The following is a 48075-nucleotide window of genomic DNA, read 5'->3' on the forward strand; positions in this document are numbered from 1 at the left end:
CAGCTCAACAGTTCGACAGCCTGCTTCTGGCTGAAGCAAACATGCCAGCCAACCGGCGTTGGTGGCATTGGCGGCGGCATTGGTGACGAGGGATGGGAACCGCGTTTCGAGCATGATGGCGCGAAGGTTGGCGCTTTTCCGCTGGCGGCGCCTCGCGACGCGACGCTCGAGTCCTTCGCTGCTCGGCTGGACGCGCTCGCGCACCAGCGCGTCGAACGCTCTGCGCGTGCGGTGATTAATGCCAAAGCCGCGGCGGGCGCAGCGGCCCTCCGCTCTGCCTTGGAAGCCCGCCGAGAAGAAGACCTGGCAGACCTTCGGCAGATGGTCGGCCTGCAAGAAGAGCTCGATTGGCTCTGCTACCGCCTGTATGGAATCGACCCTGAGGCGCCCCAGGGGGAGATCCGCGCCGCGGACCAAGTGCTGCCGCTCACGCCAGGCGAACGGGCCTTCGAAATCACACTCGCGCAAGAGGACGCTCAGCGTCGCGAGGCCATTGCGAACGGTGAAGAGCCCGACGAACAGCCCACGGCATGGTTCGAGCGACACGGTTGGCAACCCATTGCGGACGCGAACAGCATTCCCGCAGAGTGGCGTGACGTCACGCGCGCCCGCCTCGAGCGAACCGAAGCCTCCCGGGAGCTCGGTCTGGTAGAGCAAGCGACCTACAAACGGCGCTGGTACTGCCCCGACCACGCGAAGGAAGAACAACAGGCCCTGGCTGAGTGGTTCGCCGACCGCGTCGAGGACGAGGCCAAGACGTACACGCGCCCCTTCACCGCTCGGGAGCTGACCGTCAAGTTGCAGGACGACGCCGCGGTGGCAGCGGTCGCCGAGCTGCTCAGCGGCTCTGGCAGCTTCGATCTCGAGCGGATGGTGGCGAGCACGCTGTGGTCCGAGTCCGTGCCGAACGTGAAGCACCACGTCTACAAGCCGAAAGGGCTCACCGTGCGTGCAGCATGGGAGAAGACCTGGCTGCTTCAGCACGAGGAAGATGCCTGGGAAGCCCAGCAGGCCAGACACAAAGCAGATCCAGAGCACCAGCCGGCGCCACCCAGGCCGCGCCCGCAGCCCGCGCCGGCACCGAAGTACGGTTCCGGTGACTTCCTCCGCGCAGAGTACTGGAAGCACCGCGGCAAGCTCGACGTCCCCAAGGAGCGGTTCATCGCGTTCACCGAGGTGCCGAGCGCAGAGCAGCCGCTCTACGGCTGGGTCGGGTGGACGGCGACGCAGCGGGCAAAGGCGTTGCTCGAGCTGGACGAACGAGCCGAAGCAACGGGTGCGAAGCTCGAGGAGCGGTACGGGCTGCTCTGGGGCGTGCAGTTCCTCTTGCCCTATGTGGCCTGGGATGACGAGGGGGCTGCGGCCGAGTTCCGAGCCATCCTGTGCGACGTTGTCGGCGCCGACGGCGTGACCGAGGCGCTGCTCGCTGCCTGGGCCGAGCACCATCCCCCGCCAAAACCGCCGCCTGCTGTCGCGGTGGCGAAGAGCAAGAGCCCGGCGGCTCCAAGGAAAGCCAAGCGATGAGTCCGACAATCACAGACGTTTTCGATCTGCCGGCGAAAGAGGACATCGGTGCGCTCCGCTACGTAGTTCGTCTGACCGACGAGAAAGACCCAAAAGCGCTCGCAGATCTCGTGCGCGACTACGTGCTGACGCCCACGGTCCGAAAGGAGCTGCCAGTCGTCATGGACCGGCTGCGACACGCCCACGAGCGCGGCGAGGAAGAGGGGCGCTTCGTGCATGGCAGCTTCGGCTCGGGCAAGAGCCACTTCATGGCCTATCTCGGGCTGCTGCTCGAGAACCACGACGTTGGATGGGCCAAGCCGGATCCGCTGATCGAAGAGCTGGAAAAGAAGCATCGCGATTGGATTCGCGGCGCCAACGTCCTGGTCGTGCGCTTGCACATGCTCACCATGGCGCACGGTGGTGCTGGGTTCGACCGTGCGGTGTACGCAGCTTTCAACCAGGCCCTGGCTCGTCACGGCAAGCCCGCGTTCGAGTTCCTGGACGTCGAGCGCGTGATCGCGGAAGCCCGCCGCGAGGCCCAGAGCTACGGGGAGACGTTCTGGAAGCGACTGCGCGAGGCCGAGGTCGTGGACGGACCGTCCGCGTTCGACGAGCTCGCAACGGGGGGGCCCGAGGAGCGAGAAGATCTCGCGCGCGCGTACCTCGAATGGAAAGGGCGGGACGTCGAAAGCGCCGGTATCGATCCGAACTGGGCCGATGGGCTCCAGCGCCTAGCACAGCACGCGCGAGCGCAGGGCTTCGGCGGCGTCGTGTTCCTGATAGACGAGCTCTTGCTGTGGCTGAGCGAGAAGAATGCGCCGGAATTCAAGCAAGCCATCAATCAGCTCAACGTGATGGTCGATCACACGGACCGCAGGCGTGACGTGCCTTTGTTCGTCTTTGTGGCCCGTCAGCGCCACATCAAGGAGTTCTTTCCGGACCTGGTCGACGAAGACCAGCTGTACTCGCACTTGGACCACCACTCGAAACGCTTCGAAGTGACGGAGCTGGAGGACGTGGAGCTCCGACACATCTGCAAGGAGCGCGTTCTCAAGAAGAAAGACCCGGTCGCGCTCGGCACCGTCTTGGACGGGCTCGCGCAGCGGCACGAAAAGATCCTGCCGGATGTGCTGCAAAAGGCTGATGTCGCTTACTTGCGGGACGTCTATCCGTTTCATCCGGCGTTGATCGAAATGCTGATCGACGTCTCGGCCCTCATGCAGCGCGAGCGTACTGCGCTGAGGCTGCTCTACGAGCTACTCGTCGTCCACTATCCGAACCTGCCTCTCGGAGATCTGTTGCCGGTCGGTAGCGCGTTCGAGGCGGTGTTTCCGGAGAGCGGCGTCGTGGCGGCGCGGCGGCAAGAGGACCTCAGCGCCATCCACCGGCTGTACTACCAGCGCTTCCAACCAGCCATGCAGACGATGCTGAAGGAAGGGGGCGATTTCGACGAAGCACGACGACGCGTGCTCGACCAGCTCGTGAAGACTGCGCTTTTGGCCGAAATCTCTCCTCGCCTCCGGGGGTCCGCCGGTCTGACGGTCGAGCGCCTGGTGCGACTGAATGACGCGGATGTCGAAGGTCACACGGAGCGGGGCAAGGTTTCGAAGGCAGTTCAAGATCTCATCGCGCTGAGCCAGAAGGTCCCGTCACTCCAGGTCGTTGGTAGCGGCGGTACGGCGGTGGTGAGCGTCGCCGTGCAGCGCGCTGACATTTCCGAGTATCTAGGCCGCGCTCGCTCGAAAGTCGGCGTTCACCACGTCCGGCTCAAGACGTTTTTCAAGCTCTTGGCCAGTGAGCTCAAGCTGAGCGACCGGCGTTGGTTCCAGAACGGTCAACGCGACGGTGACTACGAAGTGGTTTGGCGCGGCACGACCCGCCGGGGCTCAGTCGGGCTGGTGAACATTCGCGAGCTCCCTAACTCCGGGTTCAGGCCCGACAGCGGCGACAGCTTTCGCTTGTTGATCGACTACCCCTGGGATGAGCCCGGCTTCGCGGTCGAGCACGACCGAGAACGAACCCGAACCGTCCGGAAGCGGGATGGCTCGATGGCAACGCTGTGCTGGTTGCCCCGCCATCTGACTCCTCACGAGATGGGCCTGCTCACGGATCTCTGCGCAGCGGAGTATCTGGCGAGCCAAGAGGGGCAAGCCGAGCTGCTCAAGAACTGTGCCCAGGGCGAGAGAGACCAGCTCGTCGACCAAGCGCTCAAACGAGTCGACATGCTTCAAGGTCGAATTCGGGACTTGCTGCGTGAGGTCTACAAGGACGACGGGGAAGCCCTGTCACTGCTAGGCGAGCAGACGCCTACGATCCCGGAGCCCGAGCTGCACAAGAACCTGGCGCGTTTTGCCGAGGGGCTGCTGGATCGACTGCACCCGACGCACCCGCGATTCCCGTCCGAGCCGCGCCCGGCAGAGCTCCAGGTGCTCGCGGACTGGCTGGTCACGGCAGCGGAGAGCCCGGATGCAACGGCATCCTTCGACGACTCGAACGAGAAGATCTTGCGCAATCTGGGAGGCCCGCTCGAGTTGGTGGACTTGGGCCAGACCCGCGCGTCGCTCCGGCGAGACACTCGCTATGTTCGAGACGTCTTGGATCGAGCCACGACCGAGAGCGTGATCTGGGACGACATCGATCGGCACCTTGCCGAGCAGCATGGGTTGACGGTGCCGGTGCGCAACCTGTTCTTGGTGTTCCTCGCGCGCGCCTACAGCTATCGGGTGCTACGCAGCGGAACACGGGAGGTCGTGGACGTCGTCTTGGACGGCCGCGCAAAGACCGGCTTGACGCTGGCGCGCGCTCCAGTGCTCGAACCCGCCAAATGGAGCCGGTTGCGCGAGCTCGTCCCCAGCCTGAAGTTGGGCGACGCGGCACCGCTTCACCGTACCCTTGGCGAGCAGGACCGCTACAGCGAGGCGCTCAAGTTGGCGGGCGCAAATCGACGTGGCCTGTTGAGCGGGCTCCACAAGCGGATTTTTGGCTTGGCCCCCGAGGCGACTCGGCGCCTCGGCGAGCTCAAGGAAGCGCTCCGGCGCCTCGCACCATTGGAGCAGGCGGAGACCGACTCCTGCCGCCGGCTCAATGACCTCTTGGAGCTCTGGCCTGACGAGGGAAGCGACCCAATCCGTCGGGTTGTCGCGGACGCACAACAGATGGAGGACGCACTGAGCGCGCTCGACGAGACCTCGCGTGGGCACCTGGAGCGAGCCAAACAACATCCCGTGCTCGCCGACGCCGTTCAAGCGCACCTGAGCGCGCTCACGACACTCCTGGAAGAGCCGGAGCAGGAGCGAAAGCTGACGCGGGAAGCGATCCAAGCGTGGAACGGTCATGCGCAGGAGCTGGTCGGTCGCCTTGTCGAGCAGCCCGCGGTTCCGCAACCGCCGCCGCCGGCCCCACCGGTGATCGAGCCCCCTTCGCCGCCGCCGGAGACCCACGTGTGGAGGCGTGAGAACGTCGTGCTCGGCGACCCCGCAGCAGTGGACGGCGTGGTTACTGAGGTGCGAGCGGAGCTCGAGCGGCTCGGCACCGGGGTCGCTGACATCGAGGTCCACGTGAGAAAGCGAGACTAGAGCGCGTGCAGGCCGATCTTCTCCTCAGGAAGCTGCTCGAGGGCGCTGGAGGCGTAGCTGCGGGTCAGTACGTGCTCGCGCTAGAGCCGGAAGGCCTGGACGGGGAGCTTCCGTCCGCCATCGGCGTGGGCACCGTGAGCGTGAACGTTCACCGCACCCGCAGCGAGCTCGGGTTGCGCAGGGTGCTCTGGAAGAGTCGCGGCGCACCGTTCGTCGCGCTGTTGCCGGAGGAGATTGCGCGAGCGCTGCCCCCTGATCTGATCCGACGAGCGAAGGCGGCGCGGGTTCATGCCCTGGATCCGAACGATGTGCTGGCGGCAGTTCTCCAGACACCGGTGACCGGCACGGATGACCCGGAGCTACTGGACCTCGCGCTCAGTCACCTCTCCGAGCTCCGCGCCGCGGTGTCGCAGCGAACGGTGCCGACGGTCATCGACCGACGCATGCTGGACGAGCTCTTGTTGGACGTGTGTGTCGGGCAGCGAGTGCGCAAGACCAGTCCCGGCGACTTGCTTGCCAGCTGGTTGTCGCGCCCGCCCGACCCAAGTCCGGCCGTGCGCCACCTGTTGGAGCGCAATCTCCCGATCCTGCACGCGGTTGCCGGGCGGGTCTTGGCGTGGGCGCTTCGTTCCCCGTCTCGTCTCACGGCGTTGGTCGAACGCGGCATCCTGCTCGAAATCGAGGCGGATCTACCGCCCGCGGTGTGGGGAGAGCTCGATCAAGCGCGTGGCGATCCGGATCTGAGGCTGGCCGAGCCGGTTCTTCGCACGACCATCGTGCAGCTCGCCCGCGAGGCCATCGAGGCGATGGCCGATCAAGCGGCCCCGTACTTCGACGCTGCGGCGAGTTTGGGCGCCAAGCTGTTGGCGCCGAGTGTCCTCGCGCAGAGCACCCTCTTGCCGTTGGGTCTCGACACGCGGTGCTACGAAGTCGCCGAGCGTGCGGCGCGAGGGGAGCCGATCCCCGAGACCGAGCTCGTCTGGATCTCGTCTCACCGCGCGGCCAGGATGAAGGATCGTGAAATTCGCGTGCTGCGAGAGCTAGCGCGGCTTTCTCGTTGGCTGGCGACGCCAGAGATCACACCGACCGACGTGGCTGCGTACGTGGAGCGCTATCAGTTGGACGCTGCCTTCGCCGATCTGTCCGCAGCGCGCCTGCGTCGGGCGGCGGCCGCAACGGCGGAGTACCGCGCTCAAGCGGACAAGATTCTCGTTACCTGGCGGTCACGGAGGGACCGCGAGAATCGAGGCTGGGCCGAGTTGCTGGCGCAAGGGTACGTGCGTGCTCTTCACGCTCCGGGCGTGGTGCCGCTCCATCGAATGTGGCGGGAGGGCGAGCTCGCCGACTCGCTCCGCGACAAGAAGCCGCTGTATGTCATCGTTCTGGACGGCTGCAGCTATCCGGTATTTCTCGCGCTGCTCCGCGAGCTGGCGCAGATCGGCGGCGGAATTGGCCTGTCGCTGGGGTCGGACGAACGCGCTCGAGGAATTCCTGCGCTCTCGCCCTTGCCGACGATTACGAGTCACGCGCGCGGAGCGCTCTTCTTGGGCGAGCTTCCCAACGACCCATGGATCGGCGAAGTCGAGTGGCGGGAGCAGGGCGAGCGCAAGACCGACCCCGGTCGCTTCCGACAAAACAAGGCCCTGGCTGGCCACTCGGCCCAGCTCTTCCTGAAGGGGGATCTCTCGGATGGTGGAAGCTCCCTGCTTGCTGCGTTGGCAGATCGCAGCAAGGAGGTCGTTGCTGCAGTGTTCAACGCCGTGGACGATCAGATCGGCTCTTCCAATACCGGTGCTGAGCTTCGTGTGAGCCCGACAGAGGTTCATGGGCTGGTGCCGAGCTTGGAAACGGCGTTCAAGCACGGCCGCCGGGTGCTGTTCACGGCAGATCACGGCCATTCCCCGTTCTGCGGCAAGGATCTGCGGGTCGGCGACGGCAAAACCCCTCGCTGGATGAAGGTCGAAAGCGGCCAGGCGTTGCCGGACGGCTTTGTCGCCATCGCCGACGACGGCCTGGGCGGACAAGCGGGGCCCAAGGCTTTTGCCTGGAAGGTCGGGGCGTATCGCGGGCCGCCTCAGGTGGGTTTCCACGGTGGCTGCTCGCTGGAAGAGATGGTCGTCCCGCTGGCCTGGTTGGTTCCCGGTGGCGTGCCGGCGACCGAACCGACTTGGTGGTACGGCGGAGCTGAGCCGGGCCGATCGAAGTTGCCGCCACCTCCCGACGACACGCCGACCCCGCCCGCGTCTCAGGCGGGCCGCCCCGCGAAGAAGCCGCGAACCAAGCCCGGCCAATACGATCTCTTCGACGCGCGTCGCACCGAAGCGGCCGTGAGCGCTCTGGATGTGCCGCTCGGCTTGCCCGAGCCGGTCATGGCTCAGCTCGACGTCTCGGAGCGGGCGGCACTCGTCACGCTGAAAAAGAATGGGCGCGCTCGCGTCACCGAGCTCGAAAAAGCGCTGCAACGTCCCCGCGCGCGCATCCCAGGCTTCATGCGTCAGCTTCAGCGGAAGCTTCACAAGCTCAAGGCGCGGTGCTTCGACGAGCAAGTGCTCCCGAGCGGCGAGCAGCAATATGTTTGGTGCGGATCGGAGGACTCGTGAGCAACGCCGAAGCTCAGGAAATCGTTGCCGCGTTGCGGTCGGGGTTGGTTCCCCGCTCCGGCTTGCACCACTTCGCCACAGGGCTCGACGCCTTGATGAGCGTGGTCGCCGAAGAGCTGGATTTCGTCTCGAAGGCCGGCGGCCGCGGGGGATCGAAGTTCATTCGGGGCGACTACGGCAGTGGCAAGACCTTTGCCACCAGGCTCCTGTGTACGCATGCCCGACAGCGCGGCTTCGCAACCAGCGAAGTGCAGATCAGCATCAACGACACTCCGCTTCACCACCTCGAGACGGTGTATCGGCGCTTGGTCGAGCGATTGACGACAGATGCCGACGGCGAGGGAGCGTTTGCTGCCGTTGTGGACGCCTGGCTCTACGAGATCGGCGAAGAGGTGACGCGCTTGCAGGGGCTGGGCGAAACCGATCCTGGTTTTGCCGAGGCGGTCGAGAAGCGCCTCGAGGACAAGCTGGCCGAGCTCAGCGCCAAAAACCCAGCCTTCTCGCAGGTGTTGCGCGCGTATCACCGAGCCCTCGGGAGCGGAGACTTCGGGCTGGCGCAGGGCCTTTTGGGTTGGCTCAGTGGCCAACCGCACGTCGATCGCTCGGTGACGTCGAAGGCCGGGATCAAGGGCGGAGTTGACGGACAGGCGGCACTGACCTTCCTGCGCGGAGTATTGCTGCTCTTGCGCCAGTCCGGACACGCAGGCCTGGTGGTCGTGCTCGACGAGGTCGAGACGATTCAGCGCATGCCGGCCCAGACTCGCGAGAAATCACTGAATGCGCTGCGACAGCTCATGGACATGCTCGGCAACAATGAGCTGCCCGGCTTCTACCTCGTGGTCACGGGGACGCCGGAGTTTTTCGATGGCTACAAGGGAGTCAAGAGTCAGCCAGCGCTCTATCAGCGGGTGGCAGTGCGGTTCGGCGACGAGCCACGCCACGACAATCTGCGGGCGCCCCAGGTGCGACTTGCGCCCTTTGACACGGGGAGGCTGCTCGAAGTGGGCCGCCGCGTCCGCTCGCTGTTCCCCGCCCACGAGCCGGAGCGAGTCTCGACGACGATTGACGACGCCTTTCTGTCGGCCTTGGTCGATCAGGTGACGGCCGGATTCGGTGGTAAAGTGACCGTCACCCCGCGCTTGTTCCTTCGGGAGCTGGTGGACGTGCTCGATCGCGTCGACCTCCACGCCGACTACGATCCACGCAAGGACTACCGGCTCGAAATCGACGAAGCGGCTCTTCGGCCCGAGGAATTGGCGGCCCGACGCGGCGAACCCGTGCCGGACGAGGAAGAGTTGCCGAACGGCGAACCGGCCGGCGACGAAGCTCCTGCCGGCAAGCGCAAGCGGTTAGACGGCTGACCATGAGCAGCTTCCATCGTCTTCACCCGCAGCTCCGACACGCCATCGTGCACGAGCTGGGTTGGCGAGAGCTCCGACCCGTCCAGGAGCTCGCGACAGAGGCGATCCTCGACGGCGCGAATGTGGTGGTCCTCGCACCTACGGCCGGGGGCAAGACGGAGGCGAGTGTCTTCCCGCTTGTGTCACGGATCCTCACCGACGAAACCCGCCCCGTTGCGGCCTTGTATGTGTGTCCGATCCGCGCGCTCTTGAACAATCAGGAGCTGCGGATCCAGGCCTACGCGCGGATGGTGGGTTTGGATGCGTTCAAGTGGCACGGCGATGTTTCCGCCGCAGCCAAGCGCCGTTTCAAGCAGTCACCGGCGCACCTCGTGATGATCACCCCGGAGTCCCTGGAGGTGCTGCTCATGGGCTCGGCGGAAGACGCGCGGCGGCTATTCGTTGAGCTGTCCGCGGTCGTCATTGACGAGATCCACGCCTTCGCCGACGACGATCGCGGAGCTCATCTGGTCAGCATCCTGGAGCGTCTGACAAAGTTCTGCGGCCGCGACCTGCAGCGCATCGGACTTTCTGCCACCGTTGGAAACCCCGACGAAATCGGCAGTTGGCTACGCGGCTCGAGCGAACGCCCGTACCGCCGCGTCGATCCGCCGCGCGGCCCGGCTGAGCGGGATCTGGCGGTGGAGCTCTACGAGAACGCCGACGCGGTGGCTCGCGAGGCTGCGCGCCTCGCGTTGGGGAAGAAGAGCCTCGTCTTCGTCGAGTCCCGAGGTCAGGCCGAGCGCGTCGCGGATGCGATGGGGGGCCAAGGCGTTGACGTGTTCGTCCACCACAGCGCCGTGAGTCGGGCTGACCGGGAGCTCGCCGAGCGCCAATTCACCGAAGGCCAAAACACGGCCATCGTATGCACGAGCACGATGGAGCTCGGCATCGACGTCGGCGACCTGGACTTGGTGCTGCAAGTCGACGCACCGTCGAGCGTGGCGAGCCTGCTCCAGCGCATGGGCCGCACGGGCCGTCGCGCCGGGACTCGATCCAACTGCACGTTCCTGTGTCAGACCCCAGAGACCCTGCTCGAAGCGCTGGCCCTGCTCGAGCTCGCCGAGCGAGGCTGGGTCGAAGACGTGCGCCCTGTGAGCCGAGCCGCCCACGTACTGGCGCATCAGACCTTGGCGCTCAGCCTGCAGCAGAACGGCATCTCCTCGCATCGGATCCGGGAGTGGGTGGGGGCCGCGTTTCCATTCAGGGCGCTGTCCGACTCCGAGGTCGATCAGCTCATCGCAACAATGAAGGAGCGGCAGATCCTCCACGAAGCGGAGGGCCTGCTCTCGCTGGGGCTCGAGGGCGAACGGCTCTACGGGCGACAACACTTCTTCGAGCTGTACGCCGTGTTCTCCACACCGCGTCTTCTCAGAGTCGCTCACGGCATCCAGGACATCGGAACAGTCCAAGCGTCGTTCCTTCGGCTCGCCTTCGAGCGCGGACAAGAGATGTGCTTCCGGCTCGCCGGGCGCGCCTGGCAAGTGGGCGACATCGACTGGACGCGGGGCATTTGCCGGGTCGTGCCGGCTCCGCGAGGTCGTGTCCCGACCTGGCTGGGATCTCCATCGGCTGGCTCTGGCGAGCTCAGCGCGGAGGTGAAGCGCTTGCTTCGCTCGGAGCATCAGCCGCTCTGGGTTGGTCCGGTTGGCAGCCGTGAGCTCGCGCTGCTTCGCGAGAGTTACGCGGGTCTCGTGGAGGACGGCGAGGCACCGGTCGAGATGCTGGAAGACGGCGCCACTTGGCACACGTTTGCCGGCGGCGCGATCAACGCGCTCCTCGCCAAGGGAATGGAGGAGCACGGCGCGGGCAAATGGGTCGCCGGTAATCTTTCGCTCCGCCGCCGCGAGCCGATCGCCGCGGCTGAAGTTGGTGCCGTCATGGAACGACTGCATGAAGTGGACTGGCAGGATCTCGCGCTGCGCACGGCACGCGACGTGCCCAACGTATCCGTGAGCAAGTTCCAGCCCTGTTTGCCTGACAGGCTGGAAGCGGAGCTGCTCGCGAGTCGGATTTTTGATGTGGACGGACTGAAACGTTGGTTTGGGCGGCACAAGGTGCCGGTTGCGGGGTGACCCCGGGGGACGACATGGAAGAAGTGCTAACGAAGGCCGAGGATCGAGACTTGTTGGCGTTCGCCAAGGGTTTTCTTGGCTCATATGGGACGTATGGGTTTCAGTGCCTGAACAAGCGCGATGCCGACTTGTTGTTGTTCTACGCGCTGGAAACCAGCGGCGTGCTCGATTCGCGGAACAGCAACCACGAGGCGGCCCGAATGCTGCGGCTCACGCCTCGGCGGCTTGCTGCGCTGCGACGGGACGCTTGGGCGCGATGGGCGGCTCGGGCAGACGTGCAGAAACACCTCGCCGACACGTTGCGCGCCGCGTTCCAGGTGAAGGCTCTGAAACGGGTCCTGGCGGAGAACTTGAAGAGCTGGAAGGACGATCGCCTGCTGCCCATCCTGCTCGAGCATCCCAGTGGCCACGCCGAGGTCGAGCAGTTTCTGAAGTCGGTTCACAGCATCCCACACTACGCCCGCAACCGCGAGGTGCTGCTCTTGCCGCACGACCAGGTCTTGCCACTTCTCGAAACTGCCAGCGAAGCACTGGACACCAAGCGAGTGCGCGAGATCAAGAAGAGCTTCGCGGCGAGCACCACGTTGCAGGAGTACTTAACCGAGGATATCTCGAGGCTGACTTGGGATCAGACTCGGAGCGTGCTGAACAACACGGTCGGCGCGATGCTCGAAAAGGCCGCCGTGGACGGAGCCGCGAAAGGGATCAGCGCCTTAGTCCTGGGCGTTCTGGGCGCGGGCTGAGGGGTTCGGAGGCGAGGGGACTGTGTCAGCAGAGGACGAAGCACCCATCTCGACTGAAGCTCCATCGCCATCTGTCGTTGCCGAAGAACTGCACGTGGTGCCGCGCGTGGAAGCGCTTGCGTTCGTCGATGCGCTGTTTGGCTCGCCGGAAGAATGGCGCTCGCCGCTCATTCGCTACCGGCTGTCGAGTGACTTCCAGTCCGATTGGAAGGAGGAAGTCGGAAATTGGCTCAAGATGGCAGAACGACTCGGCTTCCTAGAACCGCTGCTCGAGCGACTCCTCAAGCGGACGAAGCGAGGCACGCGCTCCACCGGCGTTGACCCGAACGATCGTCGCCACAACGAGCTGGTTGCCGAGCTGGCCCCCGCGATGGTGGCGTACTACCTGGTCGGCACGGGCTGGAGCTTCAAGAGGTGGGAGCCCATCACCGGCGGCGACACTGACGTGGATTTGGAGCTGGAAGCCCCCGGGGGGCAACCGGCGCACGTCCAGGTGAAGGCGCCGGACCAACCGGGAGTGGTGGCGAACTACCGCAGAGTTGATGGAGAGAACGACCAACGGGTGTTGACCGCGGTTCTCAACGCGGCAGAGCAGCTGCCGCGCACCGGATCGGCGGTCAACCTGATCGCGGTGTGCGCAAATCGGACCTGGCCCGTGTCTGGCGACCCGGGCTTCCTGGTCACCGCGTTGATCGGCTCCACGATTCAATGGGGATCCGTCGTGTCGCTTCCGCGATCAAGGGTTGGGCGCTTCTACGGCGCTGATTGGGCTCACGTCGCCGGAGTCGTCATGCTCGACTACCTACGAGGCATCGACGTCTTCAAGTACCCGTGCACCGTTTTGCTCAATCCCATGGCCATTAGACCGGCCAGCGCGGATTGGTTTCCACGAGCCAGGGTGTGTCAGTTCGACGGCGGTGCGTTTCGGTGGATTCGGGGTGAGCCGGGAGACGCGCACACGTTGCCCGATGGCACGAAGCTGGACGAAGGTGCCTGACGCCCGACAACGGCGAGGCGCCCAACGCTTGATCGGGGTTCGGGTCCAGAGGCATGCTCGGCTCATGGGCGCTCCCGAATCAGCCACCGCGAGGGATCCAATCAGCGCCGGGCTGAGCGAAGTCCTCAAGCAGTACGGCCGCGCGCGTGAGCGCGACCGCTTCAAGGCCCACCCACTCAGGACTGTGATGACGGAGCTCTCGACGGCGATCGGCCGGCTGGAGTGTACGAGTCGGTTGCAGGTTCGCTGGTCGGTCGGCCAGGGCAACTGGGCGACCATTCCTTGGGTCGCGCTCCTGGATCCAGGGGTCACGGACCGCGTCAGCCGCGGCGTGTACGCCATCTTCTTGTTCCGGGCGGATCTGTCGGGCGTGTACCTGACGCTGAACCAGGGCACGACCGAAATGGGCTCAGGCGCCGGGGTGGCTGACGAGCTCAGGGCACGCGCTCACGCACTCCGGGCGGCATGTGGCGCGCTTCCGAAACACGGGTTCTTGCTCGACCACAGCATTGACCTTCGGTCGACCACGGCGATCGCGCGCGGGTACGAGCACGCGACGGTGGCGCACAAGCTGTATGAGGTCGGGAAGGTGCCGCGGGACGGGGTTCTGCAAGACGACATCGCAGTCGTTTGCGACGCATACGGGAGGGTGCGAGGCAGCAATGGCGCCGGGTAGGGCGCTGGGCGAAGCTCGCGCGAGGAATGGGGGCGAGCACGGGCAGCTACGCGGCACGCGGAATCCACCATGAGCACTTTCACCTGGCTCCACCTGACCGACTTTCACCACGGAATGGTGGGGAGCCCGCGTCTTTGGCCAGCGCAGAAGCAGGCGTTTTTTGACGATCTACGGGATCTTGTCCCCAAAGTTGGCGGGGTCGACGCCATCTTCTTCACGGGCGACTTGGTCCAACGCGGCAGCAAGAAAGAGTTCGACGGCTTTTCGTTGGAGCTAGATGGCCTCCGGGCGGTTCTCTCGGAGCTGCGCTGCGACCCAAAGTTCTTCTGCGTTCCTGGAAATCACGACCTGGAACGGCCGCGTCAGGATACTGCCGCGTTGCGTGAGATATGGAATTCCGGTCTTCGGGAAGCCGCGGTCCGGGATGACCTATTCGGTGCCAGCGAAAAGCCCGGCGAACATAGACGCTGCATCACGCAGGCGTTCAAGCAGTACAGCAACTGGTGGCGGAGGGCTGTCCTGTCCGGTCTGGCGAGTGCCCAGACAGGCCGTCTGCCGGGTGACTTCGCGTGCGAGTTGCCGCTTTCTGGACTCTCGATTGGCGTGATCGGACTGAACTCGAGCGCCTTCCAACTGTGGCCCCGCGACTCCGAGCGTCGCTTGGTGCTGGATGTCGCGCAGATGCATGCAGTCTGTGGGGGAGACGCCGCCGCCTGGGCGCGTTTGCGAGACTTCACATTTCTCCTCACCCACCACCCCGTCCCGTGGCTGGCGCACGAGCAGGCAGCACATTTTCACGACGAAATCGGCCCCCACGTGCATGTTCACCTGCACGGCCACCTTCACGTCGGCGATGTTGCTAGCGGCTCTCCGTTTTCAGGACAAGGGCTGTTGTCCCTCCAAGGTCGGTCGCTCTTTGGTCTCGAGAGCTACGAGACTGCCGCTGGAACCAGCGTTGAGCGCACGCATGGCTACGCCATCGGTCGACTCGAAGTTGCGGAGTCCTCAGGGCGCCCGGCGGTACGGCTTTGGCTGCGTTGTGCGACGAGGATCGGTGCCGGTGGTTGGAAATTCGCCCCAGATCCTCGCTTCCCGTTCGACCCGCAGACGGAGGCCACGGAGCCCATCGCAGTGCGCTATCCGCGGTTATCGCGGACTGAACTGCCCAGACTGACACACGCGGTGCCACCGGGATTGCGTGCTCCAGTGCACGTGCGCACTGGTAAGTCGCTGCGCCTAGATCAGGCTGCGTCGCGAATTCTGGAATTGGTGGATCAGGGGGAGCGCATTGTTGCGCTGCGAGGAAGCCCGGGTGACGGGAAAACTCAAGTGCTTCGACAGATCGCAGCAAGCAGAGCGGGATGCTACGTAGAACTCGGCGGTGGCTCAGATCCGAATGCGTCCCTGCGCGAAGCGCTGTCTATCATTGTGGAGAGTTTTGGGGACCCTGCTTGCGATCATCGTTCGTTGCCGGCGATCTGCGCCACGGTTCGAAAGGTGCTCTACAAGCACTTCCGTGCGCCCCTGATTGTACTCGACGCGGTTGACGGGCCCTGCGCGCCCACAACACTTACGGACTTGCTCGATGCCGAGCTCGGCGGCGCGGTGGTCGTCGCTGGACCCGGCGTGCTTGGCGTGCCAGAAATCGAGCTGGAGCCAAGCGGGCCGGCGGAGTTTGAGCAGGCGTTCAGGCGAGCCCTGAACATGAGCGAGCTCCCTTCTGGCGTCCGTGACCGGCTTCGCCTCGTCGGAGAATCAGCAGACTTCAGTCCGCTTCGAGCCGAGGTGGTGGCCGAAGCCGTGCGTGGCGCGCCGGACCTTGAAGCTGCCCTCTCCGAGTACACGCAGGCGGCCGTCCCGCCGCCGGCCGGCAGACTCGCCGAATCCGTCGAGAAAGTGTGGCAACATCTGAGTCCCGATGAGCAAACGCGTGTTGGCCTAGTCGCCGTTCTTGGCGAACCCGGCATTCCAACCAGCTGGCTACCTGCCTCAACCGCGCTTGGCTCGCGGGTGCGTGCGCCGCTACTGCGGGTCAGCGGTGATGCAGGTGTCAATTCGGTTTCAGCACACCGACTCGTAGGCGAGTTTGCTGTGTCGAAGCTGCGCGTCCAGCTTCAGTCAACGGTCGCTGAGTTGCTAGAAAGCTGGGTCCGCGACTACTCGCTCCTGGACGAGCTAAAAGCACGCGGTCCAAGAGCCAGGGCGCTTGTTCGAGGCTTTCGCCTTCTCTCCGATGAAGCCCGAGTAGCGGCGTCAGGCAGGCTGAAGAAGGAATACGTTGATGTAGCTAACGCGCCCACCGAAGAGTTGCTCTGGGCGCACATCTCGTTGGTCGTACCGAACGCGCCTTCCGTCGGGGTCTTGCCGCTCGAAGTGGTCGGCGAACTCGCCGAACAGATACCGCGTTCCGCGTCTGGGACCCTTGGCGAGGTGCGCAGGGCGGCCGAGAGTCGGCTCATTGAATTGGTCAACAGCGGAACCCGCGCGGCTCGGGACGACTCCGAGGAAGCGAACGCGCTGGCGACGGCACTTCATCACGGATGCAAGACCCTAGTCAGGGGAAAGGACGAGCGCGGAATCGAGCTTGCCACCGAGGTCCTAGAGGACCTTGCGGAGCGGTCCGCCGAGCTTCACGCTGCAACCGGCCAGCGACGCTTCGCGATAGAGCTGGCGCAAGTGAGACTTCAGCTTTGCCGTTCGCGGATTCCGAATAGCAGGAAGATGGACTTGCTTCGCGCCAGTCTTGAGGGCCCGCGCGACGTGCTGCCGTCGTACTTGCGGCTGGCGTTGATATCTGCGGCGCTCGAGCTGGCAACGGACGCTCGAACGACGTCATCTGAGGCAATCTCTCTGGTTGTTGACGGTCTCTCTCTCTGTTCGGGTCGCACGCCCATCCACACGCAAGTTGAATTCCTGCGCGTCGCGGCCAATCACTGCGACCGAATTGAGGCAGGCTCGGCCGAGTGGATGGCGCTTGCGGAGAGCGCACAGGGGCTGGTGCCGCTGGTGGTGGTGGAGGAACTCGGGGACCGAGGGGCGTCGTCTCTCGGACATGCGCTTGTGAAGGCTGCAGCACGCGATGCGACACGCGCAGGCGTTGACCTGATTCTGAGCGCGCTTGGCCTATTCGACTTGCTCCTTGAGACGGCAAACGTGCACCTACTCGGCCGTTTGGGCGCGGGGCTGCGGGAGCTCGGCTTCGGGCACGAAGCCATGATGATCGCGCAGGCGATTCACCTGCGTTCCCCGGGCTACTTCGAGACCTTCGAACTCGCGAAAGCGCTTCGGGCCGTCGGCAGACTGCAGGACGCGGTTGCTCTAGTAGAGACAGAACGAGCAGAACAGCCTGACACGCCGAACGGGGACAACAACCGAGCAGCGCTCGGAGATGAGCTGGCGAAGTCGCTGGTACGTATCCCGGAGCGGGCAGGTGATGTCGCCACAATCTTGAAAGAGAACGCCAGGACCTACCGAAAGCGAGGCCTGGAACCCTACGCGACCCGTTGCGAGCGCTGGGCTGAGAATCTCACCGCTGGTCCGCTCCAGGAAGGCGGATTGGCCGAAGACGAATGGCGCGCAAGTACTCGGCACGCGCTCTTGCGCCAGGGTGAGAGGCACGCCGTACTGCGGACAGCCGAACGCGCGCGAACGCGCTTGGCAGCACTTGACGCGGTCCCGACGGTTTCGACTGGTGCGTGAGCGGCTACCCAGGAACTGCTGGCATGCAGCTTGCGGCCATCCAGCAACGATGCACCCTGACCCTCCACTGGTTCCCAAGCTTCCTTGCCCAAACGCCGTCGAACACGACGTCGCTTGCCCCTTTCGCTCGCTCCAGAATCATCGCTCGCATTGCCCGCCCGCTCTTCCCGAAGAACACCCCGGCCTGGTCCGTGGAGATCATCTGGCTCCACTCTTCGCCGTCGGTGAACAGGAGCTTGAACCGCGGTGGTCGGCGCACGGCCCGGGCCTCCGCGCCGCTCACGAGGCACCCCCCTCCATCGACCCGCCGCTGCCCTCCTCGGCCACCGTGGCGCCCGCGGCCGCGATTACGGCGGCCAGCTGCACTGCCCGCAGGACCGCGTGCTGGCCCGCCTCCCTGACGGCCAGGGCCAGCGCCACGGTCTCGTCCGCGAGCACGCCGTCCACGAGTGCCTCCACGTCGTCCCAGGGCACCTGAGCGCCGTTGGCGACCGCCACGAGCACGCGCCGGGCGGCGGGCACGAGATCCCGTCCCACGACCGTCCCATTTGGGCCGCAACCGGCCGAAGAGCTTTCGGAACCGGCCGGCCTGTCACGCCGGAGGCCGCGGGTTCGAGTCCCGTCCGCCCCGCCCAAAAGCCCGCCTCACGGCGGGCTTTTTTGCGTGCGTCCGAGACTCGGAGCTCATGTTCGGATCAGGACGTTTCTCAGCTCGAGCAGAGACGAGCGACGGAAGGATCTGCCGCCGCTGGCGAGTCCCGTCCGCCCCGCCCATGATCGAGGACCCAAACGGGTCCTCTTTCGTTTTGTCGGACGGACTCGGAGCTGATGTTCGGATCAGGACGTTCCTCGGGTCCGGGTGAGGCGAGCGGAGCCGAGAGCTCCGGCGCTGGCGAGTCTCGTCCGCCCCTCGGCCAAATGTCCGCGAGTAGTTCCGGTCGCGTTCACCCCGCACAGCGCGTGGCCAAATGTCCGCGAGTAGTTCCGGTCGCGTTCGCCCCGCACAGCGCGTGGCCAAATGTCTGCGAGTAGTTCCGGTCGCATCCGCCCCGCAGAGCGCGTGGCCAAATGTCCGCGAGTAGAGCGGCCGCAGGCGAGTGGCGTTCCCCCGGCACGGCCCTTGGCCAAATGTCCGCGAGTGTCATCCGCTGCACATCGCGTCGGCCCGTGGCCAAATGTCCGCGAGTAGAGCGGCCGCAGGCGAGTGGCGTTCCCCGGCACGGCCCTTGGCCAAATGTCCGCGAGTAGAGCGGCCGCAGGCGAGCGGCGTCGGCCTCCTTGCGTGTCGATTGGCCGTCGGAGCTCGAGTGCGGAGCCGGACGTTTCTCAGCTCGGAGAGCGGAGGAGCACGCGCGTGGTGCAGGCGAGTCCCGTCGGCCCCGCACGGCCCTTGGCCAAATGTCCGCGAGAAGAGCCGCCGCAGGCGAGTAGAGTTCCTTGGCACGGCCCGTGGCCAAATGTCTGCGAGTGTCATCCGCTGAACAACGCGTCGATCCGTGGCCAAATGTCCGCGAGTGTCGGGTGGCCGCGTTCGACGCGAGGCCAGACGTCCGCGTGGCAGCGGGTGACCGCGTTCGACGCGAGGCCAAACCTCCGCGCCGGGCTCGACGCGACGGGGTTCGCGCCGCACCAACATTCCCATGGACCGGGCGGTCGACTAGGTCCAGCGGACGTCGACCTCGAGCCGTTCGATGCGGTGACCCGCGGTGTCGCCGTCGAAGTGCAGCGCCGCGTCGGTCGTGATGTTCGCGGCGCCGGCGCGCTCGAGGGCGACCCGGGTGTAGATTTGAAACGACGTCTTCAGCCAGAATCCGCATTCGGAGGGGATGCCGCGGATCACGAAGGTGGTGCGACGTTCTTCTCGGGTCTCGATGGACGCGCGTGCGAAGTCGAACATCTGCGCCGCGACCTTGGGCAGGAACGTTACCACGCGAGCCGGGCTCGCGATGCGCAACGCAAAGCGATACACGCCGCCCAGGTCACGCTCGGCTTGATATCGCGTGCGTTGGGCCAGATAGCTCGGAATGTCCGAGCGGCGCGCGGCGGCCTCGGCGCGGATCAGTCGTGGGGCGGGCAGCACGTCGTACCAGCTGGATGGAAGAAACGGCTGGCCAATGAAGTCTCGCAGCTCGGGATCGGCGATCTCCGCGAGCAACGTAGCGAGGCCTCCGGGAACCTCCCTTTCGAAGTCCGCAATGGTCCCTAGATAGAGCACACCCTTCACGCGAAAGAGAGGGGGCGGGACCACGCGCGTTGGGTAGTGCTTGGTGGCAGCGTCATCCAGCACGGCGGCATGTTACCGTTTCGTGACGATGCACTTCGACGGCAGCTTCGACCCTCCCGCTATCGGTACCGCCGGCGTGCCCATCGAGATCTCCGGACCGGGATCCTGCGTCGTGACGGATGCGGGCCTGGTGGTGCGCGGCCGGAAGTCCACGGCGACAGGCGGGGCCTACTGGCTCGTGTTCGCCGCGTTCGTGGTCGGTACGTACGCCGTCAAGGTGATCTTGTGGCCGCCGGACTGGGCCTTCTACCTTTCGCTCGCGGTTGGCGTGACGCTGGTGCTCACCTTTGGTGCTCGCCTTCGCGGACAGCGCAAGCTGGGGGAGGAGACGGAGCTTTGCATCCCGTGGTCGTCGGTGAAGCGATTGGCTCGCGATGGCGAAAAGAGCGACACAGTCGTCGTCGTCGTGCACAAGTTCAAGCCCAAGGGTGGGCTGCACTTCACGCCCCGGGCGGGGGCCGGGGCGTTCATGGCGGCCCTTCGCGAGCACCTGGCCGACGACTGAATCCGTCGCGGGATCCAGGGTAGCACTCCGGACTACTTTGGACCCCGAAGGCTGGCACGCGGGTTGCTGTGTCTTGGGGTCATGCAGCTCTCGAAGTCGAGGGGCCGGGGGGCCGGGATCGACAATCCTCGCAACACGCTGAAACCAACGAAAAACATGCGGAGCCCGCCTGCGTCAGCATCTGACGCAGGTGTGCAATTGATGACGCCGGGCGTTCACATGTGCGCGCCCGGCAACGCCGCGGTCGCCCAAGCAGGAGAACCAAGATGCAGACAAAGCTGATCGCCGTGTTGCTACTTCGCTCTTGACAAGCACGACAGAATTGGTCGTGCGGAGCTCAGTTCACGGTGCAGATGCCGGAGTCTCCGCCCTGGCCGGAGGGCTTGCACGTCGCGAGCTGGGCGGGAAAACCTCCGGTTGCGCAAACGATCGGATTGGCGCAGCCGAGGGTCTTCCATTCTTCCTTCAGCTTGCCGAGCTCGTCGATGGCAGCGGTGTTGGCCCCGTTGACGTTGTCGAGATAACCGCAGGAGTAGACGGTGCGGTCGACCGGGAACTCACAGGTCGATGCGGGGGAAAGGAGAGAGCACGCCTTGGCGTCTTTCAGAGCGGCGTCGTGCTTTTGAATGAGCTCGTCGCACTGTCCAGCGGCGCCGGTCCCGCCGCTGGCTGCCGCGCCCGCGACGCCGGCGGTGCCACCGATGCCCGCGCCCGCGACGCCGGCGGTGCCACCGATGCCCGCGCCCGCGGCGCCTGCAGTACCCGCGCCGCCAACGGCGCCAGTGGCTCCCGTGCCCGCGTCCGAGCCGGCTGTGCCCGCGCTTCCGCCGGTACCATTGGTGGTGTCCGTCGAGCCCCCGCATGCCGACAAAAGGATTGCTGCGACCAGCAGTGCGTTCTTCATGCTGTCTGCAGATTAGCAATCCGTGTGCCTCGTCCGTGGCACAGATTGGCAAGGCGGGCGGAGCGCGAGGTTCCGCGGCGAACCAACACAAGAACCCGTCAGGAGCCTTCGATGCAGTGGCTCGACTTCATCGTGCACGCGGGCGGGGAGTCGAGGATCGGAGGGACGCTATGGGGCGCGCAGGTCACACCAGGCGGGAGCAGGCGAAAGCCTTCGGCGGCCTTGCCGCCGGTAACGGCGACGCGTTCGGGAACCGCCAATTCGCCGCGTGGGACGCGGGCGGATTCCTCCACGAACCAGCCGTCTTGATCGTTGCCACGGGCGAGGGTGCAGCCGGTCCAGGCGTCGCAGACCATCGCGGGGAGGCAGCGGCGCTGCACGGTGACGCTGCCGTTGGTCGTGATGCCGCAGCTTCCGTGGTCGCACACCGCGATCGACCGACCGGCGGGGCAGGCGAGCGGATAGCAGTCGCCGGGTGGGTGCTTGCCGCAATAGCGCTGGAGATCGGCGTGCCACTTGCGCGTGCCGGGCGTGGTTCCGCAGGCGTCACAGCACACGTACTTGCCGGAGGTCTCGATGTGCGCCACGGCGCAGTCGCTGTCTTTGTCGCAGCGGCGATCGATGACGGGGGGCGGCGGCGTGGTGGTGCTTGCGGAGGGCGGCGTGGTGGTGCTTGCGGAGGGCGGCGTGGTGGTGCTTGCGGAGGGCGGCGTGGTGGTGCTTGCGGAGGGCGGCGTGGGGCCGTCGTGATGGCGACACGCGGACACGAGCACCAAGACAAGGCTTGGGATGGAGCTCCAGCGCATGGCTGGAGAACGCTGCATGAGGCAGAACCTTACGGACGCGCCTAGGTATTTCGGTGGTGCCATGCCCTTTCGCCAATCCAGGCAAGCCACGAGGGGACCGAGCTGTCCGATCCTCGCCGCGCGCACACTGAGAGCTGTCGATGGGTGGACGTCAGCGCCGAGGTGCCAAGCTTCCGCCGCGTCTGGTCGACTGGGCGCGTCGCGGACTTCACGGGGGTGGGCGTCGGCCATGGCACTTGGCAAGGCGGCGCGGACATTTGGCCGTTGGCTCTGGGGCCAGTTGGTCGCTGGCGGGGTCTCCTTGCTTGGGTCGATAGCCAACGCGGACATTTGGATGAGGATCGACCTCGAGCCGCGCGGGCCGCACGCGGACATGCGGCTGTGGGTCCCTGGTCGGGGCGTTACATTTGGGCGAGGATGAGAGGCTGGTCCGGGAATGGAGTTGCACCCGCGGACATTTGGCCGAGGATGATGGTCCCCGGTGCAGTCGAGACGCGGTGGCCAGACGCGGTAGCAGGCAGACGCGGTGGCGAGCTTCGGCGGCGAGCCTCGGCGGCGAGCCTCGGTGGCGAGCTTGGTGGTAGCAGGCAGACGCGGTGGCGCGCCTCGGTGGCGAGCTTCGGTGGCGAGCTTGGTGGTAGCAGGCAGCCTCGGTGGCGAGCCTCGGCGGCGAGCCTCGGTAGCAGGCAGCCTGGGTGGCGAGCCTCGGTGGCGAGCCTCGGCGGCGAGCCTCGGTAGCGAGCTTCGGTAGCAGGCACACACGGTGGCCAGACGCGGCAACTGAACGCCGACACTTGGCTGGTCCAGGGGGATCGCGCGCGGACATCTGGCTGCGGCCAGGTCCTGGATATCGGGCTTGCTGTTCCAGGCTGGGGGCGTGCGGGGACAGCTGGCCGCGGCCAGGTCCTGGACATCTGGTTTGCTGTTGCAGGCCGGGGATCGCGCGCGGACATCTGGCCGTGGCCAAGTCCTCGTGGCTGGTCCATGTACGGGGGTATGCGGGCATTTGGCTCCCGCCTGGACCTCCTCGGTGGCAGGCAGACGCGTGGCCCGACGCGGTGGCCAGGCGGTGGTCGAACGCGGTGGTCAGACGCGGTGGTCAGACGCGTGGTCGAACGCGGTGGTCAGACGCGTGATCGAACGCGGTGGTCGAACGCGGTGGTCGAACGCGGTGGTCGAACGCGGTGGCCAGACGCGTGGTCGAACGCGGTGGTCAGACGCGGTGGTCGAACGCGGTGGCCAGACGCGTGGTCGAACGCGGTGGTCGAACGCGGTGGTCAGACGCGGTGGTCAGACGCGGTGGTCAGACGCGGTGGTCGAACGCGGTGGTCAGACGCGGTGGTCGAACGCGGTGGTCAGACGCGTGGTCGAACGCGGTGGTCAGACGCGGTGGTCGAACGCGGTGGCCAGACGCGGACATTTGGCTGGGGCCGGGAGGGGAGTGAGGTACGCAGACAGCCGCGCGAACCGGCGGGTGTCTTGCAACGCGAACCAGTCCTTGCAGGCGCGGACATCTGGCTTGGCGAGGCGGATGCTGGCGCTTGGCCCCGTGAGCCGTTCCTTGCAGGCGCGGACATCTGGCTGTGTGCCATCTTGTTCCGGCGTCGGTGGGTTGTCGCCCCCGCAGCCTAGGCCAAATGTCCGCGCGTCGGGCGCGGGCGCGTGGGCCGCGGACATCTGGCTGTGTGCCATCTTGTTCTGGCGCCGGTGGGTTGTCGCCCCCGCAGCCTAGGCCAAATGTCCGCGCGTCGGGCGCGGGCGCGTGGGCCGCGGACATCTGGCTGCGTGCCATCTTGTTCTGGCGTCGGTGGGTTGTCGCCCCCGCAGCCCAGGCCAAATGTCCGCGCGTCGGGCGCGGGCGCGTGGGCGCGTCGCTCCGCGGACATTGGACGCACAAGGCGCGTATCGGTGTCCTGTGCGAGGTCGGCCTATGCGAACCCTGCGACAACATCCGTCGCTACAGTTTCACGAGTGGTTCCGCGCCGAACCAACCTAATCTCGAGGTGTGTCAAACAAAGTCATCCTACCCCTTGCGCATGCTGCTCGTGTGGCTAGGATGGCGAAATGCAATTGGGGATGGGACCATTCCAACGTCGGGCTCCTCGTAGGTCGACTCTGCGATCCATTGATTCCAGGGCATCCGCACTGCCACGTGTGGCCGGACTGCGTCCGCCGGTCTCGTCGCGCCCGCGGATCACAGCCTTGCCTTGCGCGGCCACGTCTGAGATGCGTCCGTCATTTCTCGACAGGATGCTTGCTTGCTCGCAACGTGCCCTATTGCAGGTGCGCGAGGGCTCCCGGTTTGACGGAACTGCGCCGTCGAAGGTGGACGCGGAGGGGCAACGGCCGGGGCCGGGTGGCGTTGGATTCGCAGGACGAATCCGCCGGCGGGCGGAGCATTCTCGCACGGAGCAAGTTCCGCTGGAGCGTGTTCGAGCCGCGGACGAGCGCCTGTTCGAGCTGGCCCTGGGCAACGGGCGCGACCGGTTGGAGCTCGGGACGCTGCTGAACGAGTTTGCGCGAAAGAGCTGGCATCATGAGCTCGGGTATTCGTCGCTGGAGGCGTACGCGCTTCAGAATTGCGGGCGGAGCGCGCGCTGGGTGAGCGAGACGCGGACGTTGGCGCGGCGGCTTTCGGAGTTGCCCGCGCTGCGCCGGGCGTTGCTCGACGGACGCGTGGGCTGGTCGATGGCGGAGCTGGTCGCCCGGCACGCGTCGGCCGATACTGATGTTGCGCTGGCCGCGTTGGCTTCGCGATCGACGGTGCGCCAGCTGCGAAGCCTGTTTGCCGCCGTGTCGGAGCGGGCCGAGAGCGGACAGATGCCGATGCCGGGGTTGAACGCGGGCCAAACGTCCGCGGACTCGGAGGCGTCGGAGGTAGTTGCAGCAGGCCAAATGTCCGCGGGTGACGACTCGGCTGGCCTGGCGTCCTCCGAGGCTGACGCGGAGGCGGGTGCAGGAGGCCAAATGTCCGCGGGTCACGACTCGGCCGGCCAGGCGTCTTCAGAGGCTGACGCGGAGGGGGGTGCAGCAGGCCAAATGTCCGCGGGTCCAAAGAGCGGCCAAGGCCAAACGTCCGCGGGTGGCCGCGTGGAGCCCGCGCCGAGCGACATCGTGGGCCAAATGTCCGCGCGCTTGCTGGCGGCCGCGGAGGCGGACGTGGAGTGCACGCTCAGGGTGACGCTGAGCACAAAGGACGCGCTGCTGTTCGCCTGGACGCATCGCTTCTTCGAGCACCTCGTGGGCTCGCGGCAGGGGTCGGACTTCTTTCTCGAGGCGATGCTCGCCGAGGCCGCGGAAGAGCTCACGCCGACGGACATCGACCGCCTCATTCCCATGGAGAAGGCCGCTGCGGGTCTGGACGCCAAGCGGCTCGCGTGGCTCGAGCAGCTCGCCGCGTGGCGCGAGGAGTCGGAGCGCCTGTGCGAGCACAACGTCCCCGCTCGTCAGGCGCTGGAGATCCCGGAGAACGTCTCGGAGGGCGACCTCCACGAGCGCATCGTGGCCCTCAACAAGAAGATGACCGCGCGCGAGGTCGCGCTGGGGGAAGCGGCGCAGTCGTTTCAGCGCATGGACGGGTGGCTCCGCCTCGGCTACGCGAGTCTCGCGCAGTACGCGCGCGAACGTCTGGGCATGAGCGCGTCGTCGCTCAAGTCGAAGCTGACGCTCGCGCGCCGGCTGCACGCGCCGGTGAAAGAGGCGCTGCGCAGTGGGCGCGTCGGTCACGCTGCGGCGATGGCCATCTCGACGGTCGCGACCGCGGGCAGCGCCGAAGCATGGGTGGACCGCGCGCGCCGCCGCACCGTGAAGCACCTTCGAGAGGACGTGAACGCCGCGCGGATGCTGAACCAGAGCACGCCGCCGACGGACGAGCAGGTGCGACAGGTGCAGGCCATCGAGACGCGCATCCTTCAGGGTGACCACTCGGCCATGGAGGAGCCCAAAGGCCAAACGTCCGCGGGGGCGCCGATCCGCTTGAGCTTGCGGGTCAGCCGCGACATCTCCCGCGCGCTGCGTTGCTTCGAGCGCGTGATGGGTCCGCGCCTGGACGGCAGCACGATGCGCTTCTTGTGCAACAAGTTTTGGGATGCGTGGAAGCACATGTGCAACCGCCGCGAGAAGTGGTCGCACATCTACGCCCGCGATCGCTACGAATGCACGAGCCCGGTGTGCTCACGCCACGACATGACGCCCCATCACCTGCTGTTCCGCAGCAAAGGCGGCACGGACGACCCCTTCAACATGGCGGGCGACTGCCTCTGGTGCCACCTCGAAGGCATCCACGGCGGTCGCATCACCGTGACAGGCACCGCCGACGACATGACGTGGACCATCGGACGCAAGCATCCCCTGCGTGTCGAAGGGAGGGAGCTGATCACGCCCGACAGCAGCTAGTTCCATATTGATGTCGGTCCGCCGCGGAACCACGGGTTGAGTCCAGGGCGTCGGGAGCGCACAATCGTGTCGGTCCTGCAAAGGAGCGGCACAAGATGTCGATGAAGCGCTTGCCGGCACTTGCTGGTGCGGTATCCGGGTTGATCGCGCTCGCCCTGGTGGGCACCAGCTCGTGCTCGTCGGACTCGAGCGACGGCGGTGGTGCGACTGGCAGCGGCGGAACTGCGGGCACGGGCGGCGGCGCGGGGGACGGCTCCGCCGGCCAAGCCGGCTCGGGCGGCATTGCCGGCGCGGCGGGCAGCGGTGGAGCACCGACGGCCTGTGCGCCGAACGAGACGAAGATGTGTGACTGCAGCGCCGCTGCGGAAGTCGGGACGTCGCGCTGCGCGGCGGATGGAAGCGGCTGGTCGAGCTGTGAATGCGAGAGCTACGGCGCCGAGATTTCCGTCAGTCCCAGCGGGGACGACGCTGCGGCGGGTACTCTGGCGGCGCCGTTCAAGACCCTCGAACGCGCTCGGCAGAAGGTTGGCGAGCTGGTGAGCGCGGGGCTTCCGGCGGGTGGCGTCGTCGTGTGGCTGCGCGACGGCGTCTATGAGCTCGACGCCACCCTGACCTTGGGCACGGCCGAGTCGGGGTCCGACGGCAAGCCTGTGGTGTGGCGCGGCTATCCCGGGGAGTCGCCGCGCGTGGTGGGTGGTGTGCGCATCGACTCCGGTGCATTCAAGCCGGTTACCGCGAGCTCGCCGATCTACGCGCGACTCGACCCGCCGGCTCAGGCTGCCGTCCTCACTGCTCCGCTGGCTGTGGATCCCGGCGCGCTGACCCGCCGCGGTTTTTGCAAGGCGGCTTCTGCCGGACCTGCGGAGCTGTTCGTGAATGGACAGGCCATGACGCTCGCGCGCTGGCCCGACAAAAACCAAAATGACGTACCCACGGGCTTGGAGACCGCAGCTGCTTTGGACCTGTTCGGAAGCCCGAGCCCGGCCGTCACGGGTCACTACACCAAGACGGGCACAAGCGACGGCGTGAGCGCGTTCGCACGCGATGGTCTCGTCGGAGGGCTCCAGTACAACCTGTACCGTTACACATGGGACTACCAGGGTCAGACCAACACGGCGTGGTTCATCACGACGGAAGCGTCCGGCTATCCGTCGGGAACCAACCCCTGGTGGTACCGCTACTCCGCCGAGCTGGGCCCCATGAAGGCGTCGGCGGGCGGCAGCGGCGAGGTGACCACCACGAATCCGGATGCCGTCAACCACGGCTTCGCGAGCATCGCGGACGTGGTCTCGGACCAAGTCTGGAAGTACAGCGGGACGCGCCCCGAGCGCTGGCAAGACCCGACGAGCGTGTGGTTCCACGGCTTCTGGAAGTACGCCTGGGCGGACTGTCACGTACGGGCTGCGAGCATCGACACTGCGACCAAGACTGTCACCCTCGCCGACTCTCCGGGCTATGGCGCCGCTGCCGGACAGCCCTACTACGCCTACGACATCCCCGAGGAGCTGACGGAGCCGGGGGAGTACTGGATCGATCGCGCCGCGAAGCTGCTGTACGTGTGGCCGCCGTCGGGCTTCGACGGAGCAGACGTAGTAGTCAGTGTGCTCAGCGACGCTCTCGTCACTCTGCAGAACGCCAGCTTCGTCACGTTGCGGGACTTCACGCTGGAAGCTGGGCGCTCGCGCTTGGTGCGGGTGGAAGGCGGGGGTCACGATACGCTGCTCGGCCTCACCCTGAGCGGCGCGGGCACCGACGCCGCGACGATCAGCGGCGATCATCAGCTCATGCGCTCGTGTCACGTGTACGGCTCCGGCAATGGCGGCGTGGCGGTGAGCGGCGGGGATCGCTCGAGCCTCACACCCGGCGACAACGCGGTGGAAAACTCGAGCTTCCACGATCTGTCGCGATGGGAGTGGACCTACCGCCCCGCGGTGCGGCTATCCGGGGACGGCAACAGCGCTCGGCACAACCTGATGTACGACATGCCGCACTCGGCGGTGCTGTACGGCGGCAACGATCATGTCATCGAGCTCAACGAGATCCACGACGTGTGCCGTTTCTCCAGCGACGCCGGCGCGATCTACGCCGGGCGCGACTGGGGCGCGCGCGGAAACCTCATCAAGCACAACTTCGTGCATCACCTGAGCACGTGGTTCGAGGGCTACGGCGTGCACGGCGTCTACCTGGACGACTGCTTGAGCGGCGTCCGTGTCGAGGGCAACGTGCTGTACGAGATCTCGGGCTACGGCATCTTGCATGGCGGCGGCCGGGACGACATCTTGGTCAATAACATCATGGCCCACGACGGCGCCGCCCTGAGCGCGGATCGCCGCTGCGTCACGTGGCTGGCGAACGGCTCGCCGAACAACACGCCCGGCGACAGCTGGAACCTGCTCGAGAAGCTCGAACAGGTCGGCTACCAGCAGGAACCCTGGGCGTCCAAGTGGCCGGAGTGCGCCGCCATCCCGGACGACTGGGCCGCCATCAGCTCGCCGCCGTCCCACTGGCTCGAGCCCGAAGGCACCGTCCTCGATCGCAACGTCGGCTTCGACAACGGCGACTTCGCCAAGGGCTCCACGGAGACTTTCGCGGCCTACGCCAGCATGAAAGACAACCTGGAGGACAGCGATCCGCAGTTCACGAACGAGAGCACGCTGGACCTCTCGCTGAAGGCGTCGTCCCCCGCGTTGAGCATCCCCGGTTTCGAGCCGATCCCGTTCTCGGAGATCGGCATCCAGCCCTGATTCACACGCAGTTATTGCTGGCCCGGGGCGCACGGCCGCATGGGCTTCGCTCTCTCTCGCCGGAACGCGCCGGCTGCGCATGGCATGCTCGATGCTTCACTCTGCGTCGCCATGCGCAGCATTTCCCTGGCCTGGGTCTTGGTTTGTTGCCTCGCCGCGGTAACCGCCTGCGGCGGCAGCGATGACGTCCGTGCCAACGAGGTGAACGTCAGCAGGCACGGGGAGGCGTTCAGCCACCACACGGGGGAGAACTGCGTGTCGTGTCATCGCGAGGGCGGCGAAGCCAAAGGTTGGTTCACCGTCTCGGGCACCGTCTACATGCCGGATCTCGAAATGGTGCACGCGAACACCACGGTGCGGTTGTTCCAGCTGCCGAGCGGCGCAGGCCAAGCCGTGGGCATCATCGAGGTGGACGCCAATGGCAACTTCTTCACCACGGCGGCGTTGGACCTTCGCGGCGGCCTGTATCCGGCGATCTACAGCTCCACGGCCTCGAAGCAGAAGGCGCTAATCACCACGGACGGCGCCTGCAGCAGCTGCCACGGCGTGAACGTCGATCGCTTGAGCGTGGAGTAGCTCAGTCGGCGTCTGCGTCGCTCGCGTCCGATGCGTCGCTGGGTGCGTCGCTCGGGGCGTCGCTCGGGGCGTCGCTGTCGGAGTTCGCGTCTGCGTCGCTCAGGCCCGTGCCAAACGCGTCCCCCGCGTCCGCGGTGCTCTGCACTCCGCCGCTGCCGCCCCCGCCGGGCAAGCCGCCGGTGCCGTTCTGGCCGCCGGAGCTGGTTCCGTCGTCGGCCGGGACCTCGGGTTGCGGGTTCAGGACGCAGGCGCCCGCGGCTGCGATCAGCAACGCAGACACGACAACGAGGGCCCGCCGCTTCGACATGCGGCGAATGTAGCATGCGGCTCAGCCGGGGGTGTATTCGGCGAGGAAGGCGCGAGCGCTCGCGAGCTCGTCGGCGTCGAGCACGGCACCGAGGTGCGGGAGCGCGTCCTCCGGCTCGTGGAACACGCGACGGTTCTCGTACCCCGCCTCCCGGACGATGCGCTGGAGCTGCAAGAACAGGGTGGCGTTGGTTTGCGACACCAAGATCGCGACGCGCTCCAACCGCGTGTTCATCTCCACGAACAGCTCGATGAGGCGATCCGTGACGGCCTGCGGATAGATTCGAACGGGTCGGTGATCCGCGCACAACACGGGGTGAGGGGAGCTCATGGCCCGCACCTGTAGTGCGAGGGCATCGGAGTACTGATCCGCCTCTTCTCGGCTGCGGAGCGAGAACACCCGGGCTTCGATCACTCGCCCGGTGACGTTCCGTATCGTAAACGGCGGTTCGATGTCTTCAGTCTCGCATGCGGGCAGGTCAGCTCAAAGGGACCTTTGCTACGCGCACGCACTGCCGGGCGAGGTCCCACAATCGCAGAGCTTTCGGCTTGCGCGCCGAGCAAGAACGACACAGGGCGGCGGCACGGGGCGTGGCGCGGAGCTTGCAAAGTAGAGAGCCGAGAGTCATGTCGCGTCCCGCAACGCCGTTTCGGCGCTTCGCGGGCAGCCTCCTGCTCAGCGGAGCGGTTCACGCGTCGCTGCTTACGGCGCTGGCCATTGGTGCGCTGGGAACGCGGGAGCTCCTGACGTGGCACGTGTACGAGGTCGACATCGAACCGGAGCCGCCGCGAGCGACGCTGCCCGCGCCTCCCGCCGCGGAGCCCGAAGCGCAAGGCGACGACGGCGTGGTGGGCGGCGTGCCGGGCGGTGCGGCGCACGGTACTTCCATGCCCTTCCACGTGGGGCCTGGCGCCCGGGTGGGAGACCGCGCCCGGCCGGCGGCGGCCCAGGCGGGGCGGGTGCTCGCGTCGGAAGGTGACGACGGAGCCGAAGACTTCACGATGGTGCAAGGCGCCTCGGCGCGCTACGCGGGCGGGGTGACCACCAGCGCGGGCACCAGCGCTACCAAGGTCACGGACACGAGCGCCCGAGGAGCCGGGGTGATCCCGGAGCACGTCGCCCGTCCGGCCCGCGTTGCGCCTGCCACCGAAGCCCGTCGTCCGGCGCTGCCGCCGGAGCGCCCCGTCGTGACGGCCCGGCCCCTCTCGACGGCCTGGAGCTGTCCGTTCCCGAGCGAGGCGGACACGTTCGAGGTTCACTTCGCTCGCGTGCTCATCACGGTGACCGTGAACGACGAAGGCCGCGCGCTCGGCGCCGCCGTGCTGTCGGATCCGGGCTTCGGCTTTGGCACAGCGGCGAGGGCGTGCGCGCTCCATCAGCGCTACGGCATCGCGCGCGACACCCATGGTCGCCCGAGAACCGGCACGACGGCGCCATTCTACGTGACTTTCACCCGCTAGGCGTCGCGATCCGCTAGGCTGGCTCTCGAGCCTGTGGCCAAGGACGGAAAATTCGGAACGTTCGGCGGCGTCTTCACGCCGAGCATCCTGACGATCCTGGGCGTGATCATGTATCTGCGCTTGCCCTGGGTGGTGGGCAGCGCGGGCCTGTACATGGCCCTGGGGATCATCGGTGTCTCCCACGTCATCAGCATCAGCACGGGCCTCAGTATCTCGAGCATCGCCACCGACAAGAAGGTCGGTGCCGGCGGGCCTTACTACATCGTGTCCCGCAGCTTGGGGCTGCCCATTGGCGGGACCCTGGGCTTGGCGCTGTTCCTGGGGCTCGCGTTCAGCGTCAGCCTGTACATCATCGGCTTCTCGGAGAGCTTCCTCAGCTACCTGAACATCGAGAAGACCAGCGCCGCGATTCGCATCTGCGGCAGCATCACGCTGGTGGTGATCACCGCGATCACGCTGATCAGCACCGAGTTCGCGATCAAGACGCAGTATCTCATCTTGGCGTTGATCGCGGCGTCTCTGGTGAGCGTGCTGCTCGGCTCGCCCCCGAAGCCGGCGGCACCCCACCTGAGCGCTCCGGCTGCCGGCGCCAATGCCGCGGAGCTGTTCGGCATCTTCTTTCCGGCCGTGACGGGCTTCACCGCCGGCGTGAACATGTCCGGCGACCTTCGCAACCCGAAGTCGAGCATCCCGCGCGGCACCATGGCCGCGATCGCCGTCGGCTTGGCGGTGTACGTGGGGCTCGCCGTGTTGCTCGCCTACCGCGTGCCCGCCGACCAGCTGATGAAGGACCAGGACGTTCTCATTCACGTCTCCTGGATCGGCCCCGCGGTGGTGGCGGGCATCTGGGGCGCGACGCTGTCGAGCGCCATTGGCAGCATCATGGGGGCGCCGCGGATTCTGCAAGCGCTCAGCAGTGATGCCATCACTCCGCGCTGGTTCGGGCGCGGCTACGGCAAGACCAACGAGCCGCGCAACGCCTTGGTGCTCGCCTTCGCCATCGCCGAGGGCGGCATCCTGATCGCGGAGCTCGATGCCATCGCGCGGATCGTGTCGATGGTGTTCCTCACCACCTACGGATTCTTGAACCTGAGCGCGGCCATCGAGAGCTGGGCCAGTCCGGATTTCCGCCCCTCGTTCCGCATCCCCAAGTTCGTCAGCATCGTGGGCGCCATCACCGCCGTGCTGGTGATGATCCAGCTCGACATCTTGGCCATGGCCGGCGCCACCGCGATCATGGCGGGGCTCTTCTTCTACCTGCAGCGCAAGCAGCTGGAGCTCGAGGCCGGAGACGCTTGGGCCGGGATCTGGTCGTCCCTGATCCGCTCGGGCCTCTCGCGGCTGTCCAGCGAGAGCGAGAAGAAGCGCAACTGGCGCCCCAACATCCTGTTGTTCCGCGGACCGGACTCTCCCGCCAAGGTCGCGCTCACGGACATGGCCCGCTCGCTGGTGAGCGAGAACGGAATGGTGACGGACTTCGAGCTCGCCGAGCCGGGCAGCGCTGCCCCCGCGGGGCCGTCCGCGAAGGGGCGCGCGCCGGACCAACAACCCTCGGCAGAAGACGAATCACGGGTGGGGGTGTTCCACAAGCGCATCACCTGCGAGGACCGCTACGACGCCGTGGCCAGCATCTGTCGCTACCATGGCTTCGCCGCGCTGGAGCCCAACACGCTGCTCTTGCCGTGGTCGGCGCACCGGCACGATCCCGAGCGCTTCGCCACGTTGCTCGATGGTGCCTCCGAGCAAGACTTCAATCTGTTGCTCTTCGATCCCGCCCAGGAGCTGCCGAGCAAGCAGCGCATCGACGTATGGTGGCGGCTCGATGGCGGCAACCTCGGCTTCAGCATCGCGCTGCTTCGCTTCATCACGCGAGAAGCGCGCTGGGAACGGGCGCACGTGCGGCTGCTGCTCGCCAGTCCGGACACTTCCGCCAATGACCACTTGCGGAGCTCGGCGCGACACATGCTGGCGGAGGCGCGCTTGGAGGCCACCATCCGGGTGCTCAACGAGCGCTTCGAGGACAAGAGCTTCGAAGAGCTGGTGGCCGAGGAATCGAGCGACGCGGCGCTCACGGTGGTGGGACTGCCGAGCGACGCGGGCGAGCTGACTCCGGAGTATCAGGGGCGGGTCGGACGCATGGTCGAGGCCCTCGGCAGCGTGCTCCTGATCCGCGCGTCGTCCACGTTCCAGGAATCGCTACACGTGGCGCGCGAGGCAGCGGTGAGCTTCCTGCCGCCCGTTGGGGACGACGGCGCGCGGGAGCTGCCGGAGCTGGTGCTGCCCGAGACCCCGGACCTGGCCCGCGAGAGCAGCGAGTTCGCGGAGGCGCTCCAGCGGCTGATGAGCCACTTCCACGAGGACTGCGTGCAGCGCGTGCACGGGCGTCACGTGGAGCTCTTGCGCAAGGTGATCGACGCCGTCGAGCGCTACTTCTCCGCGCTGGAGAAGGCCGTGGAAGCCCAGAACCTGCGCCGGGTGAAGAACGCCACGAACCGCGCTCAGAGCAGCCTGCTCCTCGAGTGCCAACAGGCCCTGGAAGAGTTTCGGAGTCGCCACCTGGACGAGCAGAGCGGCATATTGTCGGAGCGCATCCAGGCGTTCCTCTCGGACGATCGCGTGGTGGATCGGCGTCGCCGCCGCGAGGAGCTCAACGTGCGGCGCGATGCCGAGGCCTTCGAGCCGCGAGCCAACGACTCCGATTACGAGCGAGGCTTCAAGCTGCGTCGCCGCTTGGCCGCGCGCATGCGGCGCACCGAAGGCGTGAGCTATCGCGTGCCCGCCGCGCTGCTCAGGGACTACTACTTCTTCGAGGCCACGCGAGACGGGCTCCGCGCTGCGGTGCGGCAGCTGGAGACCGATACGCACCAGATGGTGATCGCCCTGGGCAAGGTGATCGACTCCATCGCCGCGGCGCCGGATTCCGAAGGCGACAAGGCCGTGGCCATCGTGAAAGAGCAGCGGAGCCAGGTGGTGGGCCGGCTGGCGGAGCTCGTGGACCGCAGCAAGGAGCGCGTCAATCATCAGCAATGGTTTTTGTTGGTGGCGGCGCGGGACCTCGCGGTTCGCTTCGCGGCGGACATCGATCGGTTGGATGTCCGCCGCGTGATCAAGAAAGAGCGGCGCCTCCCTCGCGACGCCGCGGCCCAAGCGACGGCGCTGACGGAAATGCCGGCGCGGTGGCGGGAGAATCAGGCGCGGCTGGTGGAGCTCGGCGAGTTGGCGTTGAAGCTCTCGTCGTTCCAGCATCGGCTCAGCGCCATCTCCAGCCGCGAGCGCGACCAGGTGGAGCTGGACGTGAAGAACGGCGTGACCAGCGAGTGCGAGACGCTGATTCAGAACCTGAAGGAGTTCCGCGCGTCGCTGTCGGACGAGGGCGCCGCGCCGAAGTTCTCGGTGCATCTGGAGCTTGGAACGCGCTTCGAACCGAAACCGGTGGTGGACGCCTTGCTGCGCGAAGCCGCGGAGCTCACGGCGGAGCTGCCGGAAACCGTCACTACCTTGAACGAGGAGTCGGTTCAGGCGCTGGAAGAGGGGCGCGGTGAGGTGGCGGAGCTGACGGAGCTGCCGGTACGGCGGTTGGTGCAGTTCTTGGTGGAGTCGCGCTTCGTGGGCGGCTTGGCGGAAGATCTCGGGCGCATTCCCAAGGCGGAGCAGCGGGCCGCCGGGGTGGCGCAGGACGTGGTGCGGCTGATCTCGTTTCAGCTGAGCGAGATCGACGCTGCCGAGGGCGCAGAGAAGAAAGTGCTGCGGGAGCAGCTATTGGAGGTGATCGACAACGGCCTCGAGCGCACGGGCGCGGAGCTGGATCGACTCAAGCAGCTGCTGCCGGAGGTAGTTCTGGCCTTCGACGACCGCCTCGCGAACGTGGTGGACGGCACCAACGCTTATGATCTCGGCGCCGCCAGCGACAACCTCGAGCAACACATCCGCCTGCATCAAGGTCGGGCGGCGGTGAGCGGTGCGCGGGGTCTCTTGCGGCGCGGGGTCACGGCTGGGCGCCGCGCGCTCGTGAACTTGGTGTATCGGCGCAGCGAGGGAGTGCTGCTCGCGCGACAGCTGGAAGCGGAAGCACATCCGGGCGGGGCGCTGGTGGACCGGTTGGCGTCGCTGGTGGAAGCCAACTCGCCGCGCAGCGAGGTGCTCGAGGCCTTGCCGTTCTACTATCGGCAGCTGTTCTTCGGCCAGGCGGCGGTGTCCGAAGCATTCTGGGTGGGGCGGGCCGAAGAGCTGTCGCGGGCGCGGCGCGCGGTGGCGCAGTTCCGTCGGGGCGTGAGCGGCGCGCTGTTGGTGGTTGGCGCGCGGGGCTCGGGCAAGACGGCCCTCGCTCAGCGCATCACGAGTGACCTGCTGCCGGGCAAGGAGGTCGTGCGCGTGCTGCCGCGGCCGGGGGGCTCGGTGGAGGTGCGCGCCTTCGAGGCGGCTCTGGCCAAGGCCGCGGACAAGCGCGGCACTGCGGACGAGGTGCTGTCGGCGCTTCCGGAGGGCAGCGCCGTGGTGATCGACGACCTCGAGCTGTGGTGGGAGCGGAGCCCGGAGGGGCTGTCGGTGGTGGACCACGTGCTCGGGCTGATGCAGCGCCACGGAAGGCGCGTGTTGTTCGTCATCACGCTCGGGGATCAGACCTTGGGGCTCCTGGATCGACTGCGACCGGTGTCGGATCGGGCGCTGGCGGTGCTGCGCTGCGCGCCGTTGCCCGCCGAAGCGCTGAAGACCGTGGTCACGGTCCGCCACGCGTCCACTGGCGCCAAGTTTTCCCTCGACGGTGAGGCCGAGGACGACCTCGGGGAGCTCAGGTTGGCGCGGCTGTTCTCGAGCTTCTTCGACTACTCCGGCGGTGTCGTGGGAGCTGCCCTACGGGCGTGGATCACGCACGTGGACAAGGCCAGCGGCGACGCCTTGAGCGTGCGAGTGCCGCGGGCCGAGCGCTGGGAAGTGGTGGACGAGCTCAAGAGCGAGTGGACCGCGCTACTGCTCGAGCTGGTGCTTCACAAGCAGATTTCGCCACGGCGGCTGGCCCGCGTCACCAAGACGACGCCCGAGGAGCTGGCGCGGGACCTCGACCCCTTGCGCCGCGCCGGTCTGCTCGTGGAGAGCCGGCAACGGGTGCTCGAGATCAATCCCTTCGTCCATCACATCGTCGCCAACCGACTCCGGCGGCAGGGGCTCCTGTCGTGACGGACGCCTTCGGCTCCCTCGGGTTCGATCTGCTGCTGGTGCTGCTCGGCGGCAGCCTCTTGTGGGCTGCCCTCCGGGGGATTCGCTGGATGCTCGACGTCGTGCCCATGAACAAGGAGCGGCGGGCGCTGCTCGAGCGCGCGAGCCCCATACTCGGCGCTCTGGTGGCGCTCGCCTATGCGCTGTTCGCGGTGCGCAGCGTGTTTCGTTCCCAGCCCGCGGCGCTGCCCTTCGTGCTCGCCCTGGTTGTGGCGGGGTTCTCCGCCGCGGCGTGGCCCACGATGCGCGACTTCTTGGCGGGCGTCGCGCTGAAGTCCGGCCGCGTGTGCCACACCGGCGATCACGTCCGCGTCGGAGATCTCGAAGGCAAGATCGTGCGCATGGGCTATCGCGTGATGGTGCTGGAGACGACCTCCGGCGATCAGGCCATCTTGCCCTACAGCCGCGTGGCGCGGTCGCCCATCGTACGGACCCGCAGCTTGGGGGGCATCACGCCGCACGAGTTCCGGATCCGGCGCGTCTTCGGCGCGTCTTTCGCGGACACCAAGCGCCGCATCGTGCACGCAGCGCTCTTGAGCCACTGGTCCGCGTTCGCCCGGGAGCCGGAGGTGACGGTGCACGCGGACGGCGCGGTGGTGACCGTGTTCGCGCTCGATCCTGCGCACGGTCCGGACGTGGAAGCGGCGGTGCGGCTGGCCCTGGGCGAGGACGAGGACGAAGCCGTCAAAGAGCTCGAGGGGCGAGCGTGATTCGGTAGACGAAGACTGGGGCGTCGGAGGGGTTCGCCACGCGCAGTGTCGTCATCGCGTTCGCCCCGTCGGGAGCGGTGAAATCCACATGGTCCGTGCCTGACGCGAAAGCGCGGCCGCCGATCACGCTCAGCATCACGTGGGCCGACGCCGATGCCTCCATGCTCCACGCGCCGCTGGGCACACTGACGGCGAGGGAGGCGTTCTTGCCAGGATCCAGCCGCAGGGCCACGCGGTCCTGGTCGTCCAAGGTGGCGGGAGCCTCGGCCGCGCCGAACAGGTAGCCCGGCACCGTGATGTGACCGCCTTCGCGCTGCACCCCGAGCGGGCCGTCGAGCTGGCGTACGAACACCTCGCCGCTCATGCGGTAGGGGCGCACGGTTTCGTAGTGGATGAGCCGACAGGTCCGAGCGAAGCCCGGTTGGCGGTAGAGCTCCCAGTCGCCGCGCCACATGGGCGTTGCGCGGCCCACGGGGAGGTGAAACACGATCAGATCCGGCTTTCGAGACCAGACGTACTTTCCGTCCCCCAGCTGGTGGCCGACGGGTCCGAAGGGATGCTTGGGCGGGTGGGTCGCGATGTAGCGATCGTTCAGCCCGAGCATGTCCAGGGCCGGACCGCGATAGAAGAAGGGAAGGGCGCCGGCGGCATCTACGGCGAGCAGTGCTTGTTTGTCGCCGAAGGCGTCGCGGAAGAACAAGCCGATGGGTCGGCCCTGCCAGTACCAAGCGCTGTTCTCCGCATCCCAGCGATTCCAATCGTGCTGCTGGGCCCAGCCGTAGCGCCCCAAAGAAGCAGCCCCCAAGAGCCACGCGCCGAGGAAGTACGGTCGCTTCTGGTTCGCGATCCAGCGAATCCCCTCCGCGGCGATCAGCACCACGAGCAGCAGCGCGGGAACGAGGTGGCGAACCTGAGGCATGAAGTCGCCGCCGATCGCGATCTGGTATCCGATCCACGCCGCGAAAGACGGGAACAACAGGGCGACCCGCCGGCGTACGGTACGGTCGTTGACCACGAGCAGGAGTGTGGTTGCGGCCACGGCCAAGAGCGCCACCCGGAGCGCGATGCCGTTCGTGACGTAGTCGATGCCCACGTGAAGCTGAGCCTTGGAGGTCTCCAACTTGCTGGACGTGTTGGGCAGCCACGCGTGGTAGTAGAGCCGGCGGAACCCGAGCTGGCCGAGGAAGAACGCAGCGGAAATCGCCGCTACTGGCAGGGCCAGCCGAAACCCGAGGCGGCCGCGGGCGATCACGAGCCCCAGGCACAGCGTCGCGGTGAACAGCGCGCCGTCCGGTCGGGTCAAGCACACGAGGCCCAACAGCACACCCGGCCCGACCGCGTCGCGAAGCCCGACCGCGTCGGCGTCGAGCTTCGGATACAGGAGCGCGATGGCCCAGGCCAAGAGGGCGATCAAGAGCGGCGCCTCCAGCCCTCCCACGGACCACGCCGCGACCGGACCCGACAGCGCCAGCGCCAGCCCCGCGTACAGCGGTACGACCACCTCCCTCAGGCGGCGCGGACGATGCATCACCACCAACGCGACGATACAGAGGCCGGTGCACACGGTGCCGACGATGCGCGTCGGATCGATGAGCGAAGGGCTCACGGTGCCGATGGCGGCGATCAGCAGCACCCACAAGAGGTTCGAGTAGCCCTCGACGCGCTCACCGTCGGTCCAGGTGAGACCGTGACCGCTGCGCAGTCGATCCGCGTAGCGCAGGGAGATGAACGAGTCGTCGAAGAAGAACGTCGGGTAGCGGAGGACGTGCCAGATCAGGACGCCGATACACACCGCCGCGACCAAGGCCGCGACGCCGGGCCATCGCCATCGTTCGAGTCGCTGCCGTGACAAGTAAGCGCCCATGCGGGAAAGCTCCCGGGGATTAGCGCTTGGGCGCGCCGCCGTCAGGCACTTTCTCTACAGGATGCCGCCCATCATCGTGACGTAAGCCTGAATCGCTTGGCGGATCGGGTCGGCCAGGGCCTCGAATTCCAGACCCGCGGCGCCGGTACCCCGAACGATGCGGGCCCAGCGGGTCGTCGCCGTGGCGGTCGCGATGCGCCCGGTGGTGGGCAGCGCGAAGCGCACCTCCACCCGCGCATTCATGGTGCAGGGCTCTTCCGTCAGCACCAGCAGGCCGCCCTCGGAGATGTCCTCGCTGCGGCCGTCCACGGTGCGGCCGCTCTCTTCCACGATGCGGACGGGTGTCACGTAGGGCGCGCGGGCGTAGCGCCGGCGCTGACGCGTCGGTTCCGCTGCCTGCTTCGGCCGCGCGGAGGTGCGAATGCCGAGCAAGGATTCCTTGGCGAAGGGAGAGTCGGTTCCCGCTGTCAGCGCCCGAGACAGGTCATGGACGTCCTGCCAGCGCCCGGCAGGATCCTTGGCTAGGGCCTTCTCGATGGCCCGGCACAGGTCTACCGGGGCGTCGGGTACCCGAACGGCGAGGGGAGGGAGCTCTTCCGTGCTCACCTTGAGCAGCACTTCCCCGAAGGTGCCTTCGAACGGCACCACGCCGGCGAGGCATTCGTAGAGTGTGGAGCCTATCGAATACACGTCCGCGCGGTGATCCACGTCCTTCGCCAGCAGCTGCTCCGGCGCCATGTACTCCGCCGTGCCCATCACCTTGCCGTGGTCCGTGAGCTTCTTGTCGGGGATGTTCTCGCTCTCCCCGGAGAGGCGCGCCAGGCCGAAGTCGAACAGCTTGATGACCTCTTCCCCGACTTCGTCCCGCGCCACGAACACGTTCTGCGGCTTGACGTCGCGGTGGATCACGCCGCGGGCATGGGCCTGGCTCACGGCGTCGCACAGCTGGATCCCCACGCTCACGGTTTCCGCGACGCCGAGCTTGCGCCGGGCGGTGAGAAGCCCCGAAAGCGTGCGCCCCTCCATCAGCTCCATCACCAGGTACGGCTGCCCGTCGTCGAGCTCGCCGGCATCCAGGGCTGCCACCACGTTTCGGTGGCGCGCCAGGGTGAGCGCTCGCGCTTCACGCAAGAGCCGTGCGCGACTCTCCGGGCTGGTCCGATGGTGCTCGGACAAGAGCTTCAGGGCCACCGAGCGTTGGGTGATCCGATGCTCCGCCTCGTAGACGGCTCCCACGCCCCCCCGGTCGATCTCGCGAACCAAGAGGTAGCGCCGGTCGATCACGTCGCCCACTTGGGGATGAGTCACAATTCCGCACGGTATCACGATTGACGGGCCGGGCGGCGGGCCCGGATCCCAGAACGTGGCGTTCTGCACCTCGCCACCGCACGCCCCGACGCGTCAGCGTGGGCCCCAGGGCCGATTTGATGTTGGTTCGCCGCGCCCACTCGCGCCCCGGCAACTTCGGAATGCCGAAGCACGTGTGCTATGACCCCGTCAGGTGTGGAGGGAATCACGATGAAGACGACGAGCTTTCTCTCGCTCGCGCTGGTGGCCAGCGCGCTTTGTGTTTCGGGCTGCGGCGGCAGTGACAGCAGCAGTGGCAGCGGGGGCAGTGGCGGTGGCGGCGGCGCGGGTAGCTCTTTCGATGCCTGCTCGATCGTCACCGCGGACGATGCCACGGCGATCTTCGGCAACACCGCCGCCAAGGAGACCGGGACCGCGAACACCGACCCGAACTTCCTGGGCGAGTGCCTGTGGGGTTTCGACAACGGCGACTACAGCCAGCTGATGGAGTTCCGCGGCTTCGACGGCCAGAGCTACTACAGCGCGCCGACGGACTCGGATCCCGTGAGCATCGGCGATCAAGGCTACGTGCGGGTCAACGCCATCGCCGGCGTGGAGGTCGCGTGGCTTCAGGGCAACTGGGCGATATCGTTGAGCTACGGCACCGCCGGCACTACCGCTCCGGACCCGGCGGGCAAGGTGGACGAGATGAAGGCGCTGGCCCAAAAAGCGGCCCAGGCGATCCACCCGCAGTAGCCGCGCGGTATCTCGAGATTGTCACGATTTCGAGAAATGTCAGGAGACTCGGCGCTCCGCTCTAGCCATCGCCGGCGAGCTTCCCCATAACTGAGGCCCACGCGAAAGCAGGAGGGAGCATGTCTCGACAAAGTCCGGCCCCGGACCGGCGCGACTATCGCGTTCTCGACGCTCGTGAGCGCGCAAAGCTCCGGGACGAAGATCGCGAGCTCGCCTACGAGGTCCTGGTGGGGCTCAGCGGGCGGCCGAAGAGCCTGCCGTCCCGCTTGTTCTATGACGACGAGGGCAGCCGGCTCTTCCAAGAGATCATGAACTTGGACGAGTACTACCTCACCAATCTCGAGCGTCAGATCTTCGAGGCGCACAAGGGCGACATCGTCGACGCCGTGGCGGCCCATCCCATCAACGTAGTGGATCTGGGGGCCGGCGACGGGAGCAAGACGATGATCTTGCTGGAGCACATGAAGCGCCGCAGCGTGGACTTCCGCTACGTGCCCATCGACATCTCCGAAGGCGCCATGGTCGACGTCACCGAGCGGACGCGGGCTCGATTGCCGGGCGTGCCCATCGAGGGCCTGGTGAGCGAATACACCGATGGCCTGCACTGGCTCGCGGAGGCGCACGCGGAGCGCAAGAACCTGGTGCTGTTCCTGGGCTCCAACATCGGCAACTTCGATCGCGCCCGCGCGCGGGCGTTCTTGCGCCGCCTTTGGAGCGCGCTCCGGCATGGGGACTACTTGCTGATCGGCTTCGATCTCAAGAAGGACATCGACGTGCTCTTGCGGGCGTACAACGACCCCAAGGGCGTGACGGCGGAGTTCAACTTGAACCTGCTCCGCAGGATCAATCGCGAGCTCGGCGGGCACTTCGACGTCGGCAAGTTCCGCCACTTCGGTACTTACGACGTCTTCAGCGGCGCGATGGAGAGCTACCTCGTGAGCTTGGAGCAGCAGTCGATTTCCATCGAGGCGTTGCATCTCGCTTTCGACTTTGCTCCCTGGGAGCCGATCCACACGGAGTACTCGTACAAGTACCTGCGGGACGACGTCACGATGCTGGCGCGGGACACGGGCTTCGCCATCGACGCGGAGTTCTTGGACGAGCGGCGCTGGTTCGTCGACGCCCTGTGGCGCGTGGAACGCGGTCCCAGCGCGTGAAGGGTCACAGCGGCGCGATGACGCGCGCCACCTTGGGCGCGTGGCAAAAGAGCGTGGGGTGCGCTCGCGGGTAGCCGCGCATGCGCTCGATGACCTGACGGCCCACGGGGATGCTCCTCACCGTCGCGCCGAGCTGGGTCCACAAGGGGCCGAGCTCCGTCACGAGCTGGACGCCCTCGAGGCCCTTCAGCCGCTGCTGCACGCCGGCGAAGGCCGTCTCCTTGGGGTTGACCCGCGAGAGCAACAGCACGTACGGCTGCTGACACACCGGCGACAAAGGCTGTCGTGGGATGCCGCGGGACCAATGGGCGTCGTCACCGGGGAGGCGTTCGAGAGGGCCGCGCGATGGTCCGCTGGCCCGGAGCACGCGCTGCTCTCCGCGCTGGGATAGGAGCCACACGTCGTCGTCGCTGGGCGCCGAGATCTCGCGGAGCTCCTCCCCGGGCGCGAGCTCGAGCGGCACACTGACGAGATCTTCGCCGGGCCGGCGGAACGCGAGGTTCCGCGCCGTCACGACCCAAAAGGTATTCTGGCGGGACACGGCGATGGCGAGGTAGGGACCGCCTTCGCTGTGCGACCAGCGGGTACCGTCGAAGTGCCAGAGTTGGCCGCTCTCGCGCTCGAGCAGGTGGACGTCTTTCTCCGATGCGGCGGCGAGCTCGAAGCTGGGATTCGTGGCGGGCTTCGCGGCCGGGAGATCCGTGAGCGTGCTCGGGCCCCGAGGACTCAGGCGCTCGACGGCGAGACGACCGGGGGCGTCGCAACGAGTGCCGGCGAGCAGCACGGGACCGGACTGAAACGCGACGATGGCACTCTCTTCCGGTGGGCGCGCGCCGAGGCTTCGACCGGCGAGCGCGGTGCGGCAGCCATCGTGGCTGGACGCGGTCGGCGTGACGTCGAGCTGGCCGAGACTGTTGGCGGGGGTGAGGCGCACGCCGTGGGCGTCGCCGATCAATGCCAGGGCGCTTCCGTTTCGCCAGGAGGCAACTCCGAGGAGCGCTTCGTCGCCGCGCGTGACGTCCACGCGCTGCCAGCGATCGCGCACCCAGCGATAGGTCAGGTTCCAGGTCTCCGGCCTTCCGGGCGCGCCGCCGCGAGACCACGCGGACAGCCAGGCCGCGTCGGGCCAGCGCCCCATCAAGGAGTAGCCCTCGCCGACGGCATGGGAGACCCCCGCGATGCGACCACCAAAGCCGGCCAGGAGCCCCACGTCTTGATGCAGGCCCTTGTCGTCGGCGGAGTACAGAATGCGGCTCGCGATGACGAAGGTGCGGGACCCGAGGTCGAACAGCCGGGCCTGCGCGGTCGTTTCGGCGACCTTGGAGAATGCGGGGAGGGGGCGCGGCGGAGTGGACGCGGGCGCGGAGGCGCGGGGGGCGGGCGCGCTCTCGGTGTGCCGCTCGCAGCCGACGGCGAGCAGCATGCACGCCACGGCCATGCGCCGAAGGCCAGTCACGTCGGGCTGAGTGGGCCTCCCGGGCGCTCGCGTCAACCCCGTCGACGCGGCGAAAACGCTGCTATGGTGTCGCCCATGTTCGCCCGAGGACTGCTCGCCGTGGGGCTGCTCGCCGCGCTGTCGCTTTCGGCGTGCGACAAGGAGGAGCCCGACGACGCCGCCCAGGCCGCTCCGAGCGCCACGCAGCGCTACGGGCACGCGCCGCTGCCCACGCCGCCGCCAGCGCCGCGCAAGTGGGTCCACGTGGATTCCAAGACGGACGGCGGCGCCGACGCGGGCTCGAGCCGCGCGCGGCTGATGGAGACGAAAGACAGGCTCAAGGCGCTGGTCGCTTCCGGCAAGGGCAGCGATCGCGACAAGGCCATGCTCCGCATTTTGTGCAACAGCTTGGGGGACGAGAGCTGCTCGAGCAAACAGGACTCACACTCCGAGGCCATGCCCGGCGTGAAGCCCGACTCGAAGCAGAAGTGAGGTTCAGTTGAAGGGGAACATCGTGCGCGCGGCCTGTAGCACGGCAATGCGTGGGATCTCGCCCTCTTCGTCCACCGGGTAGTTGTTGCTGCGGATGCCGACGGAGCGGATGGCCGTCACGTCGGCTTCGCCGCGGACGCGATATTTGATGGTGGGGCTGGCAGCGGTCTCCGCGAGCAGCGGACCGACGAGACCCCAGGGAATGATCACCGGCGCGGACACGATGGTGGTGCCGTCCGCCGGCAGCCACTGGTTCGGGCTGTAGCTCATGGCTGGCAGCGTCCAGCGCCCGGCCATGGTCGTCTGCACCCGCACGTTGCGCACCTGCACGTCGAAGCTGTTGTCGTTGTTGACGCGCAGGAACACCTGCATGCCGATGCCTGCGGGGCCCGCGGAGCGAATTTCGGCGTGATGCAGCTCCATGGTGGGCTTGTGGACGCAGCCCGTGACCACCACCAAACCGGAGCCCAGAAGGAAAGAGCGACGATCCATGGTCCCTTCACGGTAGCACGCATTTCGTGCGCTCTCGCCGTCAGCGGCGCTTGCGCTTCTTCTCGTGCTGTCGAGGCGCGGGAGAACGGGCCAGCGGGCGACGGGCACTGGTGGGCACTTCGCTTGGCCGCACGGAGGCCGGCGGTCGCGGGGCGTCGCGATACAGCTCGGAGAGCTGCGCGGCGACCTCGGCCATCTCCGCGCGAAGCCAGTGCGGCTTCACCACGTCGACCAGCTCCCCGTAGGATTTGAGGAAGCCGCGGAGATCGAGCGTGTCGGCGCCGTGGGCCAGCACGCGGTAGCAGCCGTCCGGGAGCGGCGTGATGCGCTGATCGTGCGACAGCGGCGTCTCTTCCAAGGTGTGGACCACGTCCTCCGCCACTCGGAGCTCGAGGGCGATGGAGGCATCCCCGGTGCGATAGCCGGCGCCGCCGCCCGCCACGAAGGCGTCCAGATCGAAGTCCGCGGGCACGGTCCGAGCGCGCTCCGTCACACGAGCGCTCTGCATGCGGTGCAGCCGGAGGGAGCGCACCACGGGCGTCCCTTCCGTGGTGCACACCAGGTAGGCGACGCGATCGCGCAGCACGAGGCCGATGGGATGAACCAGGTAGTGCTCCAGCGAATCGCTGCCGCGCTTTCGATAGTCGACCTCGATGCAGCGCTCCGACAGCAGCGCGTCGTACACGGCGTCGAGCACGGTGGAGTCCGTCTGCGGCGGTAGCAGCGGCTGCCCGCGGCCGACGATGCGGATCTTGTCGGGCCAGGTAGCGAGACCCTCGCGATGGAGCTCGTCGAGGACGTGTTTGGCGCGACTGAAGTGCGGGCGCATCGGTCGCAGGGCAGTGGGGGGCAAGAGCTCCGCCAGGAAGCGCTCGGCCAGATGGAAAGTGAGGGCAGCCTGCGGCGTCATCAGCGGCAGCTCGACCGGATCCGCGTCCTGCTGCCAGGACCAGCCATAGGGCTTGGTGCCGCGCTCTGCATCGCTGTGGACGGGAAGCAGCGCCGAGAGCTCGACCAGATCGCGCTCGACGGTGCGCGCCGTGACGCGGATGTCGAAGCGATCGCGGAGCGCTCGCCTCAGCTCCGGCGCCGACAGCTTCTTTGGAGCCCGCGGCAAGAGCTGCATCAGCCGCAAGCGACGTTCGAAGGATCTCGCCCCACCATCTCGAGACATTCTTCGATGGAGGGTCTGCCAGTGTGATGCGGGCGTCAACAAACGCGACGACTTCCATCGGCGGGTCTGATGCCCTACGCATGGGGCATGAAGATTTTCGATTTCTCCGCGAAAGGCATCGATGGGCACCAGCGTGCGCTCGAGGACTACGAAGGCAAGGCGCTCCTGGTGGTGAACGTTGCCTCGGAGTGCGGGCTGACGCCGCACTACGCAGGCCTGCAAGCGCTGTACGAGAAGTACCGGGAGCAGGGCCTCTTGGTGCTGGGCTTCCCCTGCAATCAGTTCGGCGCCCAGGAGCCGGGCTCCGAGGAGGAGATCCAGCAGTTTTGCTCGACCAAGTACGCCGTGACCTTTCCGTTGTTCGCCAAGATCGATGTCAACGGGGAGGCCCGCCATCCGCTGTACGCTTGGCTCACGTCCCAGGACACCGCTCCGGACGGCCCCGGGGACATCGCGTGGAACTTCGCCAAGTTCGTGGTGGGGCGCGATGGCAAGGTGCTGGCGCGTTTCGCCCCGCAGACGGAGCCGGACAGCGCGGAGCTGAGGCAAGCGGTCGAACGTGCGTTGGGTTGAAGGCCTCGTCGCGGCGTCGTGCGTCGCCTGCGCCGCTGACCCTCCGCCCAGGACTCCGACGCCGGCGCCCATCCCGCGAGTAGCGCCCAAGAAGAAGAAGGAAGCGCCGGAGTGCGGGCTCGCTCCGCGGGTGCGTGAATCGGAGCCCGTCCTCACGCTGGTCGACGCCGGCGCGGAGCCTCGGCGGGAGCTCCGCTTCGTGGGGACCGTGGGCGAGCGCGTGAGCTTGGACATGGCAGAAGAAGCCACGCTGTCGGCGGCTCCGGCACCCGTGCTCGTGCGTTTCTCGGTGGATGCGCAGGTGACCGCCGTGAAGGACGGCATCACCCGCTTGAGCCTGGGCCTTGGCAACCTCGAGGTACCAGAGCGCGAGGGCGTGCCGGTGGGTTTCTACGAAGGGGTGCGGCAGGCGCTCGGCCCCACGAGCGGCGTGAGAGGGGAGGCCCAGGTGGATCCCGGCGGGCCCGTGCTGGTCGAGCTGTCCGAAGGGGAGGACTCCGGCCTGGGACGCAAGCTTCGGACGAATTTGCTCCGCTTCGCGGTGGCGGTGCCCCGGGAGCCCGTGGGGGTCGGCGCGAAGTGGGAAGTGAAGAGCGAAACCGAGATGGGGTTGCACCTCGACGCCGTGACACGCTTCGAGCTGACGGAGCTCGCCGGAACGGGCGCAACGGTGAAGGTGCACAGCTCCGTACGCTCCACTGGCACGGCGCCGGCCATCTGTGCCGCCCCCGCAGTGGTGGTCGAGCCGATGACGTTCACCATGACGGGAGAGCGCACCGTGAGCTTCGACACTCGCCGGCCGCTGGCCCTGAGCGGCCGGCAAGTGGTGGATACGGTGATCGAGAACCGAGTGTGGCGGCACGGCACGCCGACCGACCGCACGGAGCGCGTTCACGTGCAGCTGACGACGACGGTCAGGCGCTCTTCTCCTTGAGCACGTCGCGGATTTCCGTGAGGAGCTTCTCCTCCGCGGTCGGCTCGGGCGGCGGTGCGGGGGCGGCCTCTTCCTTGCGCTTCAGCCGGTTCATGGCCTTGATCACGGAGAAGATGGCAATCGCCACGATGAGAAAGTCGACGACCGTCTGGATGAAGACACCGTACTTGATGGTGACGGCGGGGGCCTCGCCTGCCGCCTCCTTGAGCACATAGGTCAGGTTGGAGAAGTTCTTGCCACCCATGAGCACGCCAAGGGGAGGCGTGATCACGTCGTTCACGAAGGAGGTCACGATCTTGCCGAAAGCCCCGCCGATGATGACGCCGACGGCCATGTCCACCACGTTGCCTTTGACCGCGAACTCACGAAATTCCTTGATGATGCTCATTGAAGTCAGCCTTTGCGTTCGACCTGTTTGACGAGCTCTTCCGTGACCGCTTCTCCCCGCGAGACGAGAAGCCCCCCGCAGTGGCCGCAGAATCGTCCCATGCCGGTTTCGCCGCAAGCTGGGCACTGACCAATCGCACGGGTGGGCGGGACGCTCGAATCGCGTCGGCCGAGGGCGTCGGCCAGCGCGTGGGAGAGCTCGATCGCCGATGCGAAGCGGTCGCTCCGCTCCTTGGCCAGTCCGCGCCGCACGATGGCGGTCCACACCGGCGCCAGCTTGCGCCAGGGGGCGAGCTCAGCTGGGTCGGGGATGGGCGCGTCCACTTGCAGTCGCAGGGTTTCGGCGGG

General features: G+C 67.0%; 35 protein-coding genes (1 of these 35 cut by a window edge). 22 read left to right on the plus strand and 13 right to left on the minus strand.

The features are described 5' to 3' along the window. The 9 genes from pglX to H6717_10425 form a co-directional block, all read left to right on the plus strand. A protein-coding gene (gene pglX, locus H6717_10385; protein MCB9577417.1) for a BREX-2 system adenine-specific DNA-methyltransferase PglX crosses the window boundary here: on the plus strand, positions 1-1524 show its final stretch. Its footprint begins 2124 nt before the window's first position; the window shows 1524 of its 3648 coding nt (coding positions 2125-3648); the start codon falls outside the window, past its left edge; its stop codon occupies positions 1522-1524. Beyond that, entirely contained in the window at positions 1521-5081 is a 3561-nt protein-coding gene (locus tag H6717_10390; GenBank protein ID MCB9577418.1) for a hypothetical protein, read from the plus strand. The genes pglX and H6717_10390 overlap by 4 nt, the downstream gene beginning before the upstream one ends. Positions 5082-5086: 5 nt before the next feature. Beyond that, on the plus strand, positions 5087-7681 hold the full coding sequence (gene pglZ, locus H6717_10395; GenBank protein MCB9577419.1) for a BREX-2 system phosphatase PglZ: 2595 nt from the start codon (positions 5087-5089) through the stop codon (positions 7679-7681). After that, positions 7660-9042, plus strand: coding sequence for a BREX system ATP-binding protein BrxD (gene brxD / locus H6717_10400; GenBank protein MCB9577420.1), 1383 nt, complete (start codon positions 7660-7662; stop codon positions 9040-9042). Before pglZ ends, brxD begins: the two co-directional genes overlap by 22 nt. 2 nt (positions 9043-9044) lie before the next feature. Next, a complete protein-coding gene (locus H6717_10405) occupies positions 9045-11156 on the plus strand; it encodes a DEAD/DEAH box helicase (GenBank protein MCB9577421.1) in 2112 nt (703 codons plus the stop codon). 14 nt (positions 11157-11170) lie between these two features. Continuing rightward, positions 11171-11899, plus strand: a complete 729-nt coding sequence (locus tag H6717_10410; GenBank protein MCB9577422.1) for a hypothetical protein — start codon at positions 11171-11173, stop codon at positions 11897-11899. A 97-nt stretch (positions 11900-11996) separates the two neighbouring features. Further along, positions 11997-12896, plus strand: a complete 900-nt coding sequence (locus H6717_10415) for a hypothetical protein (protein MCB9577423.1) — start codon at positions 11997-11999, stop codon at positions 12894-12896. A gap of 64 nt (positions 12897-12960) precedes the next feature. Beyond that, complete coding sequence (locus tag H6717_10420; protein ID MCB9577424.1) at positions 12961-13572, plus strand: DUF3578 domain-containing protein; 612 nt, start codon at positions 12961-12963, stop codon at positions 13570-13572. 69 nt (positions 13573-13641) lie between these two features. Then, positions 13642-17271, plus strand: coding sequence for a metallophosphoesterase (locus H6717_10425; GenBank protein ID MCB9577425.1), 3630 nt, complete (start codon positions 13642-13644; stop codon positions 17269-17271). A 279-nt stretch (positions 17272-17550) separates the two neighbouring features. Here the strand turns inward: H6717_10425 and H6717_10430 are convergent, their stop codons facing one another. After that, a complete protein-coding gene (locus H6717_10430) occupies positions 17551-17808 on the minus strand; it encodes a hypothetical protein (GenBank protein MCB9577426.1) in 258 nt (85 codons plus the stop codon). Between the two features lie 1120 nt (positions 17809-18928). Further along, on the minus strand, positions 18929-19558 hold the full coding sequence (locus H6717_10435) for a hypothetical protein (GenBank protein MCB9577427.1): 630 nt from the start codon (positions 19556-19558) through the stop codon (positions 18929-18931). A 19-nt stretch (positions 19559-19577) separates the two neighbouring features. Here H6717_10435 and H6717_10440 point away from each other — a divergent pair, with 19 nt between their 5' ends. Continuing rightward, positions 19578-20060, plus strand: a complete 483-nt coding sequence (locus tag H6717_10440; GenBank protein MCB9577428.1) for a hypothetical protein — start codon at positions 19578-19580, stop codon at positions 20058-20060. Positions 20061-20397: 337 nt separating this feature from the next. Here H6717_10440 and H6717_10445 read toward each other — a convergent pair whose 3' ends face one another. Then, positions 20398-20964, minus strand: coding sequence for a hypothetical protein (locus H6717_10445; protein ID MCB9577429.1), 567 nt, complete (start codon positions 20962-20964; stop codon positions 20398-20400). 98 nt (positions 20965-21062) lie between these two features. Further along, entirely contained in the window at positions 21063-21551 is a 489-nt protein-coding gene (locus tag H6717_10450) for a hypothetical protein (GenBank protein MCB9577430.1), read from the minus strand. On the opposite strand from H6717_10450, the gene H6717_10455 reads away from it, so the two are divergent. The 4 genes from H6717_10455 to H6717_10470 all read left to right on the plus strand — a co-directional run bounded on the left by H6717_10455 (position 21541) and on the right by H6717_10470 (position 29485). After that, positions 21541-21714, plus strand: a complete 174-nt coding sequence (locus H6717_10455) for a hypothetical protein (GenBank protein ID MCB9577431.1) — start codon at positions 21541-21543, stop codon at positions 21712-21714. The genes H6717_10450 and H6717_10455 overlap by 11 nt on opposite strands. Positions 21715-24053: 2339 nt before the next feature. Beyond that, positions 24054-26165 (plus strand): hypothetical protein, encoded by a 2112-nt coding sequence (locus tag H6717_10460; protein MCB9577432.1) that lies wholly within the window; start codon positions 24054-24056, stop codon positions 26163-26165. A 95-nt stretch (positions 26166-26260) separates the two neighbouring features. Next, on the plus strand, positions 26261-28909 hold the full coding sequence (locus H6717_10465) for a right-handed parallel beta-helix repeat-containing protein (GenBank protein MCB9577433.1): 2649 nt from the start codon (positions 26261-26263) through the stop codon (positions 28907-28909). Between the two features lie 111 nt (positions 28910-29020). Next, the gene (locus tag H6717_10470; GenBank protein MCB9577434.1) at positions 29021-29485 is read left to right on the plus strand and encodes a hypothetical protein; all 465 of its coding nucleotides are present in this window, start codon (positions 29021-29023) and stop codon (positions 29483-29485) included. Between the two features lies 1 nt (position 29486). Here the strand turns inward: H6717_10470 and H6717_10475 are convergent, their stop codons facing one another. After that, the gene (locus H6717_10475) at positions 29487-29792 is read right to left on the minus strand and encodes a hypothetical protein (protein MCB9577435.1); all 306 of its coding nucleotides are present in this window, start codon (positions 29790-29792) and stop codon (positions 29487-29489) included. A gap of 21 nt (positions 29793-29813) precedes the next feature. Further along, complete coding sequence (locus H6717_10480; protein MCB9577436.1) at positions 29814-30206, minus strand: hypothetical protein; 393 nt, start codon at positions 30204-30206, stop codon at positions 29814-29816. A gap of 212 nt (positions 30207-30418) precedes the next feature. Between H6717_10480 and H6717_10485 the strand changes: the two genes are divergently transcribed. Genes H6717_10485 through H6717_10495 form a run of 3 tightly spaced genes read left to right on the plus strand, consistent with a single transcriptional unit; the run spans position 30419 to position 37176 of the window. Then, on the plus strand, positions 30419-31252 hold the full coding sequence (locus tag H6717_10485; protein ID MCB9577437.1) for a hypothetical protein: 834 nt from the start codon (positions 30419-30421) through the stop codon (positions 31250-31252). A 33-nt stretch (positions 31253-31285) separates the two neighbouring features. After that, positions 31286-36427 carry a hypothetical protein gene (locus H6717_10490; GenBank protein ID MCB9577438.1) on the plus strand — a complete coding sequence of 1714 codons (5142 nt, stop codon included), beginning with the start codon at positions 31286-31288 and terminating at the stop codon, positions 36425-36427. Continuing rightward, a complete protein-coding gene (locus H6717_10495; GenBank protein MCB9577439.1) occupies positions 36424-37176 on the plus strand; it encodes a mechanosensitive ion channel family protein in 753 nt (250 codons plus the stop codon). Before H6717_10490 ends, H6717_10495 begins: the two co-directional genes overlap by 4 nt. On the opposite strand, the gene H6717_10500 is transcribed toward H6717_10495, so the two are convergent. Beyond that, entirely contained in the window at positions 37151-39040 is a 1890-nt protein-coding gene (locus H6717_10500) for a hypothetical protein (protein MCB9577440.1), read from the minus strand. The genes H6717_10495 and H6717_10500 overlap by 26 nt on opposite strands. Before the next feature lie 54 nt (positions 39041-39094). Further along, positions 39095-40348, minus strand: coding sequence for a protein kinase (locus tag H6717_10505; protein ID MCB9577441.1), 1254 nt, complete (start codon positions 40346-40348; stop codon positions 39095-39097). Between the two features lie 210 nt (positions 40349-40558). Here H6717_10505 and H6717_10510 point away from each other — a divergent pair, with 210 nt between their 5' ends. After that, positions 40559-41083 (plus strand): hypothetical protein, encoded by a 525-nt coding sequence (locus tag H6717_10510; GenBank protein ID MCB9577442.1) that lies wholly within the window; start codon positions 40559-40561, stop codon positions 41081-41083. A 119-nt stretch (positions 41084-41202) separates the two neighbouring features. Beyond that, positions 41203-42240, plus strand: coding sequence for an L-histidine N(alpha)-methyltransferase (egtD, locus tag H6717_10515; protein MCB9577443.1), 1038 nt, complete (start codon positions 41203-41205; stop codon positions 42238-42240). 4 nt (positions 42241-42244) lie between these two features. Here egtD and H6717_10520 read toward each other — a convergent pair whose 3' ends face one another. Beyond that, on the minus strand, positions 42245-43696 hold the full coding sequence (locus H6717_10520; protein MCB9577444.1) for a hypothetical protein: 1452 nt from the start codon (positions 43694-43696) through the stop codon (positions 42245-42247). Positions 43697-43771: 75 nt separating this feature from the next. On the opposite strand from H6717_10520, the gene H6717_10525 reads away from it, so the two are divergent. Further along, positions 43772-44167 (plus strand): hypothetical protein, encoded by a 396-nt coding sequence (locus tag H6717_10525; GenBank protein MCB9577445.1) that lies wholly within the window; start codon positions 43772-43774, stop codon positions 44165-44167. A gap of 3 nt (positions 44168-44170) precedes the next feature. Here H6717_10525 and H6717_10530 read toward each other — a convergent pair whose 3' ends face one another. Both H6717_10530 and H6717_10535 read right to left on the minus strand, forming a co-directional pair. Next, positions 44171-44659, minus strand: a complete 489-nt coding sequence (locus H6717_10530; GenBank protein MCB9577446.1) for an LEA type 2 family protein — start codon at positions 44657-44659, stop codon at positions 44171-44173. A gap of 40 nt (positions 44660-44699) precedes the next feature. After that, positions 44700-45833, minus strand: a complete 1134-nt coding sequence (locus tag H6717_10535) for a WYL domain-containing protein (GenBank protein ID MCB9577447.1) — start codon at positions 45831-45833, stop codon at positions 44700-44702. Between the two features lie 87 nt (positions 45834-45920). On the opposite strand from H6717_10535, the gene H6717_10540 reads away from it, so the two are divergent. Both H6717_10540 and H6717_10545 read left to right on the plus strand, forming a co-directional pair. Next, the gene (locus H6717_10540) at positions 45921-46406 is read left to right on the plus strand and encodes a glutathione peroxidase (protein ID MCB9577448.1); all 486 of its coding nucleotides are present in this window, start codon (positions 45921-45923) and stop codon (positions 46404-46406) included. Beyond that, entirely contained in the window at positions 46393-47340 is a 948-nt protein-coding gene (locus H6717_10545) for a hypothetical protein (GenBank protein MCB9577449.1), read from the plus strand. Before H6717_10540 ends, H6717_10545 begins: the two co-directional genes overlap by 14 nt. Here the strand turns inward: H6717_10545 and mscL are convergent. Both mscL and H6717_10555 read right to left on the minus strand, forming a co-directional pair. Beyond that, positions 47321-47722: a large-conductance mechanosensitive channel protein MscL gene (gene mscL / locus H6717_10550; GenBank protein ID MCB9577450.1), complete on the minus strand. Its 402-nt coding sequence runs from the start codon at positions 47720-47722 to the stop codon at positions 47321-47323. The genes H6717_10545 and mscL overlap by 20 nt on opposite strands. 11 nt (positions 47723-47733) lie before the next feature. Beyond that, positions 47734-48075 (minus strand): hypothetical protein (locus tag H6717_10555; GenBank protein MCB9577451.1); only part of this gene is annotated, 342 nt, incomplete at its 5' end.

The sequence above is a fragment of the Polyangiaceae bacterium genome, assembly GCA_020633235.1.
GTDB lineage: Bacteria > Myxococcota_A > Polyangia > Polyangiales > Polyangiaceae > JACKEA01.

Excerpts from the sequence above, each read along its gene's own strand:
- H6717_10390 (MCB9577418.1), top strand. The coding sequence starts at position 1,521 with ATGAGTCCGACAATCACAGACGTTTTCGATCTGCCGGCGAAAGAGGAC.
- H6717_10405 (MCB9577421.1), top strand. The coding sequence starts at position 9,045 with ATGAGCAGCTTCCATCGTCTTCACCCGCAGCTCCGACACGCCATCGTG.
- H6717_10410 (MCB9577422.1), top strand. The coding sequence starts at position 11,171 with ATGGAAGAAGTGCTAACGAAGGCCGAGGATCGAGACTTGTTGGCGTTC.
- H6717_10420 (MCB9577424.1), top strand. The coding sequence starts at position 12,961 with ATGGGCGCTCCCGAATCAGCCACCGCGAGGGATCCAATCAGCGCCGGG.
- H6717_10425 (MCB9577425.1), top strand. The coding sequence starts at position 13,642 with ATGAGCACTTTCACCTGGCTCCACCTGACCGACTTTCACCACGGAATG.
- H6717_10445 (MCB9577429.1), bottom strand. The coding sequence starts at position 20,964 with ATGAAGAACGCACTGCTGGTCGCAGCAATCCTTTTGTCGGCATGCGGG.
- H6717_10455 (MCB9577431.1), top strand. The coding sequence starts at position 21,541 with ATGTGCGCCACGGCGCAGTCGCTGTCTTTGTCGCAGCGGCGATCGATG.
- H6717_10465 (MCB9577433.1), top strand. The coding sequence starts at position 26,261 with ATGTCGATGAAGCGCTTGCCGGCACTTGCTGGTGCGGTATCCGGGTTG.
- H6717_10470 (MCB9577434.1), top strand. The coding sequence starts at position 29,021 with ATGCGCAGCATTTCCCTGGCCTGGGTCTTGGTTTGTTGCCTCGCCGCG.
- H6717_10475 (MCB9577435.1), bottom strand. The coding sequence starts at position 29,792 with ATGTCGAAGCGGCGGGCCCTCGTTGTCGTGTCTGCGTTGCTGATCGCA.
- H6717_10485 (MCB9577437.1), top strand. The coding sequence starts at position 30,419 with ATGTCGCGTCCCGCAACGCCGTTTCGGCGCTTCGCGGGCAGCCTCCTG.
- H6717_10500 (MCB9577440.1), bottom strand. The coding sequence starts at position 39,040 with ATGGGCGCTTACTTGTCACGGCAGCGACTCGAACGATGGCGATGGCCC.
- H6717_10510 (MCB9577442.1), top strand. The coding sequence starts at position 40,559 with ATGAAGACGACGAGCTTTCTCTCGCTCGCGCTGGTGGCCAGCGCGCTT.
- egtD (MCB9577443.1), top strand. The coding sequence starts at position 41,203 with ATGTCTCGACAAAGTCCGGCCCCGGACCGGCGCGACTATCGCGTTCTC.
- H6717_10525 (MCB9577445.1), top strand. The coding sequence starts at position 43,772 with ATGTTCGCCCGAGGACTGCTCGCCGTGGGGCTGCTCGCCGCGCTGTCG.
- H6717_10530 (MCB9577446.1), bottom strand. The coding sequence starts at position 44,659 with ATGGATCGTCGCTCTTTCCTTCTGGGCTCCGGTTTGGTGGTGGTCACG.
- H6717_10535 (MCB9577447.1), bottom strand. The coding sequence starts at position 45,833 with ATGTCTCGAGATGGTGGGGCGAGATCCTTCGAACGTCGCTTGCGGCTG.
- H6717_10540 (MCB9577448.1), top strand. The coding sequence starts at position 45,921 with ATGAAGATTTTCGATTTCTCCGCGAAAGGCATCGATGGGCACCAGCGT.